The 54745-nt window shown below is 70.8% G+C and carries 58 protein-coding genes, 1 tRNA gene and 2 riboswitches (2 of these 61 running past the window's edge); of the genes, 36 read left to right on the top strand and 23 right to left on the bottom strand.

Features of this window, described 5'->3' with window-relative positions:
* The 5 genes in view from ACZ592_RS26145 to ACZ592_RS26165 are tightly spaced (at most 47 nt apart) and all read right to left on the bottom strand, a layout consistent with a single transcriptional unit that may run on beyond the window.
* A protein-coding gene (locus ACZ592_RS26145; RefSeq protein ID WP_471584075.1) for a glycine betaine ABC transporter substrate-binding protein crosses the window boundary here: on the bottom strand, positions 1-138 show its beginning. The gene continues 831 nt to the left of window position 1, outside the view; 138 of the gene's 969 nt are visible here — the first part of the coding sequence; it begins with the start codon at positions 136-138; the stop codon falls past the left edge of the window.
* Positions 135-1040, bottom strand: a complete 906-nt coding sequence (locus tag ACZ592_RS26150; RefSeq protein WP_471584076.1) for an ABC transporter permease — start codon at positions 1038-1040, stop codon at positions 135-137. The genes ACZ592_RS26145 and ACZ592_RS26150 overlap by 4 nt, the downstream gene beginning before the upstream one ends.
* Positions 1037-2323, bottom strand: coding sequence for a betaine/proline/choline family ABC transporter ATP-binding protein (locus ACZ592_RS26155; protein WP_471584077.1), 1287 nt, complete (start codon positions 2321-2323; stop codon positions 1037-1039). The genes ACZ592_RS26150 and ACZ592_RS26155 overlap by 4 nt, the downstream gene beginning before the upstream one ends.
* Complete coding sequence (locus ACZ592_RS26160; protein ID WP_471584390.1) at positions 2316-2963, bottom strand: ABC transporter permease; 648 nt, start codon at positions 2961-2963, stop codon at positions 2316-2318. Before ACZ592_RS26160 ends, ACZ592_RS26155 begins: the two co-directional genes overlap by 8 nt.
* A gap of 47 nt (positions 2964-3010) precedes the next feature.
* Entirely contained in the window at positions 3011-3481 is a 471-nt protein-coding gene (locus ACZ592_RS26165; protein WP_361723912.1) for an Lrp/AsnC family transcriptional regulator, read from the bottom strand.
* Between the two features lie 121 nt (positions 3482-3602).
* On the opposite strand from ACZ592_RS26165, the gene hppD reads away from it, so the two are divergent.
* The 4 genes from hppD (at position 3603) to nthA (ending at position 5979) form a co-directional block, all read left to right on the top strand.
* Entirely contained in the window at positions 3603-4751 is a 1149-nt protein-coding gene (gene hppD, locus ACZ592_RS26170; RefSeq protein ID WP_471584078.1) for a 4-hydroxyphenylpyruvate dioxygenase, read from the top strand.
* Positions 4752-4824: 73 nt separating this feature from the next.
* On the top strand, positions 4825-5124 hold the full coding sequence (locus ACZ592_RS26175) for a hypothetical protein (protein ID WP_471584079.1): 300 nt from the start codon (positions 4825-4827) through the stop codon (positions 5122-5124).
* Positions 5117-5395: an SH3-like domain-containing protein gene (locus ACZ592_RS26180; protein WP_471584080.1), complete on the top strand. Its 279-nt coding sequence runs from the start codon at positions 5117-5119 to the stop codon at positions 5393-5395. The genes ACZ592_RS26175 and ACZ592_RS26180 overlap by 8 nt, the downstream gene beginning before the upstream one ends.
* A complete protein-coding gene (nthA, locus tag ACZ592_RS26185) occupies positions 5392-5979 on the top strand; it encodes a nitrile hydratase subunit alpha (protein ID WP_471584081.1) in 588 nt (195 codons plus the stop codon). The genes ACZ592_RS26180 and nthA overlap by 4 nt, the downstream gene beginning before the upstream one ends.
* Before the next feature lie 22 nt (positions 5980-6001).
* Here nthA and ACZ592_RS26190 read toward each other — a convergent pair whose 3' ends face one another.
* Complete coding sequence (locus ACZ592_RS26190) at positions 6002-6565, bottom strand: quercetin 2,3-dioxygenase (RefSeq protein ID WP_471584082.1); 564 nt, start codon at positions 6563-6565, stop codon at positions 6002-6004.
* Positions 6566-6644: 79 nt separating this feature from the next.
* Between ACZ592_RS26190 and ACZ592_RS26195 the strand changes: the two genes are divergently transcribed.
* Positions 6645-7121, top strand: coding sequence for a MarR family winged helix-turn-helix transcriptional regulator (locus tag ACZ592_RS26195; protein ID WP_471584083.1), 477 nt, complete (start codon positions 6645-6647; stop codon positions 7119-7121).
* Here ACZ592_RS26195 and ACZ592_RS26200 read toward each other — a convergent pair.
* Positions 7082-8650 carry a tetratricopeptide repeat protein gene (locus tag ACZ592_RS26200; RefSeq protein WP_471584084.1) on the bottom strand — a complete coding sequence of 523 codons (1569 nt, stop codon included), beginning with the start codon at positions 8648-8650 and terminating at the stop codon, positions 7082-7084. The two genes, ACZ592_RS26195 and ACZ592_RS26200, sit on opposite strands and share 40 nt — an antisense overlap.
* Before the next feature lie 96 nt (positions 8651-8746).
* On the opposite strand from ACZ592_RS26200, the gene ACZ592_RS26205 reads away from it, so the two are divergent.
* A complete protein-coding gene (locus ACZ592_RS26205) occupies positions 8747-10117 on the top strand; it encodes an FAD-binding oxidoreductase (protein WP_471584085.1) in 1371 nt (456 codons plus the stop codon).
* Positions 10118-10172: 55 nt separating this feature from the next.
* Here the strand turns inward: ACZ592_RS26205 and ACZ592_RS26210 are convergent, their stop codons facing one another.
* Complete coding sequence (locus ACZ592_RS26210; RefSeq protein ID WP_471584086.1) at positions 10173-10658, bottom strand: SsgA family sporulation/cell division regulator; 486 nt, start codon at positions 10656-10658, stop codon at positions 10173-10175.
* Between the two features lie 279 nt (positions 10659-10937).
* Here ACZ592_RS26210 and ACZ592_RS26215 point away from each other — a divergent pair, with 279 nt between their 5' ends.
* Together ACZ592_RS26215 and ACZ592_RS26220 are read left to right on the top strand one after the other, a co-directional pair.
* On the top strand, positions 10938-12530 hold the full coding sequence (locus tag ACZ592_RS26215) for an RDD family protein (RefSeq protein WP_471584087.1): 1593 nt from the start codon (positions 10938-10940) through the stop codon (positions 12528-12530).
* A 66-nt stretch (positions 12531-12596) separates the two neighbouring features.
* Positions 12597-13310 (top strand): RDD family protein, encoded by a 714-nt coding sequence (locus ACZ592_RS26220; RefSeq protein WP_471584088.1) that lies wholly within the window; start codon positions 12597-12599, stop codon positions 13308-13310.
* A gap of 75 nt (positions 13311-13385) precedes the next feature.
* On the opposite strand, the gene ACZ592_RS26225 is transcribed toward ACZ592_RS26220, so the two are convergent.
* A complete protein-coding gene (locus ACZ592_RS26225; protein ID WP_471584089.1) occupies positions 13386-13682 on the bottom strand; it encodes a hypothetical protein in 297 nt (98 codons plus the stop codon).
* Between the two features lie 539 nt (positions 13683-14221).
* Here ACZ592_RS26225 and ACZ592_RS26230 point away from each other — a divergent pair.
* Positions 14222-16582, top strand: coding sequence for an immune inhibitor A domain-containing protein (locus ACZ592_RS26230; RefSeq protein ID WP_471584391.1), 2361 nt, complete (start codon positions 14222-14224; stop codon positions 16580-16582).
* 147 nt (positions 16583-16729) lie between these two features.
* Entirely contained in the window at positions 16730-17065 is a 336-nt protein-coding gene (locus ACZ592_RS26235) for a hypothetical protein (RefSeq protein ID WP_471584090.1), read from the top strand.
* A gap of 45 nt (positions 17066-17110) precedes the next feature.
* Here ACZ592_RS26235 and ACZ592_RS26240 read toward each other — a convergent pair whose 3' ends face one another.
* Both ACZ592_RS26240 and ACZ592_RS26245 read right to left on the bottom strand, forming a co-directional pair.
* Positions 17111-17695, bottom strand: coding sequence for an isochorismatase family protein (locus ACZ592_RS26240; RefSeq protein WP_471584091.1), 585 nt, complete (start codon positions 17693-17695; stop codon positions 17111-17113).
* A gap of 171 nt (positions 17696-17866) precedes the next feature.
* Positions 17867-19195: a nicotinate phosphoribosyltransferase gene (locus ACZ592_RS26245; protein WP_471584092.1), complete on the bottom strand. Its 1329-nt coding sequence runs from the start codon at positions 19193-19195 to the stop codon at positions 17867-17869.
* A gap of 91 nt (positions 19196-19286) precedes the next feature.
* Between ACZ592_RS26245 and clpS the strand changes: the two genes are divergently transcribed.
* From clpS to ACZ592_RS26295, 10 genes are all read left to right on the top strand, one after another.
* Positions 19287-19601, top strand: a complete 315-nt coding sequence (gene clpS / locus ACZ592_RS26250; RefSeq protein WP_471584093.1) for an ATP-dependent Clp protease adapter ClpS — start codon at positions 19287-19289, stop codon at positions 19599-19601.
* 92 nt (positions 19602-19693) lie between these two features.
* On the top strand, positions 19694-20296 hold the full coding sequence (locus tag ACZ592_RS26255) for a DUF2017 domain-containing protein (RefSeq protein ID WP_471584094.1): 603 nt from the start codon (positions 19694-19696) through the stop codon (positions 20294-20296).
* 382 nt (positions 20297-20678) lie between these two features.
* Positions 20679-22202 carry an amino acid permease gene (locus ACZ592_RS26260; protein WP_471584095.1) on the top strand — a complete coding sequence of 508 codons (1524 nt, stop codon included), beginning with the start codon at positions 20679-20681 and terminating at the stop codon, positions 22200-22202.
* A 93-nt stretch (positions 22203-22295) separates the two neighbouring features.
* Complete coding sequence (locus ACZ592_RS26265) at positions 22296-22718, top strand: M67 family metallopeptidase (RefSeq protein WP_471584096.1); 423 nt, start codon at positions 22296-22298, stop codon at positions 22716-22718.
* A 3-nt stretch (positions 22719-22721) separates the two neighbouring features.
* A riboswitch (cobalamin riboswitch) is annotated at positions 22722-22880 on the top strand.
* A gap of 44 nt (positions 22881-22924) precedes the next feature.
* Positions 22925-23896, top strand: coding sequence for an ABC transporter substrate-binding protein (locus tag ACZ592_RS26270; protein ID WP_471584097.1), 972 nt, complete (start codon positions 22925-22927; stop codon positions 23894-23896).
* Between the two features lie 92 nt (positions 23897-23988).
* A complete protein-coding gene (locus ACZ592_RS26275) occupies positions 23989-25002 on the top strand; it encodes a FecCD family ABC transporter permease (RefSeq protein ID WP_471584392.1) in 1014 nt (337 codons plus the stop codon).
* Positions 24999-25787 carry an ABC transporter ATP-binding protein gene (locus ACZ592_RS26280; RefSeq protein ID WP_471584098.1) on the top strand — a complete coding sequence of 263 codons (789 nt, stop codon included), beginning with the start codon at positions 24999-25001 and terminating at the stop codon, positions 25785-25787. Before ACZ592_RS26275 ends, ACZ592_RS26280 begins: the two co-directional genes overlap by 4 nt.
* A gap of 66 nt (positions 25788-25853) precedes the next feature.
* Positions 25854-25961, top strand: coding sequence for a putative leader peptide (locus ACZ592_RS26285; protein ID WP_398298238.1), 108 nt, complete (start codon positions 25854-25856; stop codon positions 25959-25961).
* Positions 25962-26084: 123 nt separating this feature from the next.
* Positions 26085-26363: a MoaD/ThiS family protein gene (locus ACZ592_RS26290; protein ID WP_471584099.1), complete on the top strand. Its 279-nt coding sequence runs from the start codon at positions 26085-26087 to the stop codon at positions 26361-26363.
* A gap of 12 nt (positions 26364-26375) precedes the next feature.
* Positions 26376-27338, top strand: coding sequence for a PLP-dependent cysteine synthase family protein (locus tag ACZ592_RS26295; RefSeq protein WP_471584100.1), 963 nt, complete (start codon positions 26376-26378; stop codon positions 27336-27338).
* Between the two features lie 88 nt (positions 27339-27426).
* On the opposite strand, the gene ACZ592_RS26300 is transcribed toward ACZ592_RS26295, so the two are convergent.
* Entirely contained in the window at positions 27427-27888 is a 462-nt protein-coding gene (locus tag ACZ592_RS26300) for a type II toxin-antitoxin system PemK/MazF family toxin (protein ID WP_471584101.1), read from the bottom strand.
* Positions 27889-28085: 197 nt separating this feature from the next.
* Between ACZ592_RS26300 and ACZ592_RS26305 the strand changes: the two genes are divergently transcribed.
* On the top strand, positions 28086-28838 hold the full coding sequence (locus ACZ592_RS26305; RefSeq protein ID WP_471584102.1) for an MBL fold metallo-hydrolase: 753 nt from the start codon (positions 28086-28088) through the stop codon (positions 28836-28838).
* A 22-nt stretch (positions 28839-28860) separates the two neighbouring features.
* On the opposite strand, the gene ACZ592_RS26310 is transcribed toward ACZ592_RS26305, so the two are convergent.
* Positions 28861-29478 carry a TetR/AcrR family transcriptional regulator C-terminal domain-containing protein gene (locus tag ACZ592_RS26310; protein ID WP_471584103.1) on the bottom strand — a complete coding sequence of 206 codons (618 nt, stop codon included), beginning with the start codon at positions 29476-29478 and terminating at the stop codon, positions 28861-28863.
* A gap of 63 nt (positions 29479-29541) precedes the next feature.
* Between ACZ592_RS26310 and ACZ592_RS26315 the strand changes: the two genes are divergently transcribed.
* Positions 29542-31008, top strand: coding sequence for an FAD-dependent monooxygenase (locus tag ACZ592_RS26315; RefSeq protein WP_471584104.1), 1467 nt, complete (start codon positions 29542-29544; stop codon positions 31006-31008).
* A 32-nt stretch (positions 31009-31040) separates the two neighbouring features.
* On the opposite strand, the gene ACZ592_RS26320 is transcribed toward ACZ592_RS26315, so the two are convergent.
* From ACZ592_RS26320 to ACZ592_RS26330, 3 genes are all read right to left on the bottom strand, one after another.
* Entirely contained in the window at positions 31041-31964 is a 924-nt protein-coding gene (locus ACZ592_RS26320; protein WP_471584105.1) for a DUF7916 family protein, read from the bottom strand.
* Between the two features lie 102 nt (positions 31965-32066).
* A complete protein-coding gene (locus ACZ592_RS26325) occupies positions 32067-33332 on the bottom strand; it encodes a PTS transporter subunit EIIC (RefSeq protein WP_471584106.1) in 1266 nt (421 codons plus the stop codon).
* 256 nt (positions 33333-33588) lie between these two features.
* A complete protein-coding gene (locus ACZ592_RS26330; protein WP_471584107.1) occupies positions 33589-34902 on the bottom strand; it encodes a PTS transporter subunit EIIC in 1314 nt (437 codons plus the stop codon).
* 178 nt (positions 34903-35080) lie between these two features.
* On the opposite strand from ACZ592_RS26330, the gene ACZ592_RS26335 reads away from it, so the two are divergent.
* The 4 genes from ACZ592_RS26335 to rdgB all read left to right on the top strand — a co-directional run bounded on the left by ACZ592_RS26335 (position 35081) and on the right by rdgB (position 37517).
* Positions 35081-35359 carry a PTS sugar transporter subunit IIB gene (locus tag ACZ592_RS26335; RefSeq protein WP_471584393.1) on the top strand — a complete coding sequence of 93 codons (279 nt, stop codon included), beginning with the start codon at positions 35081-35083 and terminating at the stop codon, positions 35357-35359.
* Positions 35360-35554: 195 nt separating this feature from the next.
* Positions 35555-36295: a ribonuclease PH gene (gene rph, locus ACZ592_RS26340; protein WP_471584108.1), complete on the top strand. Its 741-nt coding sequence runs from the start codon at positions 35555-35557 to the stop codon at positions 36293-36295.
* A 165-nt stretch (positions 36296-36460) separates the two neighbouring features.
* Positions 36461-36856, top strand: a complete 396-nt coding sequence (locus tag ACZ592_RS26345; protein WP_471584109.1) for a hypothetical protein — start codon at positions 36461-36463, stop codon at positions 36854-36856.
* A gap of 58 nt (positions 36857-36914) precedes the next feature.
* Positions 36915-37517 (top strand): RdgB/HAM1 family non-canonical purine NTP pyrophosphatase, encoded by a 603-nt coding sequence (gene rdgB, locus ACZ592_RS26350; RefSeq protein WP_471584110.1) that lies wholly within the window; start codon positions 36915-36917, stop codon positions 37515-37517.
* A gap of 55 nt (positions 37518-37572) precedes the next feature.
* Here the strand turns inward: rdgB and ACZ592_RS26355 are convergent.
* From ACZ592_RS26355 to bcp, 5 genes are all read right to left on the bottom strand, one after another.
* Positions 37573-37656 (bottom strand) — tRNA-Leu (locus ACZ592_RS26355).
* Positions 37656-38201, bottom strand: a complete 546-nt coding sequence (locus ACZ592_RS26360; protein ID WP_471584111.1) for an HNH endonuclease signature motif containing protein — start codon at positions 38199-38201, stop codon at positions 37656-37658. Before ACZ592_RS26360 ends, ACZ592_RS26355 begins: the two co-directional genes overlap by 1 nt.
* Positions 38198-38854 carry an HNH endonuclease signature motif containing protein gene (locus ACZ592_RS26365; protein WP_471584112.1) on the bottom strand — a complete coding sequence of 219 codons (657 nt, stop codon included), beginning with the start codon at positions 38852-38854 and terminating at the stop codon, positions 38198-38200. Before ACZ592_RS26365 ends, ACZ592_RS26360 begins: the two co-directional genes overlap by 4 nt.
* Before the next feature lie 144 nt (positions 38855-38998).
* Positions 38999-40501 (bottom strand): glycine betaine/L-proline transporter ProP, encoded by a 1503-nt coding sequence (gene proP, locus ACZ592_RS26370; RefSeq protein ID WP_471584113.1) that lies wholly within the window; start codon positions 40499-40501, stop codon positions 38999-39001.
* A gap of 144 nt (positions 40502-40645) precedes the next feature.
* Complete coding sequence (gene bcp, locus ACZ592_RS26375; RefSeq protein WP_223774844.1) at positions 40646-41113, bottom strand: thioredoxin-dependent thiol peroxidase; 468 nt, start codon at positions 41111-41113, stop codon at positions 40646-40648.
* Between the two features lie 142 nt (positions 41114-41255).
* Here bcp and ACZ592_RS26380 point away from each other — a divergent pair, with 142 nt between their 5' ends.
* From ACZ592_RS26380 to ACZ592_RS26390, 3 genes are all read left to right on the top strand, one after another.
* Positions 41256-41576 (top strand): DUF3618 domain-containing protein, encoded by a 321-nt coding sequence (locus tag ACZ592_RS26380; protein ID WP_471584114.1) that lies wholly within the window; start codon positions 41256-41258, stop codon positions 41574-41576.
* 67 nt (positions 41577-41643) lie between these two features.
* A complete protein-coding gene (locus ACZ592_RS26385) occupies positions 41644-41988 on the top strand; it encodes a GroES family chaperonin (RefSeq protein ID WP_471584115.1) in 345 nt (114 codons plus the stop codon).
* A 131-nt stretch (positions 41989-42119) separates the two neighbouring features.
* Positions 42120-42185: riboswitch (guanidine-III (ykkC-III) riboswitch) on the top strand.
* Between the two features lie 47 nt (positions 42186-42232).
* Positions 42233-42553, top strand: coding sequence for a DMT family transporter (locus tag ACZ592_RS26390; protein WP_471584116.1), 321 nt, complete (start codon positions 42233-42235; stop codon positions 42551-42553).
* A 100-nt stretch (positions 42554-42653) separates the two neighbouring features.
* Here the strand turns inward: ACZ592_RS26390 and ACZ592_RS26395 are convergent, their stop codons facing one another.
* On the bottom strand, positions 42654-45146 hold the full coding sequence (locus tag ACZ592_RS26395) for a transglycosylase domain-containing protein (RefSeq protein ID WP_471584117.1): 2493 nt from the start codon (positions 45144-45146) through the stop codon (positions 42654-42656).
* 187 nt (positions 45147-45333) lie between these two features.
* Here ACZ592_RS26395 and ACZ592_RS26400 point away from each other — a divergent pair, with 187 nt between their 5' ends.
* Genes ACZ592_RS26400 through ACZ592_RS26415 form a run of 4 tightly spaced genes read left to right on the top strand, consistent with a single transcriptional unit; the run spans position 45334 to position 48718 of the window.
* Positions 45334-46155, top strand: coding sequence for an ABC transporter permease (locus tag ACZ592_RS26400; protein ID WP_471584118.1), 822 nt, complete (start codon positions 45334-45336; stop codon positions 46153-46155).
* A complete protein-coding gene (locus ACZ592_RS26405) occupies positions 46148-46969 on the top strand; it encodes an ABC transporter permease (protein ID WP_471584119.1) in 822 nt (273 codons plus the stop codon). Before ACZ592_RS26400 ends, ACZ592_RS26405 begins: the two co-directional genes overlap by 8 nt.
* A 6-nt stretch (positions 46970-46975) precedes the next feature.
* On the top strand, positions 46976-47941 hold the full coding sequence (locus ACZ592_RS26410; RefSeq protein WP_471584120.1) for an ABC transporter ATP-binding protein: 966 nt from the start codon (positions 46976-46978) through the stop codon (positions 47939-47941).
* 9 nt (positions 47942-47950) lie between these two features.
* A complete protein-coding gene (locus ACZ592_RS26415; protein WP_471584121.1) occupies positions 47951-48718 on the top strand; it encodes a DUF1707 SHOCT-like domain-containing protein in 768 nt (255 codons plus the stop codon).
* A 125-nt stretch (positions 48719-48843) separates the two neighbouring features.
* Here ACZ592_RS26415 and ACZ592_RS26420 read toward each other — a convergent pair whose 3' ends face one another.
* Positions 48844-50166, bottom strand: coding sequence for an SGNH/GDSL hydrolase family protein (locus ACZ592_RS26420; protein WP_471584122.1), 1323 nt, complete (start codon positions 50164-50166; stop codon positions 48844-48846).
* Between the two features lie 340 nt (positions 50167-50506).
* On the opposite strand from ACZ592_RS26420, the gene ACZ592_RS26425 reads away from it, so the two are divergent.
* The 3 genes from ACZ592_RS26425 to ACZ592_RS26435 form a co-directional block, all read left to right on the top strand.
* Positions 50507-52144: a DUF445 domain-containing protein gene (locus ACZ592_RS26425; RefSeq protein ID WP_471584394.1), complete on the top strand. Its 1638-nt coding sequence runs from the start codon at positions 50507-50509 to the stop codon at positions 52142-52144.
* A 164-nt stretch (positions 52145-52308) separates the two neighbouring features.
* The gene (locus ACZ592_RS26430; protein ID WP_471584123.1) at positions 52309-53910 is read left to right on the top strand and encodes an MFS transporter; all 1602 of its coding nucleotides are present in this window, start codon (positions 52309-52311) and stop codon (positions 53908-53910) included.
* 34 nt (positions 53911-53944) lie between these two features.
* Positions 53945-54745, top strand: partial view of a GlxA family transcriptional regulator gene (locus ACZ592_RS26435; protein ID WP_471584124.1) — the 5' portion only. 207 nt of this gene lie beyond the right edge of the window; only the first 801 of its 1008 coding nucleotides appear in the window; the start codon lies at positions 53945-53947; its stop codon lies beyond the right edge, outside the window.

The raw sequence follows: 54745 nt of genomic DNA on the forward strand, positions 1-54745 counted from the left end.
GCCCTTCAAAGGCAGGCCCTTGCCGATGGAGCCCGGCTTGACGTCGTCCACCATCGGACTGCCGCTGGTGAGCCCGCACCCGGCGACCAGCGCGCCGCCCAGGACGGCGACGAGGGTCGTGCGCAGCGAGATCCTCATGACTCCACCTCCAGACCGCGCGGGCGCAGGGCCAGTTCGGCGAGGCCGGCCAGCCAGTCCACCAGGAGCGCGAGCGCGATCGTCAGGATCGAGCCGAGCATCAGGACGGGCATCCGCTGGTTGGTCATGCCCGTGGTGATCAGGTCGCCCAGGCCGCCGCCACCGCCGAACGTGGCGAGGGTCGCCGTGCCGACGTTGAGGACGAGGGCCGTGCGCACGCCCGCGAGGATCAGCGGTACGGCCAGGGGGAGTTCGACCTTGCCGAGGACGCCGAGCGGTGACATGCCGATGCCGCGCGCCGCCTCCATCAGGGTCGGGTCGTTCGCCTTCAGGCCCGCGATGGTGTTGGAGAGGACCGGCAGCACGGCGTAGATGATGATGCCGATCAGCGCGGCCTTCTCACCGATGCCCAGCCAGATCACCAGGAGCGCGAGGAGGCCGATCGCCGGGGTCGCCTGGCCGATGTTGGCCAGGGCCATCGCGACCGGGGCGCCCTTGCGCAGCCGCTTGCGGGTCAGCAGGATGCCGAGCGGGATGGCGATGATGAGGACGAAGAACGTCGAGATCGCCGTCAGCTCGATGTGCTGGCGCAGCCTCAGCCACACGTTGCCGTTGGCCAGCGCGTTCTTCGAGATCGAGTCGAGGTCTGCCTGCTGGAACCACCACCAGGTCGCCAGCAGGACCACCGCGAGGACGGCGGGCAGGAACGTCAGCCGCTGCCAGGTGATCCGGCGGGGCGCGCGCGCCACGGGCGGCGGCGTCTGCGGGGCCTCCTGCTCGGCCTCGCCCGCGTCGCGGAAGGCGAGCCCCTTGACCTCGTGCTCGCCCTCGGGGCGCGAGGCTTCCTTCGGCGACGGTTTGTGGTCCGGGATCCGGGGCGTGCCCCCGGGAGTGCCTGTCACGCCTTGGCCTCCCCGCCGTCGCCTTCCTGCTCGTAGCGGGTCAACTGCGAGCGCTGCTCCTCCAGTTCGTGCTGGTGCTCCATGGCTTCGAGCCGGTCGGCCTCCAGCATCTCGTGCACGGAGTTCATCAGCGTCTCCATGTCGACGACGCCGGTGTACTCGCCGCGCCGCCCCGTCACCGCGACCCGTCCCGCGTTGTCCGTGAGGACGGCCTCCAGCGCGTCGCGCAGGGTGGCGTCCCGGGTCACCGTGTCGTGGACGAGGGTGCCCGCGCGGGCCAGCGAACCCTTGGCGCGCATCAGGTCGCCGCGCCGCAGCCACTTGTAGGGGCGGCCGCGCTTGTCGAGCAGGAGCAGTTCGTTGGTGGAGCCGCCGCGGAGCTTGTCGAAGATGTCCTGGAGCGGGTCGTCGACCGTCACCGTCGGGATGTCGGCGATCTCCACATCGCGTACGCGGGTGAGGTTGAGGCGCTTGAGGGCCGCGCCCGCGCCCACGAATCCGGAGACGAAGTCGTCCGCGGGGTTGGTGAGGATCGCCTCGGGGGTGTCGAACTGCGCGATGTGCGAGCGCTCCCGCAGCACGGCGATCCGGTCGCCGAGCTTGATGGCCTCGTCGAAGTCGTGCGTGACGAAGACGATCGTCTTGTGCAGCTCGTGCTGGAGCCGGATCAGCTCGTCCTGGAGGTGGTCGCGGGTGATCGGGTCGACCGCGCCGAACGGCTCGTCCATCAGGAGTACGGGCGGGTCGGCGGCCAACGCCCGTGCCACGCCCACGCGTTGCTGCTGTCCGCCGGAGAGCTGGCGGGGGTAGCGGCCGTGGAACTCGGCCGGGTCGAGGCCGACCAGGTCGAGCATCTCCTCGACCCGCGACTTGATCTTCGACTTCCCCCAGCCGACCATTTTCGGCACGAGCGCGATGTTCTGCGCGACGGTCATGTGCGGGAAGAGCCCGGAGGACTGGATCGCGTACCCGACCTTGCGGCGCAGCTTCACCGGGTCGATGTCGGTGACGTCCTCGCCGTTGATGCGGATGCGGCCGCTCGTCGGCTCGATGAGCCGGTTGATCATCTTCAGGGTGGTCGACTTTCCGCAGCCGGAGGGCCCCACGAGGATGACGATCTCGCCCGCCTTGATCTCCATGTTCACGCTGTCCACGGCGGGGTCGCCGCTGCCCGCGTAGCGCTTGGTGAGGTTCTCCAGCTCGATCGTCGCGCCGGAGGTGGTGGTGGCGGCCCGCCCGGCGCCCTCGTCCGTCGTGCTCTCGCTGGCGGTGGTCTCAGACACGGATCCCCCTCGGGATGGTCAGCCGGCCGATCAGGACGTACGCGGCGTCGAAGAGCAGCGCCAGGATGATGATCCCGAGCGTGCCCGCGAGCACCTGGTTGAGCGCGTTCTTGCTGCCGAGCGAGCCGATGCCGCGGAAGATCTCGTTGCCGAGCCCGGGTCCGGACGCGTACGCGGCGATGGCCGCGATGCCCATCAGCATCTGCGTGGAGACCCGGATGCCGGTCAGGATGGGCGGCCAGGCGATCGGCAGCTCCACCCGGAAGAGGCGGGCGGTGCGGGACATCCCGATGCCCTTCGCCGCGTCGACGAGCGTCGGGTCGACACCGCGCAGACCGACGATGGCGTTGCGCACGATCGGGAGCAGCCCGTACAGGGTCAGCGCGATGACGGTCGGCGCGACACCGAGCCCCACGACGGGGATCAGCAGACCGATCATGGCCAGGGACGGGACGGTGAGGATGGTGGAGGTGGCGGTCGTGGCGAGATTGCCCGCCCATTCGCTGCGATAGGTGAAGACGCCGATCAGTACGCCGATGACGGTGGCGACGACCATGCACTGGAAGACGGCGCTCGCGTGCTGGTACGCGTCCGTCAGCAGTTGCTGGTGGCGGTTGCCGAGGTAGTCCCAGAAATTCACTGAAGTGCTCACCTCGCCTTTCCGAAGGTACTCACAAGGTCGGTGACTCAGGGGTCTTCGGACGCCTGCTCCACCAGCGGGATGATCCGCAGCGGAACGGGGTTCTCCATGACGATCGCCGTGGAAGCCCGGACGATGCCATCAAAGCCCACGACCCGGTCGATCACACGTTGGAGATCCGCGTTGGACCGGGCCACGAGGCGGCAGAGCATATCGCCGTGGCCGGTGATGGTATGCAGTTCCAGCACCTCGGCGACGGTCGCCAAATGCGCGCGTACGTCCGCCCCCTGGCCCTGTTTGATCTCCAGGGTCGCGAAGGCCGTGACGGGGTAGCCGAGCGCCGCCGGATCGACCTCGGGGCCGAAGCCGCGGATGACTCCATTGGACTGAAGCCGGTCCATCCGCGCCTGCACCGTGCCGCGCGCGACGCCGAGCCTGCGGGAGGCCTCCAGGACCCCGATGCGCGGCTCGCGCGCCAGCAGCACGATGAGCCGGCCGTCCAGATGATCGATCGACATGACGCCTCCGTGATGGTCATGATGTACAGATAGCCTGCCCATACTGGCCAGCGACTGTTCAGATTGACCACTGAAAACGCGAACTATTGCGCACCTTGTGGTTCGGCGGGAGCCTCAAGGCATGACTGAGACCACCACCCACACCACCCCCGAAACCGCGCGCGAGGCCGACCCCTTCCCGGTCAAGGGAATGGACGCGGTCGTCTTCGCCGTGGGGAACGCCAAGCAGGCGGCGCACTACTACTCCACGGCGTTCGGCATGAAGCTGGTCGCCTACTCCGGACCGGAGAACGGCAGCCGCGAGACCGCGAGTTACGTGCTCACGAACGGCGGTGCGCGCTTCGTCTTCACCTCCGTCATCAAGCCCTCCACGGACTGGGGTCACTTCCTCTCCTCCCACGTCGCCGAGCACGGCGACGGCGTCGTCGACCTCGCCATCGAGGTCCCGGACGCGCGCGCCGCCTACGCCTACGCCGTCGAGCACGGTGCCCGCGGCATCACCGAGCCGTACGAGGTCAAGGACGAGAACGGCAAGGTGGTCCTCGCCGCCATCGCCACGTACGGCAAGACCCGCCACACCCTGGTGGAGCGCACCGACTACGACGGGCCGTATCTGCCCGGTTTCGGCGTCGCGAACCCGATCGTCGAGCCGCCCGCCAAGCGCACGTTCCAGGCGATCGACCACTGCGTCGGCAATGTCGAGCTCGGCAAGATGAACGAGTGGGTCGGCTTCTACAACAAGGTCATGGGCTTCACGAACATGAAGGAGTTCGTGGGCGACGACATCGCGACCGAGTACAGCGCGCTGATGTCGAAGGTGGTCGCGGACGGCACCCTCAAGGTGAAGTTCCCCATCAACGAGCCCGCCATCGCCAAGAAGAAGTCGCAGATCGACGAGTACCTGGAGTTCTACGGCGGCGCCGGCGTCCAGCACATCGCGCTCGCCACGAACGACATCGTCGAGTCCGTGCGCACGATGCGCGCCGCGGGCGTCCAGTTCCTCGACACCCCGGACTCGTACTACGACACCCTCGGCGAGTGGGCCGGTGAGACCCGCGTGCCCGTCGAGACCCTGCGCGAGCTGAAGATCCTCGTCGACCGCGACGAGGACGGCTACCTGCTGCAGATCTTCACCAAGCCGGTCCAGGACCGCCCGACGGTCTTCTTCGAGATGATCGAGCGGCACGGATCGATGGGCTTCGGCAAGGGCAACTTCAAGGCGTTGTTCGAGGCGATCGAGCGGGAGCAGGAGAAGCGGGGCAACCTCTGAGCACCTCCTCCCATCGCCGGACAGGTCCCGCCTGTCCGGCGATTTCGCGTTCCCGGCGGGCTAGTGTGCCGTCATGGCCAGGATGAATGACGTCGGTGGCATGCAGGGGTTCGGGGCGCTCGACACCAGCGACGACACCGAGCCCTTCCACGCCGACTGGGAAGCGCGGGTCTTCGCGCTCAACAGCGCGCTGGTGCGCGAAGGCGTGTACAACCTGGACGAGTTCCGGGACGCCATCGAGACCATGCCGCCCGCGGAGTACCTGGCTGCCTCGTACTACGAGCGCTGGTTCCACGCGATCCGCACGCTCCTCGAACGCAAGGGCGTGCTCGAACCCGGCGCTCTCGACGCTGACGGTGACCTCCGTGAGTGACCGCTTCGGACCCGGCGCCCCCGTGCGGACCGTCCACCACGACCCGCCCCACCACACCCGCCTGCCGCGCTACGCCCGCGGCAAGCACGGCGTGGTCGTCGAGCCCGAGGGCCGCCATCCGCTGGCCGACGTCCGCTCGCAGGGCCGCGCCGACGCGCCCGTCGAGCAGGTCTACGCGGTGCGGTTCGCGGCGCGGGAGCTGTGGGGCGAGGGCGACCACGACGTCGTGCTCGACCTGTGGGAAAGCTATCTGGAGGACGACACCCCATGAGCGGTACGCACACGGACGCGGAGATCTCCCGCCGAGTCAGGCGCCTGGAGACCCTGTTGGAGGAGCGCGGCATCGTCGTCGGCGCCGCCCTCGACGAGATGCTGGACGCCTTCCTCGCCGGCGCGACCCCGCTGAACGGCGCGCGGGTCGTCGCGCGCGCCTGGACCGACCCGGCGTACAAGGAGCGGCTGCTCGCCGACGGCACGACGGCCGTGACCGAACTCGGCTACTCCGCCGGGGGAGTCCAGCCCCAACGCCTTCGCGTCGTCGAGAACACGCCCGAGGCGCACCACGTCGTCGTGTGCACCCTCTGCTCCTGCTACCCGGTGCGGCTGCTCGGCCCCTCGCCCAGCTGGTACAAGAGCGAGGCCTACCGTTCGCGCGTGGTCCGCGAACCCCGCGCCGTCCTCGCGGAGTTCGGCCTGCACCTGCCGTCCGCCACCCGCATCACGGTCTGGGACTCCAGCGCGGAGACCCGCTACCTGGTCCTGCCGCGCCGCCCCGCGGACACCGGCTCCCTGGACGAGGAGGAGCTGGCGGCCCGGGTGACGCGGAACGGGCTCATCGGTACGGCGGCCCTCTAGAGGACGGCGGCGGCGACCGGCGTTACGCGGAGTCGGTGCGCCACGCGTGGTCGGGCAGGAAGCGCACGTCGTACTCCTTGGGCACGGTCCCGAACTTGTCCGGCTCGGGTGTCAACGGCCGGTGCGGCAGGCCGTGTCGGTCCGTGGGGGCGCCGAGGTTCTCGAAGAAGCGCTCGAACGTGCCGCCGGGGCCCGCCGCGACGCCGACGACCTGGCTGTGGTGGCGCTCCATGCGGTAGGCGTGCCGGCAGTTCTTGGGCACGAAGCCGAAGTCGCCGGGGGTGAGCAGCTTCTCCTGCTGCACACCCTGCGTGTCCTCGACGAACAGCCGGACCGCGCCCTGGGTGACGTAGAAGACCTCGTGGGTGTCGGCGTGCACGTGGGCCGGTATGAGATCGCCCTTGGGGCCCTCGACGGTGAAGAAGTTGAAGGTGTTCTCGGTCTGCTCGCCGCCCGCGTAGACGGTGATCAGGTCGCCGAAGAGGTGCGCGCGGTCCCCCTCGCCCTTCTCGATGAAGTAGGGCTTGCCCGGCTCCGGGGGAATGCGGGAGGCCCGGCGGTAGCGGGTGGCGTACTCGATGGTCATGGCGCTCCTGGGGGTGGAGGGGGTGAGGGGTGCCCGTGCGGCTGTGCCGGGCGCCATCGTGTCAGGTACCCTGACATTAATGACGACGAACCCCGGACACCGCAACCTCCCCCAGCTCCTCGGCGAGGCCAGGCGCTGGTTCGAGGAAGGACTGCTCGCCGCGATGGCGGCCTCCGGCGCCACCCCCGTATCGCCCACCCAGGTACAGCTCTTCGCCGTCCTCGACCAGGACGGCACCACCGTCTCCGAGCTGGCGCGCCGCATGGGCGTCACCCGGCAGACCGCCCACCAGGCCGTGCACGGACTCGTCGGCGCCGGACTCCTGGCGCAGGTGCCCGACCCCGGCTCCGCCCGGCAGCGGCTGATCCGGCGCACCCCCGAGGGCGAGCGCGCGCACCGCGAGGCCACGGCGGTCCTGGCCCGCCTCGAGGAACGGCTCGCCGAGCGCATCGGGCGGGACGCGGTCGACGCCCTGTGGACGGCCCTGGACGCGCCGTGGGGGCCGCCGCCCGCCCCTCAGGTGCCCGGGGACGTCCGCGTGGAGGTCGAGGACTGACCGCTCGGCGCCGAGGGAGTCGTCTGCCCGGGTGCCGCCTGCCGGGACTGGCGCTGTGACGGGGGCTGCGACGGGGCCTGGCCGCCCGTCGACTGCCGGTGCTGCTGCTGTGTCCCCTGCCCCCGCGGCGCCGCCTGCGGGCCCTGCGGCACCGGACGCGGCGCGTACATCTGCTCGGGCCCGCCCTCCGGCGGCTCACCCAGCGCCTCCAGCGCCTCCTTCGCCGCGGGCACGCCCAGCGGCGAGAAGTACGGGTTGATGCGCAGCGCCTCGCCCAGGTGGCGGCGCGCGGCACCGTAGTAGCCCAACTCCCGCTCGATCTGCCCCCGGTGGAAGGCGACGAGGGCGCTGCGCGGGCCCTTGTCCATCGCCTTGGTGACGAGCTTCAGGCCCGCCTCGCCGTCGCCGGAACGGTGCAGGGCCCAGCCCAGCGCGTCCGCGTTCGCCGGGCTGCCGTGCCGCTCGTACTCGGCCGTGAGCCGCTCCACCGCCGCGTCCGCGTCACCGTGGTCCGCCTCGAAGAGCCCGAGGACCCGCTCGTTGTTGACGCCGTCCGCGCCCTCCTGCTTCACCCTGGCCCGCAGTACGTCGTACTGCGCGCGGGCCGCCGGGGTCAGCTTCAGCGACTCGTACAACTCGCCCAGTTCCAGCGCGTATTCGGGCAGCGGATGCCGGGTCAGCGCCGAACGGTAGGCGCTCAGCGCCTCCGAGGAGCGGCCCAGCGCGGCCAGCGCGCGGCCGCGGCCCGCGAGCGCCGGATGGTGGTCCGCGTCGGCGGCGAACGCCGCGTCGTAGTAGCGCAGCGCCTGCGCCGGCTCGCCCCGCTCCCACGCGAGCTCCCCGACCCGGTACAGGCCCGCCGCCTTCTCCGCCGGGGCCTCGGCCAGTGCCGCCGCGTCGGTCAGCGCCGCGTTCGCGTCCTCGCGCCAGCCCCGGTCACGGTAGACCTGCCCCGCCCGTGACATCACCGCCGTGCCCGACCCCAGCTCCTGCAAGGACTCCAGGGCCCGGCCGACGCCCTTCGCGTCGCCGAGACCGCTGTACGCGTCGATCAGCGCAGGGTAGGCCGCCCACCGCTTCGGCGCCTGCTTCGCCGCGAGCTCGCCCCACTTGCGGGCGGCGCGGAAGTCGTGCCGGGCGTTGGCGAGCGCGGCGAGCCCCGTCAGGGCCTCCGCGTTGCCCTGCGGCTTCGCCTTGAGGGAGGTGCGCAGCGCGCTCTCGGCCTTCGGATAGTTGGCGAAGTCGGTGGTCCGCGTGCCCCGCGCCACGTACGCCGAGCCGAGCACCGCCCAGGACTGGTCGTCGCCGGGGTGCGCCCGCAGATGCGCCTCGCGCTCCCCGATGAGCGCCGCGAGGTCCGGCAGCGCGGCCGGCACGCCCGCCCCCACCGCCGCCATCGCCCGCCCCGCGGGGCCGAGGGCGGGCGGCGCCGCGTCCCCGGCGTCCCGGGGCAGCAGCACGAGCACGCCGCCGAGCGCCACGCTCCCCGCGACGGAGCCGATCAGCACACGCTTCACCGAAGGCTTCATGACGTCACTGTGCGTCAATACGAAGAGCACATCACGGTCCGCGAAGGGCGTCGCACACGGGTTCACACCGATGGCCCCGGGTGCGAGGCTGTGATCATGAGCCGCACCCTCATCGAACTCCTCCAGGAGGGCCTCCCGGCCGAGGCGGTCCTCACCGACCCGGACGTCACGTCCTCCTATTCCCACGACATGGCGAGCTTCTGCGAGGCGGGCCTGCCGGCCGCGGTGGTCCTGCCGCGCACCGTCGAGCAGGTCCAGCACGTCATGCGCACCGCCACCGAGCTGCGCGTCCCCGTCGTCCCGCAGGGCGCCCGCACCGGCCTGTCCGGCGCCGCCAACGCCAGCGAGGGCTGCATCGTCCTGTCCCTCGTCAAGATGGACCGCATCCTGGAGATCAGCCCCGTCGACCGCATCGCGGTCGTCGAACCGGGCGTCGTCAACGCCACGCTGTCGCGCGCGGTCAACGCCCACGGCCTGTACTACCCGCCGGACCCCTCCAGCTGGGAGACGTGCACCATCGGCGGGAACATCGGCACCGCCTCCGGCGGTCTGTGCTGCGTGAAGTACGGGGTGACGGCGGAGTACGTCCTCGGGCTCGACGTCGTCCTCGCCGACGGGCGGCTCATGAGCACCGGCCGGCGCACCGCCAAGGGCGTCGCCGGGTACGACCTGACGCGGCTCTTCGTCGGCTCCGAGGGCAGCCTCGGCATCGTCGTCCGCGCGATCCTCGCCCTCAAGCCCGAGCCGCCCCAGCAGCTCGTCCTGGCCGCCGAGTTCGCCTCGACCAAGGCCGCGTGCGACGCCGTCTGCCGGATCATGGAGGGCGGCCACGTCCCCTCGCTCCTCGAACTGATGGACCGTACGACGGTCAAGGCCGTCAACGACCTGGCCCAGATGGGCCTGCCCGAGACCACCGAGGCGCTGCTGCTCGCCGCCTTCGACACCGCGGACCCGGTCTCCGACCTCGCCGCCGTCGGCGCGCTCTGCGAGGCCGCGGGCGCCACCCAGGTCGTCCCCGCCGAGGACGCCGCCGAGTCCGAACTCCTGCTGCAGGCACGTCGGCTGTCGCTCACCGCGCTCGAGGCCGTCAAGGGCACCACGATGATCGACGACGTGTGCGTGCCCCGCACGAGGCTCGCGGACATGCTCGACGGCGTCGAGCGCATCGGCGAGAAGTACGGCCTGACCATCGGGGTCTGCGCGCACGCGGGCGACGGGAACACCCATCCCACCGTCTGCTTCGACGCGGCGGACCCCGACGAGAGCAGGCGCGCCCGCGAGTCCTTCGACGAGATCATGGCCCTGGGCCTCGAACTCGGCGGCACCATAACCGGCGAGCACGGCGTCGGCGTCCTGAAGAAGGAGTGGCTGGCGCGCGAGATCGGCCCGGTGGGAGTGGAGATGCAGCAGGCCGTCAAGGCGGCCTTCGACCCCCACTCACTCCTCAACCCGGGCAAACTGTTCTGAGATCCGGGTGAACCGGTCCGGCAGGTCTCCGCGATCGCCCCCGTGGCGGCGGAGTTCACTCACCGTCCTTGGACTCGTCCGAGGGCCACGGGTCGCTCAGCCACAGCTCGTCCGCACGGCCACGGCCCGGAGTGGGCGCGAGCAGCTCGGCGAGGCCGTCGTCGATGCCGAGCTGCTCGGACTCAGAGCCCGGAGGGACCACCCGCAGCGTCCGCTCCAGCCAGGCGGACACGGCCGCGGCCGGCGCCTCCAGGAGCGCGTCGCCGTCCGGCGAGCTGAGCGCCATCAGGACGACGCTGCGGCCGTCCACCTTCGTCGGCCAGACCCGCACGTCGCCGTGGCCGCACGGCCTGAACACCCCTTCCACCAGGAGCTCGCGGGCGAACGTCCAGTTCACCGGGTGCTCGGAGCCGATGTGGAAGGCGATGTGGACGGCGTAGGGGTCGTCGGTGCGGTAGGTGAGGCGGGCCGGGACGGGGATGGCCCGTTCCGGCGAGAGGACCAGTTTGAGTTCCAGTTCGCGTTCCACCACGGAGTGCATGTCGATGCCCTTCCTTCTCCTTGTAACTTACGTAGGGGCCCTGGGAGCGGACCCGTACGAGTGGAGAGCGCGAGATCGTCCGGGCATTACGCGGGTTCCGGAAAATTTCTTCGGACGACTTCCCCGACGTGCCCCTCGGGAGGCGTGGGGGGACGCGGGGGATGTGTGGGGAGCGTGCCCGGAAAGTGGTCCGTACGCCGGGACCCGCCCGGTGACACACGGAGGTCTGATAGATGTGGAGCCCATAAAAGACCCCCGAGCAGATACGGGACGACGGACATGAGCGCCCCAACTCCGGCCCCAGGCGACGACCGGCCGCGCGAAGGCTACTACCCCGACCCGTCCATTCCCGGATATGTCCGGTACTGGAACGGTGCCGCCTGGGTCCCCGGTACGAGCCGTCCCGCGCCGTCCGACGGCGAGCCGCTGCCGGCCCCGCCCGGCGCGCACCCCGGCGCCGAAGCGGGCTCCGCGGCGCCGCCCGCCGTGGAGGAGACGGGCCCGCACTTCTTCGACGAGGAGCCGCAGCAGGGGCAGTCGGGGCAGCAGGGACAGCCGGGGACGCAGGGCGCGCCGGACCAGCACGGCGCGCGTCCCGAACCCGCGTCCGCCTGGCAGGCCGACGCGGGCCGCCAGGCCGGACTCGGCGGCGAGCAGGACCACCGGGTCTCCTGGGGCGGTCCCGGACAGGCCGACCCGCGCGTGCCGAGCGAGGCCGCGCCCCGCGCGCAGGCCGACGACGACCCCGCGGCCGCGCAGGCCCCGAAGGCGCCCGAGCCCGCCGCGCCGCCGCACGACGCGAGCAACCCCGGCACCGTCGCGATCCGCGCCATAAGGCCGGGCGCGGCCCAGCCGACCACGGGCGAGGGCACAGTGACGTTCCGTCGGCCGAGCGGGCCGGTGCGGCCCGCGGCAGAGAAGCCCGGCGGACAGGCCACCCCCGCCGCGTCGCCCGGCACGGACGGCACCATGTCGATCCGCGCCGTGCGCCCCACGGCAGGGCAGCGGGGCGGCCGGACGGCCGCCGCCCAGGCCTCCGTACCGCAGCAGGGGACCGCCCCTCGGCAGAACCAGAACCACCCGAACCAGCAGAACCCGAATCAGCAGAACCAGCAGAACCAGCAGAACCCGAACCAGCAGCCGCAGCCGTCCCAGCCCCAGCCCCAGCAGGGCATCGTGCCGCAGCAGGGCGGTGTGTCCACGCCGGTCACCTCCGGGCCCGGCGGCGGCTCGCCCTCCTGGGCCCAGCAGGTGCACCAGCTCGCGCAGTCCCCGGCCGCACAGTCCCCGGCAGCGCAGGCCCCCGCCCCGCAGGGCGAGGGGCAGCCCGTGGTGCCGTGGAAGCCGGTCGCCGAGGACCCGTTCCTCGGCCTCGCGCAGGCCCAGGCCGCGGCCAGGCCCGCCGGACTCGGCAGGCGTCTGGTGGCCCGGCTCGTCGACACCGTCGTCCTGGCCGCCGTCACCGGCGCCGCCGCGCTGCCGCTCGGCACCAAGGCCGCCGACCACGTCGACAGCAAGATCGACGCGGCGAAGCTCTCCGGCGAGAAGACCACGGTCTGGCTGCTCGACGGCACCACCGCGGGCTACCTGGGCCTCGTCCTCGCCGTCCTGCTGCTCTTCGGCGTCCTCTACGAGGCGCTGCCCACCGCCAAGTGGGGCCGCACCCTGGGCAAGAAGGTGTGCGGCATCGAGGTGCGGGACATCGAGGAGCACGAGGCCCCGTCGTTCGGGGCGGCGCTCAGGCGCTGGCTGGTGTACAGCGTGCCGGGCCTGCTGGTGATCGGCGTCGTCGGCGTGCTGTGGTGCGTCTTCGACCGGCCGTGGCGCCAGTGCTGGCACGACAAGGCGGCGGGCACCTTCGTCGCGGGATGACGGCCGGGTAACCCGGTCGGCCGCTCGCCGGATGCGGAGCCGGGACCGTCGCGGTCGACTCGGGCCATGAGCACCGAACCGCCGCAATATCCCTCGCCGGACGACGACCCGTTCAAGAAGCAGCCGCCGCAGCAGCCCCCGCAGGGCGGCGGCTCCCCGTACGACACCCCGCCCCCGGGCGGCGGCTCGCCCTACGGGGCCCCGCCGCCGGGCTCGGGCCCCCCGCCGCCGGGAGCCGGTGAAGGCCCGCCCTACGGCGCCCCGCCCCCGCCCTACGGCGGCGACCCGTACGGCGGTGGACCCGGTGGCCACGGCGGGCAGGACCCGCTCGCCGGGATGCCTCCGCTCGCCGAGAGCGGCAAGCGCGTGCTGGCCCGGATCATCGACATGATTCTGGTGGGCATCGTCGTGGGTCTGCTGTCGTGGGCGGTCGGCACGTCCGAGTACGACATCGACCCGGACAAGGTGAACACCGGCAAGTCGTTCGGCCAGTCACTGCTGGCCGCCGTGCTCTACATCGGGTACGACACCTTCATGATCTCCAAGACCGGGCAGACGCTCGGCAAGAAGTGGCTCGGGCTGCGGGTGGCGAACCTCAACGACGGTGCCACCCCGAGCATGCAGACCGCGCTGGCCCGCGCGGCCGTCCTGTGGCTGCCGTTCGCCTTCTGCTGCGCCTGCATCTGGACGGCGATCTGCGGAGGCTGGAGCTTCTTCGACAAGCCCTACAAACAGGGCCTGCACGACAAGGCGGCCAAAACGGTGGTGGTCAGCGCCTGAGAGGGGCGCGGGCAGTGAGCGCGACAGGTGGCGCCCGACGCGGCGGCGGCACCCCTCAACCGGCGGGCCCGTGACTCACGGGCCCGCCGGTTCGCGTACGGAGTCGGCGAGCACGGAGCGCCGGTCTTGCGCGCGCCCGTCGGCGGAGGATGCGGCGGAGGGGGCCGCGGGCACGGAGCGCGCGGCGGGCGCCGCAGGCTGTTTGGGCAGCGGGACCGTCATGGCGACCAGTAGACCGAGGCCGAGCGCGGCCAGGGTTATCACCGCGATGCCGACTCCCGAACTGGTCTGGGAGAGGAGCAGCATCGCGAGGGTCGAGAAGACGACGGTGACCGAACCGTAGGTGATCTGTGCGGTGGTCGGACGTGGCATGGGCTGCGGCATGACGTGATCCGTCCTCGGCGGTGATCCCCCCATGTCTTTTGGCCATGGGGGCGGATGCGGATGTATGAGGAGCTGTATACGAATCAAAGGGGGCCCGACGGCGGCGACTTGAGATGTGCCGCCTCGCGCTGTGGCGCACCGTCGATTGACTCTATTCCGCTGCATGCCCGACGGGAACGGGCGGTAAGCGTGACCTAACCCACGGTGCCGGAGCACAGGGGGCGCACGGGTTCATGGCGTCCAGCAAGTGGACGGCGGGGCGCACCGGTTGGCCGTCCCGTGAAGGAGTGCCCCGCGTCCGGATAGCGGTGCCGCGCGTCTGCATAGTGCACTTGGCCTGTGCAAGTCAAGGTCTGTCTTTTCTCCCGTACTTCCGGTCGAATGTCGTCACTTGTGACGCGTACATCGCGCGCGGACCTCCTCCGACCGGGAATTCGGTCCGCCAATTCTCGCGCGGGCGCGGGGGAGGAAAGCATCAAGTGACAGTCAGAACACGGACGTTCAGAGCCACCGCGGTGGCCGTGGCGATGGCCGCGGCCGCCGCGACGTTCTCCGCGGCGACGGCTTCGGCCGAGGACAGTGCCCCGGGGGCGCCGGCCGTCGACCGGCAGGACCCGTCCAGGGTCAAGGCGCAGGTCGACCACGACCTGGACGGCCCGTTCAGCAAGCAGCAGGCGCAGCAGCGCAAGGCCGCCCTGCAGCAGGTCGTCAAGGGTGACGCCAAGGTCCAGCGCAAGGGCGGCTCGCAGGTCGTCAAGCTCGACGACAAGAAGTACGTCGAGCTGGGCCGGGAGAAGACCGACAAGATCTTCACGATCCTGGTGGAGTTCGGGAACAAGGTCGACGACACGACCATGTACGACCCGGACGGCCCCGAGGGCCCGGAGCAGCCGGTCAAGAAGTACGGCGGCAAGCCGGGACCGCAGCACAACAAGATAGCCAAGCCGGACCGTGCGAAGGACAACAGCACGGCCTGGCAGAAGGACTACAACAAGAAGCACTTCCAGGACCTGTACTTCGGGAAGGGCAAGGACTCCCGGGGCAAGACCAAGGAGTCCCTGAAGACCTACTACGAGAAGACGTCGTCCGGCCGCTACTCGGTCGACGGTGAGGTCTCCGACTGGGTCAAGGTCGACTACAACGAGGCCCGTTACGGCTCGAACTACTGCGGCGACACCAACTGCCCGAACGTCTGGGACGCGGTCAAGGACGGCGTGACCGCCTGGACCAAGGACCAGAAGGCCCAGGGCCGCACGGACGCGCAGATCAAGGCGGACCTGGCCAAGTACGACCTCTGGGACCGCTACGACTTCGACGGCGACGGCGACTTCAACGAGCCCGACGGCTACATCGACCACTTCCAGCTCGTGCACGCGGGCGAGGACGAGTCGGCCGGCGGCGGCGCCGAGGGCGAGAACGCCCTGTGGGCGCACCGCTGGTACGCCTACGGCAACGACGCGGGCAAGACGGGCCCCGGCGACAACAAGGCCGGCGGCACCCAGATCGGCGACTCGGGCATCTGGGTCGGCGACTACACGATGCAGCCGGAGAACGGCGGCCTCGGCGTCTTCGCCCACGAGTACGGCCACGACCTCGGTCTGCCCGACCTGTACGACACCTCGGGCAAGGGCGAGAACTCGGTCGGCTTCTGGTCGCTGATGTCGGCCGGTTCCTGGCTCGGCACCGGCAAGGACTCCATCGGTGACCTGCCGGGCGACATGACCGCGTGGGACAAGTTCCAGCTGGGCTGGCTCGACTACGCCAAGGCCAAGGCCGCGACGACGTCCGAGCACAAGCTGGGCGTCTCGGAGTACAACACCCGCCACCGCCAGGCGCTCGTCGTCGACCTGCCCAAGAAGGCCGTCACCACCACCGTCGTGAAGCCCGCCGAGGGCTCCAAGCAGTGGTGGAGCGACCAGGGCGACGACCTCAAGAACACCCTGACGCGCTCCGTCGACCTGACCGGCAAGGCCAAGGCCGATCTGTCGCTGCAGGGTTGGTGGGACATCGAGGCCAACTACGACTACCTCTACACCGAGGTCTCGACGGACAACGGCGCCAACTGGACGCCGGTGGACGGCACCGCGGACGGCAAGCCGATCACCCGTGACGCCGGCGACAAGCCCGCGTTGACCGGTGCCTCGGGCGCCTACAAGAAGCTCGTCTTCCCGCTGGACGCCTACGCCGGCAAGAAGATCGACGTCCGCTTCCGCTACTCCACCGACGGCGGCGCGGGCGGCAAGGGCTTCGCGGCCGACGCCCTCGCGATCACCGCGGACGGCGCCAAGGTCTTCGAGGACGGCGCCGAGGGCGACGACAACGGCTGGACGGCGAAGGGCTTTTCGCGCATCGGCGAGTCCTTCACCAAGAAGTACGACCAGTACTACCTCGCCGAGAACCGCCAGTACGTGTCCTACGACAAGACCCTCAAGGTCGGCCCGTACAACTTCGGTTCGAAGGCGCGTCCCGACTGGGTCGAGCACTACCCGTACCAGACCGGCCTGATGGTCTGGCAGTGGGACACCTCGCAGAAGGACAACAACACCAGCGCGCACCCCGGCCAGGGTCTGATCCTTCCGGTCGACGCCCACGCCAAGCCGCTCAAGTGGAAGGACGGCACGGTTCTGCGCAACAAGATCCAGCCGTTCGACGCGCCCTTCAGCACGTTCGCGACGGACAAGCTGACGCTCCACAACCAGGACGTCGCACTGAAGGTGAAGTCCCAGAAGGGCGTCCCGGTCTTCGACGACCACAAGGGCACCTACTGGTACAAGGAGAACCCCACCGGAAGTGTGAAGGTCACTGACACCAACACTCAGATCAAGATCATCAAGCAGCCGAAGGATGGCTCGACGATCACGGTCCAGGTGGGCCCCTCCAAGAAGTAATTAGCGTTTTCGCAGGTCAAGCCATGATCGGCCGTCGCCCTCTAGCGGGCGGCGGCCGATCGTGTTTAGGTGCGTGCTGTGGATTTCTTATTGACGCGGGGTCCGGCCAGGGACCCCGTGCGACGTCTCACGGGGGTGTGACCCAGCATGTCCGCAGGAGGTTTCAGCAAGCTGCCGAACGGCAGCGTGGTGGTGGCGTTGACCCTGCCGAGCCCGTCGCCGGGCGGCGGCACGGTACGGATGATCGTGCACGCCGTGAACCGCGCGAGGGCCCTGACACGGCTGCGGAACCTCGGCCTGCGGGCGGTCTACCTCCGCGGCAACGCCGAGCCCCCCACCCCGGACGAGATCACGGCCGTCCTGCACCACCCGGACGGCCTCATATGGCGCGCGGCACCGGACGACGCACGGGAGCTGTGGCACCCGATCAGAGCCCTGAAGAGACAGAGCTCCCGCCCTGTGGGAGTCCCCCCTGCCCGTTGAGAGCCCGGGGGAGTTCGAGGAGCGGGTCCGGGGCGGAGCCCCGCGTCAGACGACCGGCTTGCCGGTGAGCTCGACGCCCGCCTCACGCATCGCGGCCACCGCCGCCTCCGTGCTCGCCTGCGAGACCCCCGCCGTCAGATCCAGCAGCACCGTCGTCCGGAACCCCTCCCGTGCCGCGTCCACCGCCGTGGCCCGCACGCAGTGGTCCGTCGCGATGCCGACCACGTCGACCTCGGTGATCTCCCGCTCCCGCAGCCACCGCGCCAGCGGGACCCCGTTCTCGTCGGCGCCCTCGAAGCCGCTGTACGCCGCCGAGTACGCCCCCTTGTCGAAGACCGTGTCGATCGCGCCGGAGGCGACCGCGGGCGCGAAGTTCGGGTGGAAGCCGATGCCCTCCGTGCCGGCGACGCAGTGCGGCGGCCAGGAGTCGACGTAGTCGGGGTGGTCGGAGAAGTGGGCGCCCGGGTCGATGTGGTGGTCGCGGGTGGCCACCACGTGGCGGTAGCCCGCCGGGGCCTGGCCGATGAGCTCGGTGATGGCGGCGGCCACGTCCGCCCCGCCGGCGACCGCGAGGCTGCCGCCTTCGCAGAAGTCGTTCTGCACGTCTACGACGATGAGGGCGCGGCGCATGGCGGGTGTCCTTCGGCTCGGCAGTGCGGGGGACCGGTGGGGGCCGGCGGGGACTCGGCCGGATGAACCGAGCGTAGAGACTTCACGAACGTCGCGGGAGAGGGCCCCCGGATCGCCGGCGTGGCCGCGGGGCGGCCCGGGACCGCGGCCCCACCGCCCCGCCCCGCGAGGTCAGGCGTACTCGGTGGGGATGACCGCCTCGCCCCGCGACAGCTGGGTCGCCGAGAGGGGCAGCCCGGCGCGCGCGGCGGCGTGCCGGTCGCGGACCGCGTCCAGCGGCTCGCGGGCCACCACCTCGCCGCCCTTGACCAGCTCGACCAGGAGCTGCCGGTCGGCCAGCGCGGCCGGTACCGGTCCGGTGCCGACGACCTCGGCCTCGGCGACGCCGTATTCGTCGGTCCTGCGCGCGGCCCACTTGCGACCGCCGAGCGAGGACTTCGCGCCGAGTGACTTCTTCGCGACGGGCTCCAGCGGCGCCTTCGGGTCCGCGGAGTGGGCGCGGGCCACCAGCTTGTAGACCATGGAGCAGGTGGGGTGCCCGGAGCCGGTGACGAGCTGCGTGCCCACCCCGTACGCGTCCACGGGTGCCGCCGCGAGCGAGGCGATGGCGTACTCGTCGAGGTCGGAGGTCACGACGATCTTCGTCTCGGTCGCGCCGAGCTCGTCCAGCTGCTGGCGCACCCGGTGCGCGACGAGCAGCAGGTCGCCGGAGTCGATGCGGACGGCGCCGAGCTCGGGCCCCGCGACCTCGACGGCGGTGCGGACCGCCTCGGTCACGTCGTAGGTGTCCACCAGCAGTGTGGTGCCCCGGCCGAGCGAGTCGACCTGGGCGCGGAAGGCGTCGCGCTCGCTGTCGTGCAGGAGCGTGAAGGCGTGGGCGCTGGTGCCGACGGTCGGGATGCCGTAGCGGAAGCCGGCGGCGAGGTCCGACGTGGTCGCGAAGCCGCCGACGTAGGCGGCGCGGGAGGCGGCCACGGCGGCCAGCTCGTGGGTGCGGCGGGCGCCCATCTCGATCAGCGGGCGCTCGCCGGCGGCCGAGGACATGCGGGAGGCGGCGGCCGCGATGGCCGAGTCGTGGTTGAGGATGGAGAGGATGACGGTCTCCAGGAGCACGCACTCCGCGAAGGAGCCCTCGACCCGCAGGATCGGCGAGCCGGGGAAGTAGACCTCGCCCTCGGGGTAGCCCCAGATATCGCCGTCGAAGCGGTAGCCGGCCAGCCACTCCAGGGTCGCCTCGTCGACGATGGCCTGTTCGCGCAGGAAGCCGAGGACGTCGGCGTCGAAGCGGAAGTTCTCCACGGCGTCCAGGACCCGGCCCGTTCCGGCCACCACGCCGTAGCGCCGTCCCTCGGGCAGTCTGCGGGTGAAGACCTCGAAGACCGAACGCCGGTCGCCGGTGCCCGCCCGCAGCGCGGCCTGCAGCATCGTCAGCTCGTACTGGTCGGTGAAGAGCGCTGTCGAGGGAACATCCACCGGCAGGCCAAGGTCCGCTGTGTTCATACGAGGGATGCTACCCCCAATCTCGTCACTCTGACGATTTCACGGGGCGCGCGGGAGGCCATTTGTGCGAGCGCCCCTCCGGGGTGGCAGCATGGGGCCCGTGAGTACGGCTCCCGCAGAGATCGCACGCCCGGATTCGGACGAAGAGACGCTCCTCGTCACCGAACCGGACGTCCCCTGGATCACGCTCGTGCACAACGACCCGGTCAATCTGATGAGTTACGTGACGTACGTGTTCCAGACGTACTTCGGGTACTCGAAGGAGAAGGCCACGAAGCTGATGATGGACGTGCACCACAAGGGGCGCGCGGTCGTCTCCAGCGGTACCCGTGAGGAGATGGAGCGCGACGTGCAGGCCATGCACGGCTACGGCCTGTGGGCCACCCTTCAGCAGGACCGCACGTAGCGGCCCCCGCGCAGGGGACGCCACGAGCGCATGAACCGCCATCGGCGCATGGACCGCCGGCAGCGCACGGACCGGAAGCAGCGACGCATCTGATGCCAGGACAATTCGAACCGATCCCGGGGGGCGGCGCCGCCGTCGCGCTCGACGAGGTCGAGATCTCGATCATCCGTTCCCTCGCCGTGCAGCTCCTGGAGCTGATCGGTCCCGGTCCGGGCGGCGAGGTCTCCGACGACCCGCTCGCCGAGCTCTTCGCCGAGGGGCCGAGCGAACCGCCCGCCGATCCGGTGATGCGGCGCCTGCTGCCCGACGCGTACGGCGGTCCGGGGAGCGAGAACGGGGCGAGCGACGCGGACGAACTGCGGTCCTACTCGTCCGAGTTCCGCCGCTTCACGGAGAACGACCTGCGGGCCAAGAAGCGCGACGACGCCCTGGTCGTCATCCGCTCGCTCGACGCGATGACGGCGTCGGGCGAGGGCGGAGCTGTCCTGAAACTGTCGGTCGAGGAGTCCCGGCACTGGCTGGGCGCACTCAACGACCTTCGTCTCGCGATCGGCACGCGCCTTGAGGTGAGCGACGAGGACGACGCCGACCTGCTCTACCGGCTGCCCGATTCCGACCCCCGCAAGCCGATGGTGATGGCGTACCTCTGGCTCGGCGGACTGCAGGAGACGCTGGTGGGGACGTTGCTGGGCTGAATCCGGACCGATCGGGGCCGAATTCGGTGCAGGGGGCAGCGATTTTTGTTGTAGTGCACAGGTTCTGCCCTCTCCGAGGCCTGTTCGCTCAGCGGATCCTCAAATCCGGATAACGATCGCGTCACTTCAATGACCGCCTTTGCGATGTCAAGGGCGCTTTGTCCGCTTCTACCTGTGGCCTGCGCCACAGGTGGCTCATTCCCTCACTGTTGCCGCCGTGATAAATCTTCACGACCGCTCGGCGACGCCACCCATGTCGCCGGGGGCGCTCGGGCCGGCAGACCGTCGGTAGCACTCCATCCATATCCGGGGGGATCAGGACCTGATCCGCAGCCACAACGCAGATGTGCGGGCGCGGATCAGCATGGAGAAAGGCGTCACCATGACCTCAGTGCAGGTCGAAGAGCACCACGACGACCACGGCGGCAATGGGGTCGTGCAGGACTCGTCCGGCGAGGGCGAGGGGTACCAGCGCGGGCTCGGAGCCCGGCAGATCCAGATGATCGCGATCGGCGGTGCCATCGGCACCGGCCTGTTCCTCGGCGCGGGCAAGGCCATCCACAAGGCCGGACCGAGCCTCATCCTGGCGTACGCCATCGCGGGCCTCGTCATCTTCTTCATCATGCGGGCCCTCGGCGAGCTCCTCATGTACCGCCCCGTGTCCGGCTCCTTCTCGGAGTACGCACGCGAGTTCATGGGCCCGTTCTTCGGATTCGTCACCGGCTGGACGTACTGGCTCTTCTGGGTCGTCACCGGCATCACCGAAGTCACCGCGGCCGCCCAGTACATGCAGTACTGGACACACGACTCATTCCCGCAATGGGCCTACGCGCTGGTCTTCACCGTCATCCTGTACGGCGCGAACCTCATCTCCGTGAAGCTCTTCGGCGAGCTGGAGTTCTGGTTCTCGATGGTCAAGGTCACCGCCATCATCGGCATGATCCTGATCTGCGTCGGCATCCTCACCGTCGGCTTCTCCGACGCCGGCGACACCGCGTCCGTCACCCACCTGTGGGACCAGGGCGGCTTCTTCCCGAACGGCATCGGCTCCACGCTGATGACCCTGCAGATCGTGATGTTCGCCTTCCTCGCCGTCGAGCTCGTCGGCGTCACCGCGGGCGAGTCCAAGGACCCGAAGACCGTCCTGCCCAAGGCCATCAACACCGTGCCGTGGCGCATCGCCGTCTTCTACGTCGGCGCGCTCATCATGATCCTCTCGGTCGTCCCGTGGACGGAGTTCGTGCCGGGCGTCTCGCCGTTCGTCGCCGCCTTCGACAAGATGGGCCTCGGCGTCGGCGCCGCGATCGTCAACTTCGTCGTCCTGACCGCCGCGCTCTCCTCCTGCAACTCCGGCATGTACTCCACCGGCCGCATGCTGCGCGACCTCGCGATGAACGGCCAGGGCCCGAAGCTCTTCACCAAGCTCACGAAGAACGGCCTGCCGCTGATCGGCACCACGGTCTCCGCCGCGTTCATGCTGGTCGGCGTCTGGATCAACTACCAGTGGCCCGGCGAGGCGTTCAACTACGTCGTCTCCTTCGCGACCATCTCCGGCATGTGGGCCTGGATCATGATCCTGTGCTGCCAGATCCGCTACCGCCGCAAGGCCGACCGGGGCGAGCTGCCCCAGTCCACCTTCCGCGCCCCGGGCGCCCCGTACACCAGCTGGTTCGCGCTCGCCTTCATCGGCATGGTCATCGTGATGATGGGCGTCGACAAGGACGCGCGGATCTCGCTGTACGCCGCCCCGGTCTGGGCCGCGATCCTCACGGTCTCCTACCTGGTCCTCAAGAGCCGCAACCCGCAGGCCGCGGCCTTCAGCAAGCGCAAGGTGAGCGCCGGCAGCACCGGCAGCGCCGACGGCACCGACAGCACCGACAGCGCTGACAGCATCGACAAGGACTGACGACGGCGCTCCCCGGAGCCGCCCCGTCCAGCATGCGGGCCCGCGCGTACCACACTTCGGTACGCGCGGGCCCCTCTGCTTATCCTGGCTGCCATGCTGACCATCACCCAGGCCCTCCACGACCAGATCGTCGCGCACGCGCGCCAGGACCACCCCGACGAGGCCTGCGGCGTGGTCGCGGGCCCCGAGGGCACCGGCCGCCCCGAGCGGTTCATCCCGATGCTGAACGCCGCGCGTTCGCCCACGTTCTACGAGTTCGACTCGGGTGACCTGCTCAAGCTCTACCGCGAGATGGACGACCGCGACGAGGAGCCGGTGATCGTCTACCACTCGCACACGGCGACCGAGGCCTACCCCTCGCGCACCGACATCACGTACGCCAACGAGCCCGGCGCGCACTACGTCCTGGTCTCCACGGCGGACACCGACGACGCGGGCCCCTTCCAGTTCCGCTCGTACCGGATCGTGGACGGGACGGTCACGGAGGAAGACGTGCAGGTCGTCCAGGCATACTGAGCCACGACCCAGAAGGCGGCGGGAGCCAGGAAGCCGGTGCGAACCCGGCACGGTCCCGCCACTGTGACCCCGCCCTTCCCCGAGCTCCCGACTCCGCTCGGGCAGGGGAGACCCCGATCCGGGGCGGGGGAGTCAGGAACTGACCTGCCGCCTTCCTCCACGCAACGCAGGGGACGCGGAAATCCCCTGGAGGAGGCAGCTCAGCCATGTCCCGCCGCCACACCGGCATACGCGCGCTCGCCGCGACCGCCCTGCTCGTCCCGCTCGCCGCGTGCTCCTCCTCGGACTCCGACGCCGGCACCGGGTCCGCGGCCCAGGCCGCCGGATTCCCGTACACCGTCACCAACTGCGGTGTCCGGACGACGTACGACGCACCCCCGAAGCGCGCCGTCACCATGAACCAGCACGCCACCGAAGTGATGCTGGAGCTCGGCCTCAAGGACCGCATCGCAGGGACCGCCTACCTCGACGACCAGGTGCTTCCGCGGTACGAGAAGGCGTACAAGTCCCTCCCCGTGATCGCCGAGGAGTACCCCTCCTACGAGAAGCTGCTCTCCGCCAACCCCGACTTCGTGTACGGCGGCTACGCGAGTGCCTTCCTCGCCGGTGACGGCCGCAGCCGCTCGGCGCTCGCCAAGTCCGGCATCGAGAGCCGCCTCAACGTCGAGGGCTGCGCCGAGCGCCCCGTCTCCATGGACGACGTCTACCGCGAGGTCCGCGAGGTCGGCGCCACCTTCGGGGTGCGGGACCGCGCCGCTGCGTGGGTGAAGGGCGCCCGGCGCGAACTGGCCGCCACCGCCGAGAAGTCCCGGGGCAAGAAGCGGCCGTCCGTCTTCGTCTACGACAGCGGCGACAAGACCGCGTTCACGGCGGGCGGCCGGGGCATCGGCAACGACATCATCGAGCGGGCGGGCGGCCGCAACGTCTTCGGCGACGTGGACAAGTCCTTCAGCGACGCGTCCTGGGAGAAGGTCGTCGAACGCAAGCCCGAGACCATCCTGATCCTCGACTACGGCGCCACCACGGTCGACCAGAAGAAGAAGCGCCTCCTGGACGACCCGGCCCTCCAGGACGTCCCCGCCGTCAAGAACAAGAGCTTCGCGGTCCTGCGTCTTTCGGACGTGGTCACCGGCGTACGAGCACCGGAGGCGGTGAGGAAGCTGGCGGCGCAGCTGTGAGGGCTGTCGAGTCCGGGGGCGGAGGTGTCAGGCCCGTCCGGCGACCGAGGACGGGCCCGAAGGGCGATCGACCGGGCGCACGGGGACGCACGCTGACCGTCCTGACGGTCCTCACGGTCGCCCTCGCGGGAGCGATCGTCGCCGGCCTCGCGCTCGGCTCCGTCCGCATCCCGCCGGGAGACGTCCTCCAGATCCTGTCGGGGAGAGCGGAGCCCTCCCCGTTCCGCACCATCGTCCTGGACGTGCGGCTCCCGAGGGTCATCCTCGGAGCCACCGTCGGCGCCGGACTCGCCGTCATCGGCACCGTCCTGCAGGCGCTGGTCCGCAACCCCCTCGCCGACCCGTTCCTGCTCGGCGTCTCCTCGGGCGCCTCCGTCGGCGCGGTCTGCGCGATCGTGCTCGGCGGCGTCTTCGGTCTCGGCGCGGCCCTGTCGAGCGCCGTCACGATCCCGGCCGCCTCCTTCGCGGGCGCCCTGGTCTCCCTGGTCCTCGTCTACGCCCTCGCCAGGGGAGGTGGCGGCAGCTTCGCCACCGGGCGCCTGATCCTCGCGGGCGTCGCCGTCTCGTACATCCTGACCGCGCTGACCAGCCTCATCCTGGTCACCGCCGACAGCGCGGACCACCTCAAGGAAGTCCTGTACTGGACGCTCGGGGGCCTCGGCAGCGCCCGCTGGGACATGCTCGCCCTGCCCTGCGCCGCCCTCGTCCTCGGCACCGCCCTCCTGATGGCCCTGGCCCGCCCCCTGGACCTGCTGCTCGCGGGGGAGGAGGGTGCCACCGTCCTCGGCCTGGACACCGCACGCTTCCGCGTCACCGTCTTCGTCCTCGCCTCGCTCCTGACCGGCGTCCTGGTCGCCTACAGCGGCGCCATCGGCTTCGTCGGCCTGATGGTGCCGCACGCCGCCCGCATGCTGGTCGGCGCGGCCCACCGCGCGCTGCTGCCGGTCGTGGCGCTGATGGGTGCGGTGTTCCTGGTCGCCGCCGACCTCGCCGCCCGCACGGTCGCCGCCCCGCAGGACATCCCCGTCGGCGTGCTCACCGCGCTGACCGGCGGCCCGTTCTTCCTCTGGCTGCTGCGGCGGCGTACCGAAGGAGTACCGGCATGACCCCGCTCGTCGGCGCGCTGCGCACGGAGGGCCTCTCCTACGACATCGGCGGCAAGCGGCTCCTGGACGCCGTCGGCCTCACCGCCGCCCCCGGCGAGACCGTCGGCGTCGTCGGCCCCAACGGCAGCGGCAAGACGACCCTGCTCCGCTGCGTGTACGGCACGCTGCGCCCCACCGGCGGCCGGGCCCTCCTGGACGGCGACGACCTGCACGCGATGACCGCGAAGGCGCGGGCCCGGCGCCTGGCCACCGTTCCTCAGGACGGCCAGGCCGCCTTCGAGCTGACCGTCCGGCAGGTGGTCGCGATGGGCCGCTCCCCGCACAAACGGTTCTGGGAGGCGGACACCGCGGCCGACGAGGACCTGGTCACCGCGGCGCTCGCCCGGGTCGGCGTCCAGGAACTGGCCGACCGCACCTTCCCCTCGCTCTCCGGCGGCGAGCGCCAGCGCGCGCTGGTGGCCCGTGCCCTGGTCCAGGAGCCCACCCTCGTCGTCCTGGACGAGCCCACCAACCACCTCGACATCCGCTACCAGCTGGAGATCCTCTCCTTCGTACGGGACTTGGGCACCACGAACCTCCTGGCCCTGCACGACCTGAACCTGGCCGCGTACTACTGCGACCGCCTCTACGTCCTCGACGGCGGCCGCGTCGTCGCCTCCGGGGCGCCGAAGGAAGTCCTCACGGCGGAGCTCCTCGCCACTGTGTACGGCGTCACAGCGGAGGTCGGCGTCCATCCGCTGACCGGCGCCCCGACCGTCGTCTATCTGCCGCCGACCGCATCCTGAACGGAAACCGTCCACCAGCTGAGATCACATTCCGGGATCCGGACCGGGAATCGATACGATGACCGCATGGTTCCCCATGACGTGAGCGAAGAGACGCCGAGCGCACCCCTGCTGCTCGTCGCGCGCCTGCACGTCGACCTGTGCCGCCTCGCCAGCGCGATCTGTTCCCGCTGACCGTTTTGCCGCACGGCCGCGGGCCGCGGCGCCGCACCCACGTACGCCCGCGCACCCTCGCAAGCACCGCACCGTCGCGCGCCCACCACCTGCACTTCTCGACTCCCGACAGGAGCCCTCAGCATGGCCATCGAGGTCCGCATCCCGACCATCCTCCGCACCTACACCGACGGCGAGAAGGCCGTCCAGGGCAGTGGAGAGACCCTCGCCGAGCTCTTCACCGACCTCGACTCGCGCCACGCGGGCATCGCCGAGCGCATCGTCGACGACGGCAAGCTGCGCCGCTTCGTGAACGTGTACCTGAACGACGAGGACGTCCGCTTCCTCGACGGCATCTCCACGAAGCTCGCCGACGGCGACAGCGTCACGATCCTGCCGGCCGTCGCCGGCGGCATGGTCTAGGCCCGATCCCGGATGCCTCGCTACGACTCCCCGCTCGCCGCGGTCGGCAACACCCCGCTCGTCCGCCTGCCGCGGCTCGCGGAGCTCCACCTCTCCGACGACGTCCGCATCTGGGCCAAGCTGGAGGACCGCAACCCGACCGGCTCCGTCAAGGACCGGCCGGCCCTCCACATGGTCGAACAGGCCGAGAAGGACGGCCGGTTGACGCCGGGCTGCACGATCCTGGAGCCGACCTCGGGCAACACCGGCATCTCGCTCGCCATGGCGGCCAGGCTCAAGGGCTACCGCATCGTGTGCGTGATGCCGGAGAACACCTCGCAGGAGCGGCGCGACCTGCTCGCCATGTGGGGCGCCGAGATCGTCTTCTCACCGGCCGCGGGCGGCTCCAACACCGCCGTCCGCGTCGCCAAGGAGCTGGCCGCCGAGCACCCGGACTGGGTCATGCTCTACCAGTACGGCAACCCCGACAACGCGGGCGCCCACTACGCCACGACCGGCCCGGAGATCCTCACCGACCTCCCCTCGGTCACCCACTTCGTGGCGGGTCTCGGCACCACCGGCACGCTCATGGGCGTCGGCCGCTACCTGCGCGAGCAGAAGCCCGACGTCAAGATCGTCGCCGCCGAGCCGCGCTACGACGACCTCGTCTACGGCCTGCGCAACCTCGACGAGGGCTTCGTCCCCGAGCTGTACGACGCCTCGGTCCTCACCACCCGCTTCTCCGTCGGCTCGGCCGACGCCGTCACGCGCACCCGTGAACTCCTCAAGGAGGAGGGCATCTTCGCCGGCGTCTCCACGGGCGCCGCGCTGCACGCGGCGATCGGCGTCGGCAAGAAGGCGGTCAAGGCGGGCGAGAGCGCCGACATCGTCTTCGTCGTCGCCGACGGCGGCTGGAAGTACCTGTCGACGGGCGTCTACACGGCGGCCACGACGGAAGAGGCGATCGAGACGCTGCAGGGGCAGTTGTGGGCCTGAGCAAGCACTGAGCGATGGCCGGAGGGGCGGGGCGACCCAGCCCCTCCGGCGGGTGCGGGGCGGGGTCCGGGGCGAGCCCCGGAAGACGTCAGCCCGCCAGGTACCGCACCTGATCCCACAGCACCGGATCCACCGCGCCCGCCCTGCGCCGGAACTCCCCGAGGGGCACGTCCCGCAGCTCGTCCGTCTCCAGGAAACTCGCCCGCCCCTCCGCGTCGCCCACGGTGCCGGGAGGCAGCGGAATCACTCCGGTCCGCTCGCCGCGGTACTTGCTGGTGATCTTCGCGACGAGGGCGCTCCCACCTTGTACCGCGAGGACCAGACAGGGCCTGTCCTTGCCGCCGGGACCGTCCTCGTAGGGCACCCGCGCCCACCAGATCTCCGCGGGGCGCGGCGCGGGATGCCGCCCGCGCGGACCCCGCGGCGGCCGGGTCCTGCCCGGCGGCCGCGTACTCCGCTTCCTGGGCCCGCGACCCCAGCCGTCCACCAGGGTGACGACCAGTGCGAGCACCACGACGGCGGCCAGCGCGAGCCACCACGACGTGTCCATAGGCACGACGGTACCGGCGCACCGCGCGCGCCGCCCGCTGCTTCCCCACCGCCCCCACGCGCCCCCCGAACCGGTGACACCGCAGGTGAGTTCCCCCACAACGGCCCGCGACGGAGGAGCGACCAGCCCTTTTGCGCCTTACGCTCGACGGACCGCACACTCCCCAGCTCTCCCGTCAGCGCGGAGGTTCCAGCTTCATGAAGCTCACCGTCGTCGGCTGCTCGGGCTCGTTTCCGTCCGCGGACTCGGCCTGCTCGAGCTACCTCGTAGAGGCCGACGGCTTCCGGTTGCTGCTCGACATGGGCAACGGCGCCCTCGGCGAGCTGCAGCGCCACATCGGTCTGTACGACCTCGACGCGGTCTTCCTCAGCCACCTGCACGCCGATCACTGCATCGACATGTGCGCGTACTTCGTGGCCCGCTACTACCGGCACGAGGGCGGCCGCTGCGCCCCCATCCCGGTCTTCGGCCCCGAGGGCACCGAGCAGCGCCTGACGACCGCGTACGCCGACACGCCCTCCGCCTCCTCGATGAGTGAGGTCTTCGACTTCCACACGGTCAAGCCGGGCTCCTTCGACATCGGCCCGTTCGCCGTGCGCACCGAGAAGGTGCGCCACCCCGTCGAGGCGTACGCCATCCGCGTCGAGCACGACGGCAGGTCCCTCACGTACTCCGGGGACACCGGGCCCTGCGAGGCCCTGGACGAACTCGCCGCGGGCACCGACCTGTTCCTGTGCGAGGCCGCCTTCACGCACGGCAAGGAGAGCATCCCCGACCTGCACCTGAACGGCCGCGAGGCGGGCGAGGCCGCCCGGCACGCGGGCGCGGGAAGGCTGCTGCTCACGCACATCCCGCCGTGGACGGACCCCCAGGTGAACCTCGCGGACGCGCGCGCCGCCTACGAGGGCCCCACGGCCCTCGCGGCGGCCGGTGCGACGTACGAGATCTGAGGCCGGGCGCCGCCGCCCCGCCTCACACCCCCAGGATGCGGGAGAGCCCGTAGTCGAAGCGCTCGTCGAACGAGGTGTCCTCGAAGTACGCGGCGGCTCGGGACAGTGAGGGGTAGGCGCCCGTGTCCAGCCGTCGTGCGAAGGCCGGACCCATCGCGTCGGGAAGCGCCTGCTCCTCCTGGGCCAGTCCCAGGGCGAAGTAGACGAGGCTCCAGCCGGTCCAGACCGCCTCGCGCTCGGTGAGCCCGCCGGCCAGCAGCGCCTCGGTCATCAGGTCGGCGAAGCGGAGCGTGGCGGGCTCGGCGGCGTACGTACCGGCCACGATCCTGGCCCCGTCCCGGTGGGCCAGCAGGGCGCGGCGGTAGCGGTGGAGCAGTTCGCGGACCCGTGGTTCCCAGGGCCCGGGCAGCCCGTCCACCGAAGCCCCGGCCACGATCGCGTCCGCCATCAGCTCCGACAGCCGCGCCTTCGTCTTCGCGTGCCAGAGCACCGTGTTCATCCGGACGCCGAGCCGGTCCGCGATGCCGCGGATCGAGAGCCCGTCCGCGCCCTTCTCCTCCAGCAGTTCCAGGGCCGCTCGCACCACCGTCGCGGGGTCGAGCGGGGTCCGGGCGAGATCCTCCGCTTGCTTCTTGGTCACCGACCTAGTCTACTGGGCGCACCCCGTCTTGGTCACTGACCAAGACATTCCTGAGGAGCTGCCATGGAGCACGAGCACGTAGTCATCGCGGGAGGCGGCCCCACCGGGCTGTGGCTGGCCGCCGAACTCCGGCTGGGCGGGACGTCCGTGACCGTCCTGGAAAGCCGCCGCGAGCGGGACCCCCACTCCAAGGCCCTCACCCTCCATCCGCGCACCCTGGAGGCCCTGGCCACCCGGGGCGTGCTGGCCCCCTTCCTCGCGGAGGGGCGGCGCATCCCCAGCGGCCACTTCGGCGGGCTCGACGACCGGATGGACTTCGGGGTCCTCGACACCCCCTGCCCCTTCACGCTCGCCCTGCCGCAGGCCCGCACCGAGGAGCTGCTGGAGGAGCACGCGCACGCGGCCGGAGCCACGATCCGGCGCGGACACCACATCACCGGACTCACCCAGGACGAAGACGGGGTGAGCGTCCGGGCCACCGGCCCCGACGGCCCGTACGCACTGCGCGCCGACTACCTCGTCGGCTGCGACGGCACCCGAAGCACCGTGCGGGAGGCGGCGGGCATCGACTTCCCCGGCGACGACGCCACCACCTGGGGCTTCCTGGGAGACGTCGTCCTGGACGACCCGCCGGGCGAACCGGTGCTCGCCGTGTCAGGCCCGACCGGCGGCGTCATGATCGTCCCGCTGCCGGGCGGCATCCACCGCATCGTCGGCGGCGACCCGGACAGCACCGGCGCCGGCCACCCCGGCGAACTCACCCTCGACGTGCTGCGCGCCAAGGTGACCCGGATCGCCGGCAGCGACTTCGGCATGCGTGACCCGAGCTGGCTCTCCCGGTTCGGCAACGCCACCCGCCAGGCCGCCGCGTACCGCAGGGGCCGCGTCCTCCTCGCGGGCGACGCGGCCCACATGCACTACCCGGCCGGCGGCGTGGGCCTCAACGTCGGCGTCCAGGACGCCATGAACCTCGGCTGGAAACTGGCCGCCACCGTGGCGGGCACCGCCCCCGCAGGGCTCCTGGACAGCTACCACGCCGAACGCCACCCGGTCGGCGCCGACCTGTTGCGCAGCACCCGCGCCCAGACGGCACTGATGAACGACTACTCGGCGGAGGGCCAGGACCTGCGCGCGCTCCTGAGCCAACTCATCGCCACCGTGCCCGAGTTCTCCCGGAGCCTGGCCGAGCGGCTCTCCGCACTGGCCGTCACCTACCCGGGCCCCGCACACCACCACCCCCTGACCGGTCACCGCGCACCCAACCTCGAACTCCGGGACGGCACGGACCTCTTCACGCTGCTCCGGACCGGCCGCCACGTCCTGCTGCACTTCACCGGCACCCCGGCACCGCCCGCCGCCTCGCACATCGTCACGCACACGGCACCCCGGCCCGACCCGCGCCCCGCCTGGTCCGCCGTGCGTGCCGCGCTCATCCGCCCCGACGGCCACGTCGCCTGGGCGAGCGAACAGGCCGACGCCGAAGCGCTGCGGACCGAGGCACACGCGGCGGTGTCCGCGACCCACCGCTGACCGGGACGCCGTCGGTACGGGTGAGGACAGGCCTAGGCCCTGCGGTGCCCGCGGCCGCCCAGCGCCATCCGGTTCCACGTGTGGCGGCGGCCGCGGATCGCCACCGAGTAGTCGTACATGACCTCCGGGTCGCACATCCCGGGCAGGAACGAGTCACCGAAGTGGTGGGCGTCGATGCCCACCTCCTTCGCGGTCAGCGCCAGTTGGGGCACGACGTTCGCGTGGCTGCCCTCCTGGCTGGTGCCGATCGCGCCCATCACCACCGCGCCCGCGTCCTGCACGGCCGCCACCGCCTCGGCGGCCAGCTCCCTGGTGACGCCGGGCAGCGTGCCCGGCAGCGGCAGCACCACGCCGTCGGCGCCCGCGTCCACCAGCGACGTCAGCCGCTCCACCGTGACCCGCTCCGGGTGGCCCGCGTGGTGCATCTTGCCGCTCCACAGCGCCACGTCGTCGCCGAGCCCGGCGCGCAGCTCCTCGGTGACCCGCGCGAGCCCCGCGTAGGACCCGCCCGTGCCCGGGTTCGCCGTCAGGCAGAGCATCGCCGCGCCCATGTCGATCAGCCGCTTGGCGTACTCGGGCTTGGCGCGGCGGATCTCGGGGACGTCGCCGGGTTCCAGGTTGATGCCGACGGGGCGTCCGATGTACGCGGCGAGGTCGGTGATGGAGGTGAAGGTGCCGAGGCCCGGCAGGTCGAGGCGCTCGCCGTCCCAGGCGCGCTCGATGAGGTTCAGTACGACGATGTCGGCACCGAAGGCCGCGACGAGCTCGGCGTTGTGCACGCCGGGCTGACCCGGCATCGGAATCAGCGCGGCGCGGTCGGCGAACACCTCGGCGATCATCGTGCGGCCCTCGGCGGCGGCCACGGAGGCAGTCAGGGCGCGGCCGCGCAGGGCGGCGAGGCCCTCGCGGTCGAGGTCGAGGATGCGGGGGGTCTGCTGGTCGTTCTTGTCGCTCATGTCTTCGACCGTATGCCCCGGACCATGACAAAGCCCCTCGCCGTTGGTACCAACGGCGAGGGGCTTACGTCCCCGGATGCGGGGAGTCGCTACGGGGCGGGGCTACTTGCCCTCGACCTTCTGGAGCTCGGCGATCTCCTCGTCGGACTCGCGGCCCGGCGTCGGGAGGTTGAACTTGGTGATCGCGAAGCGGAAGACCACGTAGTAGACCGCCGCGAAGCAGAGGCCGACCAGGGCCAGGCCGATCGGCTTGGCCGCCGCGTTGAAGTTCAGCGCGTAGTCGATGAAGCCCGCCGAGAAGCCGAAGCCGTCCTTCATGCCGAGCGCCCAGGTCAGGGCCATGGAGACACCGGTGAGCACCGCGTGGATCGCGTACAGGACCGGCGCGATGAACATGAAGGTGAACTCGATGGGCTCGGTGATGCCCGTGACGAACGCGGTGAGCGCGAGCGAGAACATCATGCCGCCGACGATCTTGCGGCGCTCGGGGCGGGCGCAGTGCGTGATGGCGAGGCAGGCCGCGGGGAGCGCGAACATCATGATCGGGAAGAAGCCGGTCATGAACTGTCCGGCGGTCGGGTCACCGGCGAGGAAGCGCGGGATGTCGCCGTGGGCGCCGTTGTAGTCGCCCGCCTGCCACCACGGGAAGGAGTTCAGGAGGTGGTGCATGCCGATCGGGATGAGCGCGCGGTTGGCGACACCGAAGATGCCGGCGCCGACGGAGCCCGAACCGACGAGCCACTCGCCGAAGTTGTGCAGACCGGTGCCGAGGACCGGCCAGATGAGACCGAAGACGATGCCGATGATCAGGCCCGCGAAGGACGAGAGGATCGGGACCAGACGGCGGCCGCCGAAGAAGCCCGCCCAGTCGGGGAGCTTGGTGCGGTAGAACTTCTGGTACAGCAGGGCCACGACGATGCCCATGACGACACCGCCGAGCACACCGGCGTTGACCGGGGCCGCCTCCATGACGACCTTGCCGTCGACGGGGGTGGGGACCTTCGGCAGGTTGTCGTCGGTGAAGGTGCCGAGGACCTTCTGGAAGACGAGGTAGCCGGCGACGGCCGCGAGGCCGGTGGAGCCGTCGGACTTCTTGGCGAAGCCGATCGCGATGCCGACGCAGAACAGGAGCGCGATGTTGTCGATGATCGCGCCGCCGCCGGCCGCCATGTAGCCGGCGATCTTGGTTATCCAGGTCGGGAAGGAGTCCCGGCCCAGCATGTCGTCGGCGCCGAGCCGCACGAGGAGCGCTGCCGCGGGCATCACGGCGACCGGCAGCATGAGGCTGCGGCCGATGCGCTGCAGCACAGCCATCACGCCGGAGCCCTTTTTCTTGTCGGCCGCGGGGGCGGCACTGGCCGTGGACACAACTTCCTCCAGTGGGCAAGGCGCCGCCTGGGGACATGGAAGTGGGGGACGGCGGCGTCTCCGGGGGACGCGGCGAGAAGGCCGCGTGGTCTACACCAATTAGTGGTGTAGACCTGTTGTAGCACGGTGAAGGACACATAAGGAACCCGCGATTCCTGTGGGCTGGGCCATATCCGTAAATGACAGGCCAAAGGCCCCCGGAACCGAGGTCCGAGGGCCTTGTGGAGAGGGTGCGGGAGCCTCCCCGCGCGGGGAGTTACGCCTTGGTCTGCTCCCTGTCCAAGGCCTCCGACTCCTCCTCCGGTTCACGTCCCGGAGTCGCCAGATCGAACTTCGTGATGACGAAGCGGAAGAGGAAGTAGTAGACGACGGCGAAGCACAGGCCGATCGGAATGATCATCCATGGCTTGGTCGCGAGACTCCAGTTGATGACGTAGTCGATCAGCCCCGCGGAGAAACTGAAGCCGTCCTTGACACCCAGCGCCCACGTCACCGCCATCGAGACACCGGTGAGCACCGCGTGGATCGCGTACAGCACCGGCGCGATGAACAGGAACGAGTACTCCAGCGGTTCGGTGATGCCCGTGACGAACGACGTCAGACCGACCGAGAGCATCAGGCCGCCGACCACCTTGCGCCGCTCCGGACGCGCGCAGTGCGTGATCGCCAGGGCCGCCGCGGGCAGCGCGAACATCATGATCGGGAAGAAGCCCGAGGTGAACTGGCCCGCCGTCGGGTCGCCCGCGAGGAACCGGTTGATGTCACCGTGCACGACCGTGCCGTCCGGCTTGGTGAAGTCGCCGAACTGGAACCACACGAACGTGTTCAGGAACTGGTGCAGGCCCACCGTGAGCAGTGCGCGGTTGGCCACGCCGAAGATGCCCGAGCCCAGCCAGCCCAGATCCACCAGCCACTTGGAGAAGCTGGTCAGCGCGTCACCGATGGGCGGCCAGATCCAGACGCAGATCCCGGCGAAGACCAGGCCGACGAAGGCCATCATGATCGGCACGAGCCGGCGGCCGTTGAAGAAGCCGAGCCAGTCGACCAGCTTCACGCGGTGGTAGCGCTGCCAGAACCAGGCGGCCAGCAGACCCATCACGATGCCGCCGAAGACCCCTGGATTCTGGTACGCGGCCTGCGCGACCGTCCCGTCCTCCGCCACGCACACCCCGCTCCACATGCCCGCGCCGCCGAACACGGTGTCCTGCGGGCAGTCGTCGGGGAAGGCCCGCAGCACCGCGTAGTAGACGAGGAATCCCGCGACCGCGGCGAGCGCCGTGGAGCCGTCCGACTTCTTCGCCATGCCGATCGCGACACCGATGCAGAACAGCAGCGGCAGGCCGAGCGTGGAGTCGAGCAGCGAACCGCCCGCCGCGGCGAAGACCTTGGCGACGTTCGTCCAGCCCAGGCCGTCGTCGCCGAACACGTCGGGCTGGCCGAGCCGGTTCAGGATGCCGGCGGCGGGCAGGACCGCGATGGGCAGCTGGAGGCTGCGGCCCATCTTCTGGAGGCCCTGGAAAAGGCCGTTCCACCACTTCTTCTGCGGCACCGCGGCGGCTGCGGAACTCATCGGCGTCCCTCCCGGAACAAGCCAGGTTTGGCGGTCGTTGAAAACTGGTGTAGACCAGTTGCGGAACGGGTGGAGTGCCGCCCGATGAGGGACGACACCTTGATCGTCATCATTGGGCACGACTGACGTAACCGCCCGCGAAGATGGTCCAACCGTGCGTTACCGTGACAAAGCGGTCATACGGCGTGCTGAGGCCGCGTCCTTTGAAAGCAGGGAGAAACACATGGCCAGCAAGGCTGAGAAGATCGTTGCCGGGCTCGGCGGCATCGACAACATCGAAGAGGTCGAAGGCTGCATCACCCGCCTGCGCACCGAGGTCAAGGACCCGGCGCTGGTCGACGACGCCGCCCTCAAGGCCGCCGGCGCCCACGGCGTCGTCAAGATGGGCACCGCCGTCCAGGTCGTCATCGGCACCGACGCCGACCCGATCGCCGCGGACATCGAAGACATGATGTGAGTCCCCGGACTCACCGGTGAGGGCCCCTCCCCGCACGGGGAGGGGCCCTCACCCATGTCCCGGCACGGGGAAGACCATGTCCCGGCACCGGGAAAACCCATGTCCCGGCACGGGCGGGGCCTCTGTCCCGGCACGGGCAGGGCCGCTGTCCCGGCACGGGAAAGCCCTCACCCAGGTCCCGATAGGCTCGACCGCATGTCCTCAACGCCCCGCCTCGACGGCCGCACCCCCGAACAGCTCCGCCCGATCACCATCGAACGCGGCTGGAGCAAGCACGCAGAGGGCTCCGTCCTCATCTCCTTCGGCGACACCAAGGTCTTCTGCACCGCCTCCGTCACCGAAGGCGTCCCGCGCTGGCGCAAGGGCAGCGGCGAAGGCTGGGTCACCGCCGAATACTCCATGCTGCCCCGCGCCACCAACACCCGCGGCGACCGCGAAGCCGTCCGAGGCAAGATCGGCGGCCGCACCCACGAGATCAGCCGCCTCATCGGCCGCTCGCTGCGCGCCGTCGTCGACTACAAGGCCCTCGGCGAGAACACCATCGTCCTGGACTGCGACGTCCTCCAGGCCGACGGCGGCACCCGCACCGCCGCCATCACCGGCGCCTACGTCGCCCTCGCCGACGCCGTCGCCTGGGCCCAGGGCAAGAAGCTCGTCAAGCACGGCCGCACCCCCCTCACCGACACCGTCAGCGCCGTCTCCGTCGGCATCGTCGGCGGCGCGCCCCTCCTCGACCTCTGCTACGAGGAGGACGTCAGGGCCGACACCGACATGAACGTCGTCTGCACCGGCGACGGCCGCTTCGTCGAGGTCCAGGGCACCGCCGAGGCCGAGCCCTTCGCCCGCAAGGAGCTCAACGCGCTCCTCGACCTCGCCGTCGGCGGCTGCGAGGACCTCGCCACGCTGCAGCGCGAGGCCCTGGCCGCCACGCGCTAGCGTCCGACGGGGGGCCCGGCCCCGCATCGGCCCGGCCCCGGCCGCCACCGATCGGCCCGGGATCCGTCACGCAAGCAACCAACAACCCCCCGCAGGGCGTTGTTACGAGTACGGACGCGCGGGCAAAGCCGCGCGTCCGGCAACACCCTGGGGAGGGACCGAACCATGGCCGCGCGCCACCGCCGTATCGTCACCGCCGTCGCCACCGCACTCGTCGTCGTCCCGGCCGGCATCGGCCTCGTCGGCTGCGACGCCGTCTCGAAGGCCCTGGACTGCGTCCAGACCGCGGACACGATCGCCGACAGCGTCACCGACCTGCAGCAGGCCGTCGAGAACGCCGGCGACAACCCGGCCGAGGCGGACCGCGCCCTCGACGACATCGGCAAGAACCTCGACAAGATCGGCGACAAGACCGACAACACCGACGTCAACAAGGCCGTCGACGACCTCGACAAGGCCGTCGGCAACGTCCGCCGGTCCATCAAGAACGGCGACTCCACCCCGGATGTCAGCCCCGTCACGGACGCGGCGGGCGAACTGACGAAGGTCTGCACGCCCTGACGGGGGGTCGCGGGCCCGCGCCGACGACCGCGGTCCTCCTCCCGGGATACTGGGAGGCATGACCCGCCTCATCCTCGCCACCCGCAACGCCGGCAAGATCACGGAACTGCGGGCGATCCTCGCCGACGCAGGTCTGGCCCACGACCTCGTCGGCGCGGACGCCTACCCCGAGATCCCCGACGTCAAGGAAACCGGCGTCACCTTCGCTGAGAACGCCCTCCTCAAGGCCCACGCCCTGGCCCGCGCCACGGGCCTGCCCGCCGTCGCCGACGACTCCGGCCTCTGCGTCGACGTCCTCGGCGGCGCCCCCGGCATCTTCTCCGCCCGCTGGGCCGGCCGCCACGGGGACGACCGCGCCAACCTGGACCTGCTCCTGGCCCAGCTCGGCGACATCTCCGCCGAACACCGCGCGGCCCACTTCGCCTGCGCGGCGGCCCTCGCCCTCCCCGACGGCACGGAACGCGTCGTCGAGGGCCGCCTCCCCGGCACGCTGCGCACCGCCCCCTCCGGCACGGGCGGCTTCGGCTACGACCCGGTCCTCCAGCCGGACGGCGAGACGCGCACGTGCGCGGAGCTGACCCCGGCCGAGAAGAACGCGATCAGCCATCGCGGCAAGGCGTTCCGGGCGTTGGTGCCGGTGGTGCGGGAGTTGGTGGGCTGAGAGAGCGCACAAGAATGGCCTGCGATCGCATCGTCGATTCGCAGGCCATTTCCGGTGCGGCGGAAGGGATTCGAACCCTCAAGCCCGATCAAGGGCCACAGATCCTAAGTCTGCTGCGTCGCCACTGCGCCACCGCCGCTAGCTGCCTGTCATGGTACCGGGCGGGCGGAACGCAGCGATCGGGGGATTCGGTGCAGGAGTCGCTCTCCGACCTCCCCTGCACCAGGTACTGGTGACCGCATGGCAGTTGGGGCACAGCAGCCGCAGATTCCCGTGCCGGTCGTCGCGCCAGTCCCCGCTGATGTGATCGACCTCCAGGGTCATGGGTTTCCCGAGCCACTCGGGCGGGGTTCCGCACGCGTCGCAGACCTCGGGGACGCCGGCCTCGGACAGCGCTCGGCGGAGCAGGACGGTGCGCGTGCGGCGCGGTCCGTGGTGCTTCACCAGGATGTCCTCCGCGCGTCTCACTGGAGTGGTCCCCGGCCTGCCCCGTTGATGGGACTGCCCGAGGAAGTGCGCTACGGGCAGCTCGTCCTGCTCGATCCAGCGGCTCAGCGCGGCCCGGCGGCTGCTGTTGTCCGGGAACCCCAGCCTTCGTAGCGTCTCCGCCAGGGACGACGACGCGGCCACGGCCGCGCGCAGCACGCGGGGCTCCGGCCGCGCGATGCGCAGGCGTCCGCTCACGACCCGGCTCCCGCACGGCGGGCCTTGCGCCTGCCCCGGTACGAGTCCGTTGCCGCATGGCAGTTGGGGCAGAGCAGGCGCAGGTTGCCCGGCCGGTTGTTCCGCCAGTTCCCGTCGACGTGGTCCACCTCCAGGGGCAGCGGGCGCCCCCGCCAGAGTGGTTCCGTGCCGCACGACGCGCACTGCTCGGGGATGCCGAGGGTGAGCAAGGCACGCTTGAGCCGGTCCGGGTGTTCTCGCCTTCTGTCCCTCGCATCGTGCTCGACGAGGACCTCGTCGAGCGTCCGCCGTCGCCGGTCGGCCTGGTGGCGGCCGGAGCGCGTGGTGAAGTGAGAGGTGTCGAGGCCGTAGTCCTTGATCCTGCGGCTGATGTTGGTGTGGTGCCCGCCCACGACTTCGAGGCCGAGGCGGCGGAGTACGTCGTTCACCGAGGTGGACGCCGCCACGGTGGGAGCCAGCACCTCCCTGGTCCACCGGGTTCCCTCCCGTACGAAGTGCGACGTGTCCACCCCCAGCTTTCTCATCCGCTCGCCGAGGTAGCGCCGCGTCGGACTCTTGGGGTCCACCCCGAGCTTCCCCAGCGCCTCGGACAACGTCCGTGACGAACCGGCCGCCTCCTCAAGGCGCTCCCTGGTGTACGGACTGACCGCCATGTCCCCCCTCCCTTCCCGGCCACGCGTTCGCAGCCCCGCACAGACCAACGAACCGACAATCGGATCGTCACGTCCGAAATGCGGAACGGCCCGCCCCATTTGCTGGGGCGGGCCGTTCCGGGAGTGGGCGGGGGAGGGAGGGGGTCAGAACTTCGGGGTCGGGGCCTGGGACTCGACCATTTCCGCCGCCTCCTCCTTCGTCTCCACGGAGGGCGGCGAGCCCGACAGCGGCTTCTGGGCCGTCTCCTTCATGCAGGCCACCGCGATGACGCCGACGAGCGCCGCGGCCATCGAGTAGTACGCCGGGATCATGTCCGTGCCCGTGAGGCTGATCAGGGACGTGATGACCAGGGGGGCCGTGCCGCCGAAGAGGGAGGCGGAGATGTTGTAGCCGACGGACAGGGAGCCGTAGCGGACCGAGGTGGGGAAGAGGGCGGGGAGCGTCGCCGACATCGTGCCGAGGAGGCAGACCAGGGAGAGGCCGAGGAGGAGCATGCCGCCGGAGACCGCGACCAGGCTGCCCTGCTTGATCAGGAGGAAGGCCGGGATGGAGAGGACCAGGAAGCTGACCATGCCGGTCATCAGGAGCGGCTTGCGGCCGAAGCGGTCGGAGAGTTTGCCGACCTGCGTGATGATCAGCATGAGGACGATCATCGTGCCGATGAGGATCAGAAGGCCGTGGGAGTCGTCGTAGCCGAGCTCGTCGGAGAGGTAGGTCGGCATGTACGACAGGAGCATGTAGTCGGTGACGTTGTACGCGCCGACCAGCGCGATGCACAGGACCAGCGTCGGCCAGTGGTCGCGGAAGATCTTCGCCAGGTCGCCCTTGGCCGTCGACTCGACGGTGGACGCGCCCTCGGACGCCGAGTGGAAGGTGGCGTCCTCCATCTTCTGGAACGCGGGCGTCTCGTCGAGCTTGAGCCGCAGGTAGAGGCCGACGAGGCCGAGCGGGCCCGCGACGAGGAAGGGGATGCGCCAGCCCCAGGACTCCATGGAGTCGGAGCCGAGCGCGGAGTTCAGGATGAGGACGAGGCCCGCCGCGCCGGTGTAGCCGGCGAGGGTGCCCATCTCCAGGAAGCTGCCGAAGAAGCCGCGGCGCTTGTCGGGGGCGTACTCGGCGATGAAGGTGGACGCGCCGCCGTACTCGCCGCCCGTGGAGAAGCCCTGGACGAGGCGGAAGAAGATCAGCAGGACGGGGGCCCAGAAGCCGATCGTGGCGTAGGACGGGATCAGGCCGATGGCGAGCGTGCCGATCGCCATCATGATCATCGTGAGTGCGAGGACCTTCTTTCGGCCGATCTTGTCACCCATCGGGCCGAAGACCATGCCGCCGATGGGGCGCACGAGGAAGGACACCGCGAAGGTGGCGAAGGACGAGATCAGCTGAGCCGTGTCGTTCCCTGAAGGGAAGAAGACGTGGCCGATGGTTACGGCCAGATAGCTGTAGATGCCGAAGTCGAACCATTCCATGGCGTTGCCGAGAGAGGCGGCTTTGACGGCTCTCTTGACCGCGGCTTCGTCCGTGACGGTGATGTCCGTGCGGCGCAGAGGCGGGTTCTTGCGGCGTTTCACGGCCCTGAACAAGGTCCGGTGACGCTTCACTGCCTCGGCGTCGGCCTCGGCCTCGGTCGCTTCGTGGGCCGCCATGGAGTCGTTCCTTTCATTCTTCGTACAAGTTCCCCTGAGATCACTTGCTCGAAGATGGCCGATGCAAACGAACGCCCCCCGTCAGGGGGGGCGTTCGTCACAGTGCGGCGGAACGGGCCGGGTGGCGGAAGAGGCCGGCAGGCCTCAGACGCCGAGGTCCCGGATGATCTTGGCCACGTGGCCGGTGGCCTTCACGTTGTAGAACGCGTGCTCGACCTTGCCCTGCTCGTCGACCACCACGGTGGAGCGGATCACGCCGGTCACCGTCTTGCCGTAGAGCTTCTTCTCGCCGAAGGCGCCGTACGCCTCCAGGGTCTCCTTGGAGGGGTCGCCGACCAGCGTGACCTTGAGGTTCTCCTGCTCGCGGAACTTCGCGAGCTTCTCCGGCTTGTCCGGGGACACGCCGATGACGTCGTACCCGGCGGCGGCGAGCACGTCGAGGTTGTCCGTGAAGTCGCAGGCCTGCTTGGTGCAGCCGGGGGTCAGGGCGGCGGGGTAGAAGTACACGATGACCTTGCGGCCCTTGTGGTCGGCCAGCGAGACGTCCTTGCCGTCGGCGTCGGGCAGGGTGAAGGCGGGGGCGGTGTCGCCGGGCTGCAGTCGCTCGCTCATGGGCGGTCTCCTCGTACGGGGTGCTGCGCGAAGGGTGTGGTGACGAGTCGAGCGTAATAGGGGTGCCGTGGGGTGCGGCGCGCGTGAAGCTGACAGACTGTGGGACACAGGATCACTCAGCTACGACCACGGAGGCAGCGCGGTGTCGGATGCCAGGACCCCTGCGCAGATCGAGGCGGACATCAAGCGCCGGCGCGACCAGCTGGCCGAGACGCTCGACGAGATCGGGGTGCGCGTCCACCCGAAGACGATCGTGGGCGACGCGAAGGCGAAGGTCGCCGCGAGCGTGGACAACACGCTGGGCCGGGCGTACGTAGGGGCGAACCGCTTCGTCTCGGACGTGCGGGGACAGCTGGTCACGGAGGACGGTTCGCCGCGCGTCGAGCGGATCGTGCCGGTCGCCCTGGTGGCCGTGGGGCTGGTGGGGCTGCTCGTGGTGAGCTCGCGGCGGCGCGGCCGCTGAGGCCGCCCGCGCACGGGTATCGACCCGGGAGCCCACGCTCCCGGCCGGGGCAGGTAGGTTCTGGGGCGTGAGCGAGAAGACCCCCCACGACGACAAGCTGCCCATTCGCATGCTGCACGACCGCGTGCTCGTGCGGCAGGACACCAGCGAGGGCGAGCGGCGCTCCGGCGGCGGCATCCTCATCCCCGCGACCGCGGCCGTCGGCCGGCGGCTCGCCTGGGCCGAGGTGGTGGCGGTCGGGCAGAACGTCCGAGCGGTCGAGCCGGGCGACCGGGTCCTGTACGACCCGGAGGACCGCGCCGAGGTCGAGGTGCGCGGAGTGGCCTACGTGCTGATGCGCGAGCGCGACCTGCACGCCGTGGCGGCGGACCGGTTCGAGGGCTCGGAGGACTCGACGGGCCTCTACCTGTAGTGCCTGGGGCCTGTAGTCCCTGGGGCCTGGAGACCCGTAGGCCCGCGGGCCTAGGGGGCCTAGGGGGCCTAGCGGGCCTACAGATATCGAGAAGGAGCTGGTGACCATCGTCACCAGCTCCTTTTGCACGTTCTTTGCTACCTTGGAGTGACCCCGACGAGACGCGCCGTACCGGGATTCCGCAAAGACGACGCACCCCCATCAGGTAACGCGTTCCGCGTTTCTACTCGTCGGAGGTGCCGTCATGGCCTGGGTTCTGTTGATCGTCGCCGGTCTGCTCGAAGTGGGCTGGTCGATCGGGATGAAGTACACGGACGGCTTCACGCGGCTGTGGCCCAGCGTGTTCACGGGCATGGGCATCGTCGCCAGCATGATGCTCCTGTCCCACGCGGCGAAGACGCTGCCCATCGGTACGGCCTACGGCGTGTGGGTCGGCATCGGGGCGGCCGGTGCGGCGGTGCTCGGCATGGTCATCCTGGGTGAGCCGGTGACCGCCGCCCGGATCTTCTTCGTCTGCCTGCTGCTGGTCGCCGTGGTGGGCCTGAAGGCGACCTCCGGCCACTAGCCCCCGAAGGCGGCGGCCAGGGCGGACCGGGCCCGGCGGCCAGGGCGGACCCGGCCCGGCGGTCAGGATGGATCCGCCCGGCGCCCGGCCCACCGCGGCGCTACCCGTCCGTGAGCCCGCCCAGCGCGCCCCCGTCGTCACCGCCGCCGCCACCGTCGGCCGTTCCGCCGGTCTCGGTGCCGCCGCCGGTCGGGCCACCCTGGGCGCCGCCGTCGGTCGGCCCGCCGTTCGCGGTGCCGCCGTCCGCGGTGGTGCCCCCGTCGGCCGTCCCGCCGTTCTGGCCACCCGTCTGGCCGCCGTTCTGCCCGCCGTTTCGGCCACCGGTGTCCTGACCCCCGGTGGTGGTCCCTCCGGTGTCCTGGCCGCCGGTCGGGGTGCCGCCGGTGTCCTGCCCGCCGTCGGTGGTGCCGCCGTTCGTGGTGCCGCCGGTGTCCGGGTCGCCGGTGCCGCCGGTCGTCGGGGCGGGCGGCGGCGCCACCACGTCGGCGCCCTCCTCGAGCTCCAGGTCGAAGTCCTTGACCGGCTCGCCCGCCAGGGCGGCCTTGGTGAACTGCGCCCAGATGCGGGCCGGGTAGGCGCCGCCGTTGATGCGCTGCTCGCCGAGTGCGCCGTACAGCGGGGTGTGGGCGCCGGTGTCCGGGTCCTGGCCCATGACCGCGACGACCGTCGCGAGGTCGGGGGTGTAGCCGGCGAACCAGGCCGCCGTGTCGTTCTCCGCGGTGCCGGTCTTGCCCGCGGCCGGGCGGCCCGCGCCCTGCGCGGCCGTGCCGGTGCCGCCCTGGACGACGCTCTGCAGGATCGAGGTGGTGGTGTCGGCTGCCTCGCGGGTGACGGCCTGCGCGTTCTTCTGCGCGGGCAGCTCGATCTCGTTGCCGTCCCGGGTGATCTTCTCGACGATCGTGTACGTGCCGTGCTTGCCGTGGTTGGCGAGGGTCGCGTACGCCTCGGTCATGTCCAGGACGCTCGCGGTGGACGGGCCGAGCGCGATCGAGGGGGAGGCGGTCAGGTCGGGGGTGCTCTCGGGCACGCCGAGGGCGATCGCGGTGTCCTTGACCTTGTCGGAGCCGACGTCGACGGCCATCTGCGCGTACACCGAGTTCACGGACTTGTCGGTGGCGGTGCTGACGCTGATGTCGCCGTAGTTGACGTGGTCCTCGTTCTCGGGGGCGTACGTCCCGCCGCTCCAGCCCTGCACGGGACGCTTGTCGGTGCCGTCGTAGATGGTGTTCGGGGTGATCGGACGGCCGTCCTGGGTGACGGAGCCGTTCTCCACCGCGGAGGTGAAGACGAACGGCTTGAAAGTTGACCCGACCTGGTAGTCGCGCCGCGTCGCGTTGTTGACGTACTGCTTGGTGTAGTCGATGCCGCCGTACATGGCGACGACCTTGCCGGTGGCCGGATCGATGGAGGCACCGCCCGCGCGCACGTTCCTGTCGACCTTGCGGGCGTCCTTGTCGACCTTGGACATCACCTGGTCCTCGACGGCCTTCTTGAAGGAGTCCTGCCGGTCCTTCTGGAGGGTCGTGGTGATGCGGTAGCCGCCCTTGGCCAGGGTGTCCTCATCGATGATCTTGTTGGCGGTGAGGTAGTCCTCGACGGCCTTGACGACATAGCCGCGCTGCCCGGACAGGCCCGCCGCGCCCTTGGCCTCGTCGGGCACCGGGAACTTCATCTTGGCCCGCGCGGTCTTGCCGAGCCAGCCTTCCGTGACCATCCCGTCCAGGACGTAGTTCCAACGGCCCGCCGCGCGCGGCTTGTTCTCCGGGTGCGTGGCGACGTCGTACGCGTTCGGCGAGTTCAGGAGGGTGGCGAGGTAGGCGCCCTGGCCGACGGAGAGGTCCTGGACGTCCTCGCCGTAGTACGCCTGGGCGGCGGCCTGCACGCCGTACGCGTTGCGGCCGAAGTAGCTGGTGTTCAGGTAGCCCTCGAGGATGTCGTCCTTGCTCACCTCACGGTCCAGCTTGATCGAGATGAAGAACTCCTTCACCTTCCGGGTGACGGTCTGCTCCTGGCCGAGGTAGTAGTTCTTCACGTACTGCTGGGTGATGGTGGAGCCGGACTGCTTGCCCTTGCCGGTGACGGTGTTCCAGGCCGCGCGCAGCATGGCCTTCGGGTCGACCGCGGACTCGCCGTAGAAGTCGCGGTCCTCGGCGGCGAGCACGGCGTGCTGGACGGTGAGCGGGACCTGCTTGAGGGGCACCTTCTCGCGGTTGACCTCGCCGTCCCGGGCGATCTGGGTGCCGTCGGAGTACAGGTAGACGTTGCTCTGCTTGGTCGCCGCGGCGTTCGCCGGCGGGATGTCGACCAGCATGTAGCCCGCCATGAAACCGCCGACGCACAACAGGATGATCAGGATGAACCCGCCGAGGACCATGCGCCAGGTCGGGAAGATCCGCCGCCAGCCCTTGCGCTTGGGGCGCTTGGGCTTCTTGGGCTTCTTGCCGTCCGCGGTCGCGCCCGCCGCCGTCCCCGCCGTCCCCCCGGGCAGGGCCCCGGGCAGGAGCTCGGGGGCGCCCGCGGACGTGCCCTGCGGCTCCCTGGGGGACCAGCGCGGGCGCCGGGCAGGGCGCTGCTGCTGCGGATCGTCGCTCATGTCTTGCGGAACTCCCGGTTAGCGTCGTACGTCCAGTACGCCTCGTACACCCCATTGCACACCGTCGCCACGGGCGTTCGTGACCAGGCTCGCGCCCGGGCGGCGAAAATGCGTGGCACGAACGACCCCGATCGCACTACGCTCCAGCGCTTTGGCCCGATTCGGGACGGTGCCCACGCTGAAAGGGATGCTTGTGCGCGCAGGACGGTTCCGTTTGTACGCGGCCGTCGCCGGTGGAAGCTTCCGCAGGTACGCCACGTACCGGGTGGCGACCGCCGCCGGGGTGTTCACCAACACCGTCTTCGGTCTCATCCTCGCCTACACGTACGTGGCGCTGTGGGACGAGCGGCCCGGCCTCGGCGGCTACGACCAGTCGCAGGCCCTCACCTATGTGTGGCTCGGCCAGGGGCTGCTGACGGCCATGGCGCTGATGGGCGGCGGCTTCGAGGGTGAGTTGATCGAGCGCATCCGCACCGGGGACATCGCCGTGGACCTGTACCGGCCCGCCGACCTGCAGCTGTGGTGGCTGGCCGCCGACCTGGGCCGGGCCGCGTTCCAGCTGCTCGGCCGCGGTGTCGTGCCGATGGCCTTCGGCGCCCTCGTCTTCGACCTGGCGCTGCCCCGCGAGGCGTGGCGGTGGGCGGCGTTCCTGGTGGCCGTCCTGCTCGGCGCGCTGGTCGGCTTCGCCATCCGCTTCCTGGTGGCGCTCTCCGCGTTCTGGCTCCTCGACGGCGCGGGCACCACACAGATGGCGATGCTCGCGGGCACCTTCTTCTCCGGGATGCTGCTCCCGCTGAACGTCTTCCCCGGCGCACTCGGCGAGTTCGCCCGCGCGCTGCCCTGGTCGGCGCTGCTCCAGGCGCCCGCCGACGTGTTCCTGGGCGAGCGGTCCGGAGTCGGGCTGTTGCGGACGTACGCCTTCCAGATCGGCTGGGCGGCGGCGCTCCTGACGGCCGGGCGGCTGCTGCAGGCCGTGGCGACCCGACGGGTGGTGGTCCAAGGTGGCTGACGAGAGCCCGCTGCGCGAAGGGCTGCGCGCCTACCGCCTGATCTCCGCGATGTGGATCCGCTCCCTGATGGCCTACCGCCTGTCGTTCGCGATGACCGCGCTCGGCAACTTCGCGGTGACCGCCTTCGACTTCGTCGCGATCCTCCTGATGTTCTCCCAGGTGGACCGGCTCGGCGGCTACGGGCTGTCCGAGATCGCGTTCCTGTACGGCGCCTCGTGCACCGCGTTCGGGCTCGCCGACCTCGTCATCGGGTCCATGGACCGGCTGGGCAGGCGGGTCAGGGACGGCACGCTCGACACGCTCTTGGTGCGGCCCGCCCCCGTCATCGCGCAGGTCGCCGCCGACCGCTTCGGACTGCACCGGATCGGCCGCGTCACCCAGGGCGCGGTCGTCCTCGGCTACGCGCTGGTGGTCCTGGACATCCACTGGACGCCCCTGAAGGTCCTGATGGTGCCGCTGATGCTGGTGTGCGGCGCGGGCATCTTCGGGGCGGTGTTCGTGATGGGCGGCGCCTTCCAGTTCCTGGCCCAGGACGCCGCCGAGGTGCAGAACGCCTTCACGTACGGCGGCACCACGCTCCTCCAGTACCCGCCGACCGTCTTCGCCAAGGACCTCGTGCGGGGCGTCACCTACGTCCTGCCGCTGGCCTTCGTGAACTGGCTGCCCGGTCTCTACGTCCTGGGGCGGCCCTATCCGCTCGGGCTGCCGACGTGGGTGGCGTTCACACCGCCGCTGGTGGCCGCAGCCCTTCTCGCGCTCGCGGGCCTCGCCTGGCGCGCGGGCCTCCGCTCGTACCGCAGCACAGGGAGCTGAACCGCCGTGGAAACAGACCTCATTCGCCTCGAAGGCGTCGAGAAGGTCTTCGACGTACGCAAGAAGACCGGCTTCCTGCGGCGCGAACGGCACGAGGTGCGGGCCGTCGACGGGATCTCCTTCACCGTGCCGCGCGGCGAGATGGTCGGCTACATCGGGCCGAACGGCGCGGGCAAGTCGACGACCATCAAGATGCTGACGGGGATCCTGACGCCCAGCGGCGGACGGCTGCGGGTCGCGGGCATCGACCCCTCCCGCGAGCGCACCCGCCTCGCCCGCCGCATCGGCGTGGTCTTCGGCCAGCGCACGACGCTCTGGTGGGACCTGCCGCTGATCGACTCGTACCGCCTGATGCACCGGATGTACCGGATCCCGGACGCCCGTTTCAAGGAGAACCTCGACCGGTGCGTGGAACTCCTGGAACTGGGGCCCCTGTTGGACGTCCCCGTCCGCCAGCTCTCCCTCGGCCAGCGGATGCGCGGCGACATCGCGGCGGCGCTGCTGCACGACCCCGAGGTGCTCTACCTGGACGAGCCGACGATCGGCCTCGACGTGATCAGCAAGGCCAAGGTCCGCGGGTTCCTGCGGGACCTGAACGCCGAGTCGGGCACGACGGTGCTGCTCACCACGCACGACCTGACCGACATCGAGCAGCTCTGCAAGCGTGTGATGGTCATCGACCACGGACGCCTCATGTACGACGGGCCGCTGGCCGGCCTGCACGAGGTGGGCGAGAGCGAGCGCACCCTCGTCGTCGACCTGGAACGTGAACTTCCGCCAATCGAGGTCGAGTCGGCGCGCGTGGTGAAGGTCGAGGGGCCGCGGCAGTGGCTCGCCTTCCCCGCCGCGGAATCGGCGGCTCCGCTCGTCGCGCGCATCGCGGACCGGTACCCGATGGTCGATCTCTCGGTCAGGGAACCGGACATCGAGGCGGTCATCGCCAAGATGTACGCGGACAAGTCCACCTCGTAGGCTGCGGGTATGAGCGAAGAACTCCCCGATCTGCGGGCATCGGACGCCGACCGCGAGCGGGTCGCCGAGCAACTCCGGGACGCGATGGCCGAAGGCCGCCTCGACATGACGGAGTTCGAGGAGCGCCTCGACGCGACCTACAAGGCCCGCACGTACGGCGAGTTGGAACCCCTCACCCGCGACCTGCCCGCGCACGGCGCCAAGGTCTCCATGGTGAAGCGGCCGGTGAACGACGACCCCACCGCCATCGACTGGGACGAGCGGATGGTGACCGGCGAGCCCTCGTCGACGTTCGGCTTCGCCATCTGGAGCGGGTTCAGCCGCAAGGGCAGCTGGGTGGTCGGCCGGCAGTTCAACGGATTCGCGCTGTGGGGCGGCGGCGAGATCGACCTGCGCGAGGCACGGTTCACGGAGCGCGAGGTCGAGATCCGCTGCTTCACGCTCATGGCCGGCATGCAGGTCATCGTGCCGCCGGACATGGAGGTCGTGGTCAAGGGCTTCGGGATCATGGGCGGCGTCGACGACAACGCGACCGGTGCGGGGACGCCGGGATCACCGCGCGTGGTCGTCAGGGGCTTCGCCCTGATGGGCGGCGTCGGCGTCGACCGCAAGGTGCGCAAGGCGGCGAAGCTGCGGCTCAAGGAGGAGCGCCGCCAGGAGCGCATCGACCGGCGCGAGGAGCGCCGAGCCGCGCACTTCGAACGCGCCGAGCGACACCGGCTCGGCCACGAGGAGCGGCACGAGCTGCGGATGCGCAAGCGCGAGGACCGGGACTGACGGGCCCGGACCGACGGGGGCGGCGCCGCGTGCTCATGGTGCGGGCTCGCGGCGCCCGGCTCTCTTCAACGGGCTCCGGGGCAGCGGGGATCTGGTCGGAGGCGCTCCGGTCGGAGCCGCTTCGGTCAGAGTTCCGCCGCCGCGGAGCCCCTCAGGTGCGAGAGGTTGAACGTCTCCGCCATCCTGCGGAAGCCCGCGTCGGACGGGTGCAGGTGGTCGCCCGAGTCGTACTGGGCGCGCAGCTTGCGGGGGTCGTACGGGTCGCGCAGGGCGCGGTCGAAGTCGACGAACTCGTCGAAGACCCGGCCCGAGCGGATCTGCTCGTTCACGGCCTCGCGCACGTTCTCCAGGCCGGGCGTGTAGCCGCGGTGGCCGCCGAACGGCATCAGCGTCGCGCCGACCACGCGCAGGCCGCGGCCGTGCGCCTGACGGGTCAGCTCGCGCAGTCCCTCGACTATCCGGTCCGGGTTGTTCTGGTGCGGGTTGCGCAGGATGTCGTTGACGCCGAGGGCGATCACGACGGCCTTGACGCCGGTGCGGCTCAGCACGTCCCGGTCGAAGCGGGAGAGGCCGCTCGGGTTGACGGCCGGGTGGCCGAGCCCGTCGGAGAGGATGCGGTTGCCGCTGATGCCCTGGTTCACCACGCCGTAGCGGGGCGCGCCCGACTCGTCGCGCATGCGGTCGGCGAGGACGTCGGTCCAGCGGCGGTTGGCGCCCATGGTGGAGGAGATGCCGTCGGTGATGGAGTCGCCGAAGACGACGACGGTGCCGTCGGTCTCGTTGCTCAGCACGTCCACCGCGGCGAGGTAGCGCCAGTACGGGCTCTGCTCGGTGTAGGCGTCGCCCAGCTGGTCCTCGGTGCGGTCTCCCTCGGCCACGTAGCTGATCTGGCGCGCGTGCGGATGGTAGGTGACGGGGCCCGACGGGGTCGGCGAGTACGTCGTGACCAGCAGGTCCGTGTCGTGCGGGACGCGCACGCGGGCCGCGTCGCTCATCACCTGGGCGCCCGGCGGGATCACCACCGAGGTGTTCCCGCCGAAGGTGAGCCTGCGCAGCGTGCCGGCCGCCGCGGCCGGGTTGTTCGTCGCGGAGGCGAGCGCGATGGAGGCGTGCGTGATGCTGAGCGGCGTGGTGCCGTACAGGTTCGACAGCGTGATGCGGGCGCTGCTGCCGCCGACGCTGGTGTGCACGATGTTGCGGATGGAACGTCCCGCGAACCCCTTGCGCGCCGTGCCCGGTTCGGCCCCGGCGGGGGAGGCGGACCAGGAGCCGACCCAGACGCCGGAGGAGGCGGGGTTGGCGGAGTTGCGGGGGTTGCGCCCACCGGCGCTGATGGTGTCCTGCTCGTCACCGTCGGTGCCTGAGACACCGACGTATATGGCGGCGGAAATCACCACTATGACCGCGAGGACCGCGGCGAGAAGGGCATAACCGTGTCGCTTGGTCATGCGGGCTCTTTCTCCTCGGGCAGGGGGAGCCCCGAGGCTCCGGTGTGATCACCCCATGATGCGTCATGGGCCGTGAGGCGGCCGACACTGCCCCCCTCCGTCCAGTGAGACGCCGGGAACTTGTCGTCCGTTCCAGGAGTAGGTCAGGAAGCGGCGTACGACACAGTGCGTGGGGACAATCAGGACACAGGGCAGGGCGAAAGTGCGGACGAGGACGATGCGAACGGGCCAGGTGGAGTGAGTGGAACGCGCAAACGCGGACGAATCGGCCGAGGGGGGCCGTGAGGAGCATGCCCGCGAGATTCCCCCGTCAAGCCGTGCTCCGTTCGGGGCGGGCGGGATGTCGGAGCCGGGCGACGCCACGAATGGCCTAAAGGCCGCGATTGGCTCAAAGGGTTCGGTCGAAAGGGGCGGTGCGGCCGGTTCGGGGGGCGGCGGTGACGCCTCCAGGGGCTCTGGGGTCTCTGGGGGCTCCGGCGGCTCTGGGGTCTCTGGCGGCTCCGGTGGCTCGGGCGGTGCGGGTGGTTCGGGGGATGCGGATGGTTCGGGGGATGCCGGAGGTTTCTCCGGCATCTCCGGCATCTCCGGCATCTCCGGCGTCTCCGGCTCCAACGGCGGCACCGGCCCCGAGGGCACTGTCGGCGCGAAGGGGACAAAGAGGGTGAAGGCTTCGAAGGGCGCGAAGGGTGCGAAGAGTGCGCCGTCGGCCGGTGGCGGCTTCCCGTACAGCCCCGCCGACGAGGAGAAGCGCCGCGGTGTGCGCCGCATGAAGACCATGGCGACGGGACTCCTCGTCTTCGTCGCCGTCGTCTACGTACTGGCGAAGTGGGCGCAGAACTCCGGCGCGGGCCCCTGGGCCGGATACGTCGCCGCGGCCGCCGAGGCCGGCATGGTCGGCGCGCTCGCCGACTGGTTCGCGGTCACGGCGCTCTTCCGCCACCCGCTCGGCCTGCCCATCCCGCACACGGCGATCATCCCGAACAAGAAGGACCAGCTGGGCGCCTCCCTCGGCGACTTCGTGGGGGAGAACTTCCTCTCCGCCGACGTCGTACGGGGCCGGCTGCACGCCGTCGGCATCAGCGGCCGCCTCGGCAGCTGGCTCGCCGAGCCCGCGCACGCCGACCGGGTGACCGCCGAGCTCGCCACGGCCCTGCGCGGCGCCCTGACGGTGCTGCGCGACTCCGACGTGCAGGCCGTGGTCGGCGAGGCCATCACGCGGCGCGCGGACGCCCAGGAGATCGCCCCCGGCATGGGCAAGATGCTGGAGAAGGTCGTCGCGGACGGCGGCCACAAGCGCGTCGTCGACCTGGTCTGCGTCCGTGCCCACGACTGGCTCGTCGAGCACGCCGACTCCGTGATGGACGCGGTGCAGGGCGGGGCGCCCGGCTGGACCCCGCGGTTCGTCGACAAGCGCGTCGGCGAGCGCGTCTACAAGGAACTGCTCCGCTTCGTCACCGAGATGCGGGACATGCCCGGGCACCCCGCGCGCGGCGCCGTGGACCGCTTCCTCGCCGACTTCGCCGCCGACCTGCAGTCCGACTCGGACACCCGGGAGCGCGTGGAGCGCCTCAAGCGGGACATCCTGGCGCGCGGCGAGGTCCAGGACCTGATCGCCTCGGCCTGGTCGTCGGTCCGCGCGATGATCGTGGCCGCCGCCGAGGACGAGCGCAGCGAGCTGCGCCTGCGCGTACGGGCCTCGCTGCTCTCGCTGGGCGCCCGGATGGCGACGGACGGCCGGCTGCAGCGCAAGGTCGACGGCTGGGTCGAGGGCGCGGCGGTGTACGTGGTGACGACGTACCGCGACGAGATCACCTCGCTGATCACCGACACGGTGGCGGGCTGGGACGCCGAGCACACCTCGAAGAAGATCGAGGCGCACATCGGGCGTGACCTGCAGTTCATCCGGATCAACGGCACGGTGGTCGGCTCCCTGGCGGGGCTCGCGATCTATACGGTGTCGCGGCTGCTGGGGGCGTAGGGCCGGGGGCGGCTGGGCGTACGGAGAGGGCGGCGGGGCGTACGGGGAGGGCCGTGGGGCGGCCGTCCGCGGCCGTACGCCCTTCTTCGGCGGGCGTGAGAGCGCGTCCGCCGGGCACTCTGGAGAAGCCCCTGGGAGGAGCCACGGGGCTCCCGGGAGGTGCCATGACCGCTGACCACGAAGATCACGCAGCTGACCGCGCCGATCGCGCCCGCCAGGGCGGCGGCGGTGACGGCGGCGGTGGCGGTAGCAGTGCCGGTGCCGGTGCCGGTGCCGGTGCCGGCGCCGATGCCGGTGCAGGCCGGGACGGTGGCGGCCGCGGAACGGGCACCGTCACCACCGCCGTGCCCGCCCGTCTGGACCGGCTGCCCTGGTCCCGCTGGCACTGGATGATCGTGGTGGGCCTCGGCACGGTCTGGATCCTGGACGGCCTCGAGGTCACCACCGTCGGCAACATCGCGAGCCGCCTCTCCGAGGAGGGCAGCGGCCTGGCCATCAGCTCGGCCCAGGTCACGGGTATCGCGGCGGCCCTCTACGTGGCGGGAGCGTGCGTCGGCGCGCTGTTCTTCGGCTGGCTCACCGACAAGTTCGGCCGCAAGAAGCTCTTCATGGTCACCCTGGTGGTGTACCTCGGCGCCACCGCCATGACGGCGCTCTCCTTCGACGCCTGGTGGTTCTTCCTCTTCCGGTTCCTGACCGGCTTCGGCATCGGCGGCGAGTACGCGGCGATCAACTCGGCCATCGACGAGCTGATCCCGTCCAAGTACCGCGGCCGCGTCGACCTGATCATCAACGGCAGCTACTGGCTCGGCGCGATCGGCGGCTCGCTGCTGTCCGTGCTCATGCTCAACACGAACATCTTCCCCAAGGACCTGGGCTGGCGGCTCACCTTCGCCCTCGGCGTCGTCCTCGGCCTCGTCATCCTGCTGGTGCGCCGGCACGTGCCGGAGAGCCCGCGCTGGCAGTTCATCCACGGGCGCGGGGAGGAGGCGGAAGGGCTCGTCTCGTCGGTGGAGCGGGAGATCGAGGAGGAGAAGGGCGAGCCGTTGCCGCGGCCCGACCGGGAGATCACCATCCACCAGCGCAAGAGCATCGGCTTCGGGCTCATCGCCAAGACGGTCTTCCGCGACTACCCCAAGCGTGCGGTGCTCGGCCTGTCCCTCTTCATCGGCCAGGCGTTCCTCTACAACGCCATCACCTTCGGCTTCGGCGCGATCCTCACCACGTTCTACGACGTCCCCTCCGGCAGTACGGGCTACTACTTCGCCGTCATCGCCGCGGGAAACTTCCTGGGCCCGCTCTTCCTCGGCAAGCTCTTCGACACGGTCGGCCGCCGGATCATGATCTCGTCGACGTACCTGCTCTCCGGCATCCTGCTGTTCGGCACGGCCTGGCTCTTCGGGCGCGGCTCGCTGAGCGCGACGACGCTCACGGCCTGCTGGTGCGTGGTCCTGTTCTTCGCGTCGGCGGGCGCGAGCAGCGCGTACCTGACGGTCTCGGAGATCTTCCCGATGGAGACCCGCGCCATGGCCATCGCCTTCTTCTACGCGATCGGCACGGCGGCCGGCGGCATCAGCGGCCCGCTGATCTTCGCGGATCTCACCGAGTCGGGCGTGATCGGCGACACGGTCCTCGCCTTCCGGATCGGCGCGGGCCTGATGTGCGCGGCGGGCCTGGTGGCGGCGGCGTTCGCGGTGAAGGCGGAGCGCCGCTCGCTGGAGGACATCGCGGCACCGCTGTCATCGGTGGCACCGGCGACGAAGTAATGGCCAAGAGACCCTGATGTGCAAGGATCCGGCCATGACGCAGGATCTGACACAGGACCTGGCCCAGGATCGGCATCGGGTGGCGGTGCTCGTACGGGACGGCGTACTGCCGATGGAACTGGGCCTGGTGCACCAGCTGTTCGGCGGCGCGCGCGGCCCGTCCGGGGAACGGCTGTACGAGCTGCGTACGTGCGCGGTGAACGGCCCGGGACACCTCCGTACGGACGCGGACTTCCCGATCGGCGCCCCGCACGGCCCCGAGGCGCTGGCGTGGGCGGACACAGTGATCGTCCCGGCGTCGCACGAGGAGGACGAGTCGCTGACCCCGGACGGCCCGCCTGCGCCCCTGGCGCGGGCGCTGGCCGCCGCGGACGGGGCGCGGCTGGCCTCGATCTGCACGGGCGCGTTCGTGCTGGCGGCGGCGGGCCTGCTGGACGGCCGCAGGGCGACGACGCACTGGCTCTCGACGGACCACTTCGCCCGCACCTTCCCCGCGGTGACGGTGGACCCCGACGTCCTCTACGTGGACGAGGGCCGGGTGCTGACGTCCGCGGGGGAGGCGGCGGGGGTGGACCTGTGCCTGCACATGATCCGCGGCGACCACGGCGCGGCGGTGGCGGCCGACGTGGCGCGCCGCACGGTGGTGCCGCCGCACCGGGAGGGCGGCCAGGCGCAGTACATCCAACGCCCGGTGCCGCAGGAGGAGTTGACGTCGACGGGCGGGGCGAGGGCCTGGGCGGTGTCGCACCTCCACGAACCCCTGACGCTGGCGGAACTGGCGGAGCGGGCGTCGATGAGCGTCCGCACGTTCAGCCGCCGCTTCCGCGAGGAGACG

Source organism: Streptomyces sp. NPDC040622 (assembly GCF_055593965.1).

Excerpts from the sequence above, each read along its gene's own strand:
- ACZ592_RS26165 (WP_361723912.1), bottom strand. The coding sequence starts at position 3,481 with ATGTCGATCGATCATCTGGACGGCCGGCTCATCGTGCTGCTGGCGCGC.
- hppD (WP_471584078.1), top strand. The coding sequence starts at position 3,603 with ATGACTGAGACCACCACCCACACCACCCCCGAAACCGCGCGCGAGGCC.
- ACZ592_RS26175 (WP_471584079.1), top strand. The coding sequence starts at position 4,825 with ATGGCCAGGATGAATGACGTCGGTGGCATGCAGGGGTTCGGGGCGCTC.
- nthA (WP_471584081.1), top strand. The coding sequence starts at position 5,392 with ATGAGCGGTACGCACACGGACGCGGAGATCTCCCGCCGAGTCAGGCGC.
- ACZ592_RS26190 (WP_471584082.1), bottom strand. The coding sequence starts at position 6,565 with ATGACCATCGAGTACGCCACCCGCTACCGCCGGGCCTCCCGCATTCCC.
- ACZ592_RS26195 (WP_471584083.1), top strand. The coding sequence starts at position 6,645 with ATGACGACGAACCCCGGACACCGCAACCTCCCCCAGCTCCTCGGCGAG.
- ACZ592_RS26200 (WP_471584084.1), bottom strand. The coding sequence starts at position 8,650 with ATGAAGCCTTCGGTGAAGCGTGTGCTGATCGGCTCCGTCGCGGGGAGC.
- ACZ592_RS26205 (WP_471584085.1), top strand. The coding sequence starts at position 8,747 with ATGAGCCGCACCCTCATCGAACTCCTCCAGGAGGGCCTCCCGGCCGAG.
- ACZ592_RS26210 (WP_471584086.1), bottom strand. The coding sequence starts at position 10,658 with ATGCACTCCGTGGTGGAACGCGAACTGGAACTCAAACTGGTCCTCTCG.
- ACZ592_RS26215 (WP_471584087.1), top strand. The coding sequence starts at position 10,938 with ATGAGCGCCCCAACTCCGGCCCCAGGCGACGACCGGCCGCGCGAAGGC.
- ACZ592_RS26220 (WP_471584088.1), top strand. The coding sequence starts at position 12,597 with ATGAGCACCGAACCGCCGCAATATCCCTCGCCGGACGACGACCCGTTC.
- ACZ592_RS26225 (WP_471584089.1), bottom strand. The coding sequence starts at position 13,682 with ATGCCACGTCCGACCACCGCACAGATCACCTACGGTTCGGTCACCGTC.
- ACZ592_RS26230 (WP_471584391.1), top strand. The coding sequence starts at position 14,222 with ATGGCCGCGGCCGCCGCGACGTTCTCCGCGGCGACGGCTTCGGCCGAG.
- ACZ592_RS26235 (WP_471584090.1), top strand. The coding sequence starts at position 16,730 with ATGTCCGCAGGAGGTTTCAGCAAGCTGCCGAACGGCAGCGTGGTGGTG.
- ACZ592_RS26240 (WP_471584091.1), bottom strand. The coding sequence starts at position 17,695 with ATGCGCCGCGCCCTCATCGTCGTAGACGTGCAGAACGACTTCTGCGAA.
- ACZ592_RS26245 (WP_471584092.1), bottom strand. The coding sequence starts at position 19,195 with ATGAACACAGCGGACCTTGGCCTGCCGGTGGATGTTCCCTCGACAGCG.
- clpS (WP_471584093.1), top strand. The coding sequence starts at position 19,287 with ATGGGGCCCGTGAGTACGGCTCCCGCAGAGATCGCACGCCCGGATTCG.
- ACZ592_RS26255 (WP_471584094.1), top strand. The coding sequence starts at position 19,694 with ATGCCAGGACAATTCGAACCGATCCCGGGGGGCGGCGCCGCCGTCGCG.
- ACZ592_RS26260 (WP_471584095.1), top strand. The coding sequence starts at position 20,679 with ATGACCTCAGTGCAGGTCGAAGAGCACCACGACGACCACGGCGGCAAT.
- ACZ592_RS26265 (WP_471584096.1), top strand. The coding sequence starts at position 22,296 with ATGCTGACCATCACCCAGGCCCTCCACGACCAGATCGTCGCGCACGCG.
- ACZ592_RS26270 (WP_471584097.1), top strand. The coding sequence starts at position 22,925 with ATGTCCCGCCGCCACACCGGCATACGCGCGCTCGCCGCGACCGCCCTG.
- ACZ592_RS26280 (WP_471584098.1), top strand. The coding sequence starts at position 24,999 with ATGACCCCGCTCGTCGGCGCGCTGCGCACGGAGGGCCTCTCCTACGAC.
- ACZ592_RS26285 (WP_398298238.1), top strand. The coding sequence starts at position 25,854 with ATGGTTCCCCATGACGTGAGCGAAGAGACGCCGAGCGCACCCCTGCTG.
- ACZ592_RS26290 (WP_471584099.1), top strand. The coding sequence starts at position 26,085 with ATGGCCATCGAGGTCCGCATCCCGACCATCCTCCGCACCTACACCGAC.
- ACZ592_RS26295 (WP_471584100.1), top strand. The coding sequence starts at position 26,376 with ATGCCTCGCTACGACTCCCCGCTCGCCGCGGTCGGCAACACCCCGCTC.
- ACZ592_RS26300 (WP_471584101.1), bottom strand. The coding sequence starts at position 27,888 with ATGGACACGTCGTGGTGGCTCGCGCTGGCCGCCGTCGTGGTGCTCGCA.
- ACZ592_RS26305 (WP_471584102.1), top strand. The coding sequence starts at position 28,086 with ATGAAGCTCACCGTCGTCGGCTGCTCGGGCTCGTTTCCGTCCGCGGAC.
- ACZ592_RS26315 (WP_471584104.1), top strand. The coding sequence starts at position 29,542 with ATGGAGCACGAGCACGTAGTCATCGCGGGAGGCGGCCCCACCGGGCTG.
- ACZ592_RS26320 (WP_471584105.1), bottom strand. The coding sequence starts at position 31,964 with ATGAGCGACAAGAACGACCAGCAGACCCCCCGCATCCTCGACCTCGAC.
- ACZ592_RS26330 (WP_471584107.1), bottom strand. The coding sequence starts at position 34,902 with ATGAGTTCCGCAGCCGCCGCGGTGCCGCAGAAGAAGTGGTGGAACGGC.
- rph (WP_471584108.1), top strand. The coding sequence starts at position 35,555 with ATGTCCTCAACGCCCCGCCTCGACGGCCGCACCCCCGAACAGCTCCGC.
- ACZ592_RS26345 (WP_471584109.1), top strand. The coding sequence starts at position 36,461 with ATGGCCGCGCGCCACCGCCGTATCGTCACCGCCGTCGCCACCGCACTC.
- rdgB (WP_471584110.1), top strand. The coding sequence starts at position 36,915 with ATGACCCGCCTCATCCTCGCCACCCGCAACGCCGGCAAGATCACGGAA.
- ACZ592_RS26365 (WP_471584112.1), bottom strand. The coding sequence starts at position 38,854 with ATGGCGGTCAGTCCGTACACCAGGGAGCGCCTTGAGGAGGCGGCCGGT.
- proP (WP_471584113.1), bottom strand. The coding sequence starts at position 40,501 with ATGGCGGCCCACGAAGCGACCGAGGCCGAGGCCGACGCCGAGGCAGTG.
- bcp (WP_223774844.1), bottom strand. The coding sequence starts at position 41,113 with ATGAGCGAGCGACTGCAGCCCGGCGACACCGCCCCCGCCTTCACCCTG.
- ACZ592_RS26390 (WP_471584116.1), top strand. The coding sequence starts at position 42,233 with ATGGCCTGGGTTCTGTTGATCGTCGCCGGTCTGCTCGAAGTGGGCTGG.
- ACZ592_RS26395 (WP_471584117.1), bottom strand. The coding sequence starts at position 45,146 with ATGAGCGACGATCCGCAGCAGCAGCGCCCTGCCCGGCGCCCGCGCTGG.
- ACZ592_RS26400 (WP_471584118.1), top strand. The coding sequence starts at position 45,334 with ATGCTTGTGCGCGCAGGACGGTTCCGTTTGTACGCGGCCGTCGCCGGT.
- ACZ592_RS26415 (WP_471584121.1), top strand. The coding sequence starts at position 47,951 with ATGAGCGAAGAACTCCCCGATCTGCGGGCATCGGACGCCGACCGCGAG.
- ACZ592_RS26420 (WP_471584122.1), bottom strand. The coding sequence starts at position 50,166 with ATGACCAAGCGACACGGTTATGCCCTTCTCGCCGCGGTCCTCGCGGTC.
- ACZ592_RS26425 (WP_471584394.1), top strand. The coding sequence starts at position 50,507 with ATGTCGGAGCCGGGCGACGCCACGAATGGCCTAAAGGCCGCGATTGGC.
- ACZ592_RS26430 (WP_471584123.1), top strand. The coding sequence starts at position 52,309 with ATGACCGCTGACCACGAAGATCACGCAGCTGACCGCGCCGATCGCGCC.